Annotated in this window: 38 protein-coding genes; 10 read left to right on the top strand and 28 right to left on the bottom strand. The window is 35.9% G+C overall.

All coding sequences use genetic code 11. The features are described 5' to 3' along the window. Positions 1 to 65 precede the first annotated feature (65 nt). Together JGH11_RS05560 and aspS are read left to right on the top strand one after the other, a co-directional pair. Positions 66 to 356 carry a putative quinol monooxygenase gene (locus JGH11_RS05560; protein ID WP_201110578.1) on the top strand — a complete coding sequence of 97 codons (291 nt, stop codon included), beginning with the start codon at positions 66 to 68 and terminating at the stop codon, positions 354 to 356. 61 nt (positions 357 to 417) lie between these two features. After that, positions 418 to 2,172, top strand: a complete 1,755-nt coding sequence (gene aspS / locus JGH11_RS05555; RefSeq protein ID WP_201110577.1) for an aspartate--tRNA ligase — start codon at positions 418 to 420, stop codon at positions 2,170 to 2,172. A 199-nt stretch (positions 2,173 to 2,371) separates the two neighbouring features. On the opposite strand, the gene carB is transcribed toward aspS, so the two are convergent. The 7 genes from carB to crcB form a co-directional block, all read right to left on the bottom strand. After that, a complete protein-coding gene (carB, locus tag JGH11_RS05550) occupies positions 2,372 to 5,596 on the bottom strand; it encodes a carbamoyl-phosphate synthase (glutamine-hydrolyzing) large subunit (RefSeq protein WP_236263875.1) in 3,225 nt (1,074 codons plus the stop codon). Between the two features lie 238 nt (positions 5,597 to 5,834). Continuing rightward, entirely contained in the window at positions 5,835 to 6,614 is a 780-nt protein-coding gene (locus tag JGH11_RS05545; protein WP_201110576.1) for a M15 family metallopeptidase, read from the bottom strand. Between the two features lie 76 nt (positions 6,615 to 6,690). Beyond that, complete coding sequence (locus JGH11_RS05540; RefSeq protein WP_201110575.1) at positions 6,691 to 7,083, bottom strand: DUF1573 domain-containing protein; 393 nt, start codon at positions 7,081 to 7,083, stop codon at positions 6,691 to 6,693. A 122-nt stretch (positions 7,084 to 7,205) separates the two neighbouring features. Further along, positions 7,206 to 7,847, bottom strand: coding sequence for a hypothetical protein (locus tag JGH11_RS05535; protein WP_201110574.1), 642 nt, complete (start codon positions 7,845 to 7,847; stop codon positions 7,206 to 7,208). A 3-nt stretch (positions 7,848 to 7,850) separates the two neighbouring features. Beyond that, the gene (locus tag JGH11_RS05530) at positions 7,851 to 8,528 is read right to left on the bottom strand and encodes a murein L,D-transpeptidase catalytic domain-containing protein (protein WP_201110573.1); all 678 of its coding nucleotides are present in this window, start codon (positions 8,526 to 8,528) and stop codon (positions 7,851 to 7,853) included. Between the two features lie 59 nt (positions 8,529 to 8,587). Then, positions 8,588 to 14,503 carry an alpha-2-macroglobulin gene (locus tag JGH11_RS05525; protein ID WP_201110572.1) on the bottom strand — a complete coding sequence of 1,972 codons (5,916 nt, stop codon included), beginning with the start codon at positions 14,501 to 14,503 and terminating at the stop codon, positions 8,588 to 8,590. A 96-nt stretch (positions 14,504 to 14,599) separates the two neighbouring features. After that, positions 14,600 to 14,956 (bottom strand): fluoride efflux transporter CrcB, encoded by a 357-nt coding sequence (gene crcB / locus JGH11_RS05520; protein WP_201110571.1) that lies wholly within the window; start codon positions 14,954 to 14,956, stop codon positions 14,600 to 14,602. Positions 14,957 to 15,175: 219 nt separating this feature from the next. Here crcB and JGH11_RS05515 point away from each other — a divergent pair, with 219 nt between their 5' ends. The 3 genes from JGH11_RS05515 to JGH11_RS05505 are packed head-to-tail and all read left to right on the top strand — an operon-like array spanning position 15,176 to position 18,092. Beyond that, on the top strand, positions 15,176 to 16,657 hold the full coding sequence (locus tag JGH11_RS05515; protein WP_201110570.1) for a DUF3943 domain-containing protein: 1,482 nt from the start codon (positions 15,176 to 15,178) through the stop codon (positions 16,655 to 16,657). A 4-nt stretch (positions 16,658 to 16,661) separates the two neighbouring features. Next, positions 16,662 to 17,066: a GNAT family N-acetyltransferase gene (locus JGH11_RS05510; RefSeq protein WP_201110569.1), complete on the top strand. Its 405-nt coding sequence runs from the start codon at positions 16,662 to 16,664 to the stop codon at positions 17,064 to 17,066. A 57-nt stretch (positions 17,067 to 17,123) separates the two neighbouring features. Continuing rightward, a complete protein-coding gene (locus JGH11_RS05505; RefSeq protein WP_236263874.1) occupies positions 17,124 to 18,092 on the top strand; it encodes an aldo/keto reductase in 969 nt (322 codons plus the stop codon). An 82-nt stretch (positions 18,093 to 18,174) separates the two neighbouring features. Here the strand turns inward: JGH11_RS05505 and JGH11_RS05500 are convergent, their stop codons facing one another. From JGH11_RS05500 to JGH11_RS05490, 3 genes are all read right to left on the bottom strand, one after another. Continuing rightward, complete coding sequence (locus JGH11_RS05500; protein WP_201110568.1) at positions 18,175 to 18,783, bottom strand: peptidylprolyl isomerase; 609 nt, start codon at positions 18,781 to 18,783, stop codon at positions 18,175 to 18,177. A gap of 104 nt (positions 18,784 to 18,887) precedes the next feature. Beyond that, positions 18,888 to 20,069: a MalY/PatB family protein gene (locus JGH11_RS05495; protein ID WP_201110567.1), complete on the bottom strand. Its 1,182-nt coding sequence runs from the start codon at positions 20,067 to 20,069 to the stop codon at positions 18,888 to 18,890. A 324-nt stretch (positions 20,070 to 20,393) separates the two neighbouring features. Then, on the bottom strand, positions 20,394 to 21,029 hold the full coding sequence (locus tag JGH11_RS05490; RefSeq protein ID WP_201110566.1) for a peroxiredoxin: 636 nt from the start codon (positions 21,027 to 21,029) through the stop codon (positions 20,394 to 20,396). 206 nt (positions 21,030 to 21,235) lie between these two features. Here JGH11_RS05490 and JGH11_RS05485 point away from each other — a divergent pair, with 206 nt between their 5' ends. Continuing rightward, entirely contained in the window at positions 21,236 to 22,426 is a 1,191-nt protein-coding gene (locus JGH11_RS05485) for a hypothetical protein (protein ID WP_201110565.1), read from the top strand. On the opposite strand, the gene JGH11_RS05480 is transcribed toward JGH11_RS05485, so the two are convergent. Together JGH11_RS05480 and JGH11_RS05475 are read right to left on the bottom strand one after the other, a co-directional pair. Then, on the bottom strand, positions 22,423 to 23,175 hold the full coding sequence (locus tag JGH11_RS05480) for an RNA methyltransferase (RefSeq protein WP_201110564.1): 753 nt from the start codon (positions 23,173 to 23,175) through the stop codon (positions 22,423 to 22,425). The genes JGH11_RS05485 and JGH11_RS05480 overlap by 4 nt on opposite strands. 4 nt (positions 23,176 to 23,179) lie before the next feature. Then, positions 23,180 to 23,578 (bottom strand): VOC family protein, encoded by a 399-nt coding sequence (locus JGH11_RS05475; RefSeq protein WP_201110563.1) that lies wholly within the window; start codon positions 23,576 to 23,578, stop codon positions 23,180 to 23,182. A 117-nt stretch (positions 23,579 to 23,695) separates the two neighbouring features. Between JGH11_RS05475 and JGH11_RS05470 the strand changes: the two genes are divergently transcribed. Together JGH11_RS05470 and JGH11_RS05465 are read left to right on the top strand one after the other, a co-directional pair. Further along, positions 23,696 to 26,107 carry a BamA/TamA family outer membrane protein gene (locus tag JGH11_RS05470; protein WP_201110562.1) on the top strand — a complete coding sequence of 804 codons (2,412 nt, stop codon included), beginning with the start codon at positions 23,696 to 23,698 and terminating at the stop codon, positions 26,105 to 26,107. A 120-nt stretch (positions 26,108 to 26,227) separates the two neighbouring features. Further along, positions 26,228 to 27,049, top strand: coding sequence for a lipopolysaccharide assembly protein LapB (locus tag JGH11_RS05465; protein ID WP_201110561.1), 822 nt, complete (start codon positions 26,228 to 26,230; stop codon positions 27,047 to 27,049). A gap of 12 nt (positions 27,050 to 27,061) precedes the next feature. Here JGH11_RS05465 and JGH11_RS05460 read toward each other — a convergent pair whose 3' ends face one another. The 9 genes from JGH11_RS05460 to JGH11_RS05420 all read right to left on the bottom strand — a co-directional run bounded on the left by JGH11_RS05460 (position 27,062) and on the right by JGH11_RS05420 (position 35,324). After that, positions 27,062 to 27,958: a DUF4835 family protein gene (locus tag JGH11_RS05460; RefSeq protein ID WP_201110560.1), complete on the bottom strand. Its 897-nt coding sequence runs from the start codon at positions 27,956 to 27,958 to the stop codon at positions 27,062 to 27,064. Further along, positions 27,959 to 29,944, bottom strand: coding sequence for an OmpA family protein (locus JGH11_RS05455; RefSeq protein ID WP_201110559.1), 1,986 nt, complete (start codon positions 29,942 to 29,944; stop codon positions 27,959 to 27,961). Positions 29,945 to 30,024: 80 nt separating this feature from the next. Further along, on the bottom strand, positions 30,025 to 30,660 hold the full coding sequence (locus JGH11_RS05450; RefSeq protein WP_201110558.1) for a trimeric intracellular cation channel family protein: 636 nt from the start codon (positions 30,658 to 30,660) through the stop codon (positions 30,025 to 30,027). Between the two features lie 51 nt (positions 30,661 to 30,711). Beyond that, entirely contained in the window at positions 30,712 to 31,788 is a 1,077-nt protein-coding gene (gene mnmA / locus JGH11_RS05445; protein ID WP_201110557.1) for a tRNA 2-thiouridine(34) synthase MnmA, read from the bottom strand. An 11-nt stretch (positions 31,789 to 31,799) separates the two neighbouring features. Further along, positions 31,800 to 32,309 (bottom strand): hypothetical protein, encoded by a 510-nt coding sequence (locus tag JGH11_RS05440; RefSeq protein ID WP_201110556.1) that lies wholly within the window; start codon positions 32,307 to 32,309, stop codon positions 31,800 to 31,802. A 65-nt stretch (positions 32,310 to 32,374) separates the two neighbouring features. Then, positions 32,375 to 33,310, bottom strand: a complete 936-nt coding sequence (locus JGH11_RS05435) for a DMT family transporter (protein WP_236263873.1) — start codon at positions 33,308 to 33,310, stop codon at positions 32,375 to 32,377. A 2-nt stretch (positions 33,311 to 33,312) separates the two neighbouring features. Beyond that, positions 33,313 to 33,939, bottom strand: a complete 627-nt coding sequence (locus tag JGH11_RS05430; RefSeq protein ID WP_201110555.1) for a DUF2238 domain-containing protein — start codon at positions 33,937 to 33,939, stop codon at positions 33,313 to 33,315. A gap of 122 nt (positions 33,940 to 34,061) precedes the next feature. Further along, positions 34,062 to 34,712 carry a DUF6624 domain-containing protein gene (locus JGH11_RS05425; protein ID WP_201110554.1) on the bottom strand — a complete coding sequence of 217 codons (651 nt, stop codon included), beginning with the start codon at positions 34,710 to 34,712 and terminating at the stop codon, positions 34,062 to 34,064. A 12-nt stretch (positions 34,713 to 34,724) separates the two neighbouring features. Continuing rightward, positions 34,725 to 35,324: a riboflavin synthase gene (locus JGH11_RS05420; RefSeq protein ID WP_201110553.1), complete on the bottom strand. Its 600-nt coding sequence runs from the start codon at positions 35,322 to 35,324 to the stop codon at positions 34,725 to 34,727. A 336-nt stretch (positions 35,325 to 35,660) separates the two neighbouring features. On the opposite strand from JGH11_RS05420, the gene JGH11_RS05415 reads away from it, so the two are divergent. Then, positions 35,661 to 37,094, top strand: coding sequence for a PDZ domain-containing protein (locus JGH11_RS05415; protein ID WP_201110552.1), 1,434 nt, complete (start codon positions 35,661 to 35,663; stop codon positions 37,092 to 37,094). Between the two features lie 50 nt (positions 37,095 to 37,144). Beyond that, positions 37,145 to 38,758 carry an ABC-F family ATP-binding cassette domain-containing protein gene (locus JGH11_RS05410; RefSeq protein ID WP_201110551.1) on the top strand — a complete coding sequence of 538 codons (1,614 nt, stop codon included), beginning with the start codon at positions 37,145 to 37,147 and terminating at the stop codon, positions 38,756 to 38,758. Between the two features lie 85 nt (positions 38,759 to 38,843). On the opposite strand, the gene serB is transcribed toward JGH11_RS05410, so the two are convergent. The 7 genes from serB to JGH11_RS05380 all read right to left on the bottom strand — a co-directional run bounded on the left by serB (position 38,844) and on the right by JGH11_RS05380 (position 47,792). After that, positions 38,844 to 40,067 (bottom strand): phosphoserine phosphatase SerB, encoded by a 1,224-nt coding sequence (gene serB, locus JGH11_RS05405; RefSeq protein ID WP_201110550.1) that lies wholly within the window; start codon positions 40,065 to 40,067, stop codon positions 38,844 to 38,846. A 36-nt stretch (positions 40,068 to 40,103) separates the two neighbouring features. After that, entirely contained in the window at positions 40,104 to 41,444 is a 1,341-nt protein-coding gene (gene argH / locus JGH11_RS05400; protein WP_201110549.1) for an argininosuccinate lyase, read from the bottom strand. Beyond that, a complete protein-coding gene (locus JGH11_RS05395; protein ID WP_201110547.1) occupies positions 41,444 to 41,887 on the bottom strand; it encodes an SRPBCC family protein in 444 nt (147 codons plus the stop codon). The genes argH and JGH11_RS05395 overlap by 1 nt, the downstream gene beginning before the upstream one ends. Positions 41,888 to 41,902: 15 nt before the next feature. After that, positions 41,903 to 42,532, bottom strand: coding sequence for an orotate phosphoribosyltransferase (gene pyrE, locus JGH11_RS05390; protein ID WP_201110546.1), 630 nt, complete (start codon positions 42,530 to 42,532; stop codon positions 41,903 to 41,905). A gap of 399 nt (positions 42,533 to 42,931) precedes the next feature. After that, the gene (locus JGH11_RS20140; RefSeq protein WP_236263872.1) at positions 42,932 to 43,090 is read right to left on the bottom strand and encodes a hypothetical protein; all 159 of its coding nucleotides are present in this window, start codon (positions 43,088 to 43,090) and stop codon (positions 42,932 to 42,934) included. A gap of 123 nt (positions 43,091 to 43,213) precedes the next feature. Beyond that, positions 43,214 to 44,656 carry a RagB/SusD family nutrient uptake outer membrane protein gene (locus JGH11_RS05385; RefSeq protein WP_201110545.1) on the bottom strand — a complete coding sequence of 481 codons (1,443 nt, stop codon included), beginning with the start codon at positions 44,654 to 44,656 and terminating at the stop codon, positions 43,214 to 43,216. Positions 44,657 to 44,675: 19 nt separating this feature from the next. Next, entirely contained in the window at positions 44,676 to 47,792 is a 3,117-nt protein-coding gene (locus JGH11_RS05380; protein WP_201110544.1) for a TonB-dependent receptor, read from the bottom strand. Between the last annotated feature and the right edge of the window lie 394 nt (positions 47,793 to 48,186).

The following is a 48,186-nucleotide window of genomic DNA, read 5'->3' as shown; positions in this document are numbered from 1 at the left end:
ATCTATTCCTGTAAAACGAATAAAATCTATACTTTTGTATCCTTAAAATATAAACTAAAAAAGATATGATGGAACTTAAAATTGTTGCTGTAATTGTAGTAAAAGCTGCATATCAAGAAGAGTTGGAAAAGGTTTTCCATACTGTAGTAAATGAAACGCGCAAAGAGGATGGAAATGTCTCCTATGAGTTACATCAAGATATTAAGAACCCATTAAAATATACCATATTAGAAGTATGGAAATCGCAGAGTGCTATTGATGAGCATAACGAAAGCACTCATTTCAAAGCTTTTGTGGCAGCAGTACAAGGAAAAATAGACAGTCTGACTGTAGATGTAATAAAAAAAATATACTAAAATATTATCTCGAAATCTATTTAATTGAAACGATTAAATTCGAAATCCAAAACTAAGGAACATGTATAGAAATCATACTTGCGGAGAATTAACTCTGGCAAATGTAAATGAAGAGGTTATTCTCGCCGGCTGGGTACAAAAAGTGCGTAAATTGGGAGGAGGGATGACATTTGTCGACCTACGAGACCGATATGGTATTACTCAGTTAGCATTTAGTAAAGACGTTAATTCAGATCTTTATGAACAAGCAAACAAACTAGGAAGAGAATATGTATTGCAGGTAACAGGTATAGTACAAGAACGTTCGAGTAAAAACTTGAATATATCGACCGGAGAAATAGAAATAATCGTAAATAAACTGATTATTCTCAACACATCGGAAGTACCTCCGTTTACAATAGAAGACGAAACCGATGGTGGGGACGATCTTCGCATGAAATACCGTTATTTAGATTTACGCCGTACTCCCGTCCGCAAGAATCTGGAACTAAGACATAAGATAGCTTTCGAGACTCGACGTTACCTTGATGAACGTCAATTTTTGGAAGTAGAGACTCCTATTCTAGTAGGCTCTACGCCCGAAGGTGCTCGAGACTTTGTTGTGCCATCTCGTATGAATCCGGGTGAATTTTATGCCCTACCTCAATCACCTCAATTGTTCAAACAGTTATTGATGGTATCTGGTTTTGACCGCTATTTCCAAATAGTCAAATGCTTCCGCGATGAGGATCTGCGTGCCGACCGTCAGCCTGAATTTACGCAAATAGATTGCGAAATGTCTTATGTAAATCAGGAAGATGTACTAAATATGTTTGAAGGATTAACGAAACATCTTTTCAAAAAAGTAAAAAACATCGACATTCCCGATTTCCCACGTATGACGTATGCTCATGCTATGAAATATTATGGATCGGATAAGCCTGATACACGTTTCGAAATGGAGTTTGTAGAAATCAAAGATCTAACGACAGGAAAGGATTTCGTTGTATTTGATTCATCCGAATACGTCGGAGCGATTTGTGCAAAAGGAGCCGCCTCATATACACGTAAGCAACTGGACGCTTTGACTGATTACGTAAAACGCCCGCAGATAGGAGCTAAAGGCTTGGTATATGTCCGTTATGAAGCAGACGGCACATTAAAATCATCAGTAGACAAATTCTATACCCCTGAAGATTTGAAAAAATGGGCTGAACGCTGTCTAGCGCAACCAGGTGACCTTATCCTTATTATATGTGGAGAAACTGAGAAAGCACAAAAACAGCTTTGTGAACTTCGGCTCGAAGTTGGAGAGCAACTTGGTTTACGAGATAAGAATAAGTTCAATTGCTTGTGGGTTATCGACTTTCCTTTATTAGAAAAAGATGAAGAACTTGGTCGTTATTTTGCGAAACACCACCCTTTTACCAGTCCCAAGGAAGAAGACATTCCACTCTTGGATTCCGACCCAAGTGCTGTGCGGGCTAATGCTTACGATATGGTGATTAATGGCGTAGAAGTTGGAGGTGGCTCTATTCGTATCCACAATAGCCAACTACAAAATAAAATGTTCCATGTGCTTGGTTTTACTGAAGAGAGAGCACAGGCTCAATTCGGCTTCCTTATGAACGCCTTTAAATATGGAGCTCCTCCACATGCAGGATTAGCGTTCGGGCTTGACCGCCTTGTATCTCTATTTGCCGGACTAGATAGTATCCGCGACTGTATAGCATTCCCTAAGAATAATTCGGGGCGTGACGTTATGGTAGATGCTCCGTCAACGATCGATCAAGAACAATTGGACGAGTTACATTTAAAAATTGAAGTAAAGGAATAACTATATAGTATCCAATGATCTAAAACGTCTTGGCTGATAGATGAGCTAAGGCGTTTTTATATTTAAACATAGATATCCAGAGATATAATCATAGATATAGAAACCTTACTAAAGATCCTTTTTACCTAAATCCCATCATAAAAATAGGGTTACTAAAAGCAACCCTACTCTATTTACTGTATTACTTATACAAATTGAATTACATTTTATATTCCTGCCAGCTCTTAATTGGAATATCTGTTTCCTTCATCTCGCAGAATGCCTGTATAAAAGCACTAGCCAAGCGAGCATTAGTAATCAACGGAATATTATGATCAATAGCACCACGACGTATTTTATAGCCATTTGTAAGCTCTCGACGTGTATGATTCTTAGGAATATTTACTATCAGATCAAACTTATGCTTAGACATCATGTCCATTACATTATGCTCTTTTTCTTCATCTGGCCAACTTACCGTTGTAGCCTCAACCCCATTATCCGCTAAGAATTGCTTCGTTCCGGCTGTTGCATATATATCGTAATTATTCTCCTGCAACATCTTACAAGCATCCAGCATATCAACTTTAGACCTACTATCCCCGGATGAAACCATCACACTTTTCTTAGGTATATTGTAGCCAACAGAGATCATTGAAACAAGCAATGCCTCACTGAAGTCATCACCCAAACAACCAACCTCACCTGTTGATGACATATCTACTCCAAGAACAGGGTCGGTATTATGTAAGCGTGAGAACGAGAACTGAGAAGCTTTTACCCCGATCCAATCTATATCGAAGTTGGAATCGTCCGGTTTTACATAATCAGCATCAAGCATAATACGTGTAGCTGTTTCTATGAAATTACGTTTCAACACCTTAGAAACAAAAGGAAAACTGCGTGAAGCGCGAAGATTACACTCTATTACCTTTACATCATTGTTTTTTGCTAAGAACTGTATATTAAACGGACCGCTTATATTAAGTTCCTTTGCAATCTTGCGGCTTATCCTTTTTATACGGCGTGCTGTTTCAAAGTATATTTTTTGAGCTGGGAAAACTAATGTAGCATCTCCTGAGTGTACTCCGGCAAACTCAACATGTTCCGAAATAGCGTATTCAACCACCTCTCCATTTTTTGCCACAGCATCAAACTCAATCTCTTTTGCATTTTGAAGAAACTGAGATACAACAACAGGATACTCTTTTGATACCTTAGCTGCAAGTTTTAGGAATGTTTCTAACTCTTCTGTATCATGACAAACATTCATTGCAGCTCCAGAAAGGACATATGAAGGACGTACAAGAACCGGAAAACCAACCTTTTTTACAAATTCATAAATATCATCCATAGACGATAATTCTTTCCATGCGGGTTGGTCTATTTCCAATTGATCTAACATACTTGAGAACTTATGACGATTCTCAGCCCTGTCGATAGATAGGGGCGATGTACCCAAGATTGGAACATCTTGACGATGTAATCTGATAGCCAAATTATTAGGAATCTGACCGCCCATCGACACAATTACTCCTTTAGGCATCTCTAAATCTAATACGTCAAGTACACGCTCGAAGGATAGCTCATCGAAATAAAGACGATCGCACATATCATAATCAGTAGAAACTGTCTCAGGGTTATAGTTTATCATAATAGACTTATAACCCAATTTACGCGCTGTTTGAACTGCATTTACCGAACACCAGTCAAACTCAACAGAACTACCTATACGGTATGCTCCGGAGCCAAGGACAACTACTGATTTATCATTTTTAAAATATGGAACATCGTTTTCTGAACCATCATATGTCATATAAAGATAATTGGTCAGATCCGGGTGTTCCGAAGCTATTGTATTAATTCGCTTGACAGACGGTAATACATTCATTTTCTTACGAATAGAACGAACCTTTAATGATTCTTTCTCCAAGTTTCCTTCGGGATTTTCTACAAAACGAGCAATCTGGAAGTCGGAAAAACCTAAATGTTTAGCTTTAAGCAGCACATCGGCAGGAATTTCTTCTATTTTGCTATACTCCTGTAAAACGAGCGAGTAATCGTATATATTTTTTAGTTTACTTAAAAACCAAGGATCAATCTTTGTTAGGTTATGTATCTTATCGATGGTATACCCTTTTTCAAAAGCGCGAGCAATAGCAAATATTCGAAGATCGGTAGGATTAGATAATTCTTCATCCAGATTATTGAATTCAAGTTCCCTATTACCAACAAAACCGTGCATACCTTGTCCTATCATACGAAGACCTTTCTGAATAATTTCTTCAAAGGTTTTTCCTATAGACATGATTTCACCGACGGATTTCATACTAGAACCAATCTGACGTGAAACCCCTACAAATTTACTTAAATCCCAACGAGGTATTTTACATATAGAGTAATCTAACTTAGGCGCAACATAGGCAGAATTAACTGTACCCATTTCTCCAATCTGATCTAATGTATAACCTAAAGCCAGTTTTGCTGCAACAAAGGCCAATGGATACCCTGTAGCTTTAGAAGCTAAAGCTGATGATCGGCTCAAGCGAGCATTTACTTCTATAACACGATAATCATCTGTTTCTGAATTAAACGCATATTGTATATTACATTCTCCAACAATACCTATATGACGAATTGCCTTTTTCGACAACTCCTGAAGCATTGTCAATTCTATTTCATCTAATGAGCAAGTAGGTGCAACCACAATACTTTCTCCTGTATGAATACCGAGCGGATCAAAATTCTCCATGCTGGCGACAGTAAAGCAATGATCGTTTTTATCTCTAATCACCTCGAACTCAATTTCCTTCCAACCCTTCAATGATTCTTCCACCAAGATTTGTTTGGAATAAGCAAATGAACTTTCACATAGGATCTTAAAATCTTCCAAGTTATCACTGATACCACTACCTAGTCCGCCCAGAGCGTAGGCCGAACGTACCATTACAGGAAAGCCAATCTTATTTGCGGCAGCAATAGCATCATCCATTGTTTCTACAGCTTGACTTACAGGGGTTTTCATTCCTATTTCGTCTAGCTTTTTCACAAACAGGTCACGATCTTCTGTAGCCATAATAGCTTCTACAGATGTACCTAACACCTCAACGCCATATTTCTGCAATGTACCATTCAGATATAGTTCTGTACCACAGTTTAAAGCTGTTTGCCCTCCAAAAGCGAGTAAAATACCATCTACTTTTTCTTTCTTAATTATTTCTTCTACAAAATATGGAGTAACGGGTAGGAAATAAACCCTATCGGCTATACCTTCCGATGTCTGGATGGTAGCAATATTAGGATTTATCAATACTGTAAAGATCCCCTCTTCTTTTAGGGCTTTTAAGGCTTGAGACCCGGAGTAGTCAAACTCTCCGGCCTGACCGATTTTTAACGCTCCCGAACCAAGAACAATAACTTTCTTAATTTTCTGGTGAATCGACATGATTTATAGTTTATTATAATAGATTGCTCAAGAATTATACAAAATTATACAAAGATAGGGCATTTTTCAATAATACAGATATTTAAGTTTGGCTTTCTCCGTCAGAATAGATTTACTCGTCAAAAGGTTACAAAAGTTACACATTTTTATTTTTTTTCGTATGTAACTTTTTCTTGTGCCCTGATATGAATGAATCAACTATTATAATTTATAGATAAAGATTATTTTGATTAATTCATTATTCCTCTAACAATAGTTCCGGGCGATATTCGAAGTGCATTGTATCGTAATGATACCACTTGCCACCCCAAATAAAACCATATCTTTCAAATATATCTACAATCTGCTGAGGTATTCGATTCTTATATCTTAGATCAGCATTTTCTGATGTGCAGCGGCAATCCCACTGCCAATAATCAGAGTACTTAATATTCAAATCGATCGCAATCCCAAAGCTATGAGAACTCATCCTATTTGCACCTCGCACTTTTCGCCAATTGAAAGTACCTGCACTGTGTAAATATTCTTTAAGTTCGGGATGCTTATCTAATTCATCCGATATCTTCTTTAGTTGTTTATCTATTCCATTTATAGTCGTAACCTTAAGCTTTTGGTTGACTAGTTTAGAACACCAAGTAATAGTAACAAGATTACTCTGCACCTCAGTAGAAGAAGAGCCATACATTTTCTTCATTAATTCCTCATTGCGAATACGTCCCGGATCATAGTTTTTAGAAATCCGATCCACTTTCCCCTTTAAATATGGATAGACAAAAATATCACCCATATGAGAACTATTCATTAGCTCTGCATGTGATTTATTACCACCTTCTTTGTAAGTTATCTTACATCCATCCGACATTATAATTGCGTCACCATCATAACTAATAATCTGTGTCGGATAAGCCAATAGTAACTTTTGTACTCCTTGGGGATACTTTGAAGTATCCTGTGCCAAAGAAAGTTCAGCATATATATTGGCCAGAAGAATAAATAGGCAAACTACTCTAATCATCATCAGTCATATTATAAAAAGTAAAAAGGATATAACCCAGTCCATTAGGTTATATCCTTTCCTTATATTGAAGAATATATTATTTACGTATTACTTCACCTTTTATATTCAATCGGTAAATTGAATCAGGCACATTCGAAAAGACAGTAATATCTTTATTAAATGTCCCCGGACGTCCTACAGTCGAGTAAGTTACTTTGATTTTACCAGTCTTTCCCGGCAATACCGGTTCATTAGTATAATCTGGAGTAGTACATCCACAACTTGCCTGCACTCTCTGAATTAGAAACGGAGCCGTACCTATATTCTTGAATATAAATTCGCAACTTACCGTTCCTGCATTTTCTGCTATTTTACCAAAATCATGAACTGAATTCTCAAATGTTACTTTGGGAGCTTTTTTACCTTCTTGTGCTGTAATAAAGCTTGTTGATAATATTAGTGCAAATAGTATTAATCCAATCTTTTTCATACCTATTAATTCTACTATTTTAAAAAATAATTTAATGTAGTTCCTACTTAATTTGTGATAATTAGTTCACAAATATAATAATAATATCAACTACATGTTTAACTTTTTACAATATTTTATTATTACCAGCGATCCGGATGCCTATAATATTTAGGTATATAAAACTTCGTTTTGTTTGTTTTCAGGGGAGGAGGAGGTATACATTGTAAATCTTCAAATACATAATCCTCAAAGTTCAATAACCGAAGCATTACCGAATCTTGATTCAACTCTAAGTGCTTTAATTTATAAAAAACCGAATCACAAAACAGCTGGTTCTTTATTTTTCGAAGATTTCCATGTGAACATGCTCCAAAACCAACCCTTATAAAATGATCAGGTTCCTTTTCAAAAAGGAATACGTAAGAATAATCATCATAAATACGTACTTGATCATCTATAAAAAGAGTATCGGACGGATAAGTATTCACCATATCGATAATCTCTTGCTTCAATACATCTGAAATATCTATTTTACCTGAATAATAAGGCTTCTTACTTGAAAACCTCTTAGTCATTTTGACATTAAATTCTTTATCTATTTCTGCTAGTCCCCGAACACTCATATACAAAGAATCTCCTTCATCTTCAAAATCCGGAAGCCAACCATTTACTTCAACCATATATATGTTCTCAATAGGTAACAACATACGGTTTTCTTGTTTTCCACAACTTACAAAAACCAATATAATAAAGAATGTGATCGTGAATCTTTTGACTTTCATATTTTAATTATAAATCCATAGTAATACCGGCTTCTTTGTTTCCCTCAACATCACATCTATCTTACGCATTATATTGTCATTAATAACAGGACATCCTTGACTCCATCCTAAAGGAAGATGGTTCGGATATATTTCGCTCTCAGATATAGGTGTATGTGAATGCAATACCACCCAACGTTTGAAAGCATTGCTGTTTGTCTTATCCAAACCGTGTAATTTATAGTGTACATTAATCCCCCAATTACTATATGAGTGCGCTCCGGTTTTATATTTTCCTAAAGACGAACAATAACTACCCTCAACATTGCTAAATATTGGCTTAGACTGTGTACTCTTCTGCCCATAACCATGACAGCAAAGGCTAGAATATTTTATTGTATCTTTTTTAAAATCCCAGACAAAAAAACGCTTCTTTCCTGAATGTATACTAAAATCTATAAGACAACAATATTGGGTATTGAGACCTTTTGCTTTGCAATAAGCCAAGGCTGAGTCGGCTTTAGTTTTTAGACGAGAAAAAGCCGAGCGATTTTCAGCATCTATCTTTTCCTGCGCTCTCACTCTTTCGTTTTCAATCTTTTCGACTTGTTCTTTCTTTCTGCTGTCAGACTTGTATCTCACAAAAGATACAAGTCCGGCAAATAAGATTATGGCTAATATAATAGGCCCGTACGTTTTCATTTGTTGGTAGTTTAGTTGCTAAAGGTCGTAAGGATAATATATCCTAAAATTATGTTTGTTTACTTATCTTTTACTGTTACTTTAATACCTTGTGTATGTGATATAAATTCAGGTGCATACATGCATTGAATTGTTGTTATACCATTTGCATACTCGCCACTTCGGTTCACATATACAGGATACTCCAGTACATAAGTCCCTTTTGGTAAATGGTCGAAGTAGAAGTTGGTAGAAGCATCTTTCACCATTTGATAATATATCAGACCATTAGAGATTGTTTGCTGCGGCTCAAAACAAGGAGCACGCATATCTTTCAACTGAACAAAATCCATATCTCTGTCGATACGCACTGTTAAGCGAACAATTACTTTATCTCCTACTATCAACGGATTATTTTCTGCAATCTGAACCAAGCCTTTACCCGTTACAGATACATTTTCTTTGAACAGCTGTTTATCAACATTCAGATCACCTTTCTGAACTGTAATTTTATCAAGGTTTTCGTAATACTGCCAGTACATAGCGCCATAAGCAGGTTGAGAAATAGGAGTTGTAATTTCAACTTTACCCATATTATTTTTAATTTCCGATTTGTCCCATGTTTGCTTTATATAGCCAGTTCCCAGTTCTTTATTTTCCGGTTCAATTTTGGTATTTCCTACTTTAATGGTTACGGAGCTAGATTCATTGATAAACCAATTTGTACCTGAACTTAATAATGCATTGATAGCATCAATAGATGCATGAGTCGATTCCCATACTTGAGTCCGTTTCTGATTTATCAACCATTTTTTCATCAAATCCATTTCTTCAGTAGTAGCTCCATTTTGCTCCAAAGCATCCATTAAGAAAGTATGAACCGATATTGCTGACATCGACATAAATACATGACTACGATTGTTAGGCCAATACATACCCAGTTTCGTATCTTTTAGAGCATACTCTTTTATAGACTTTACAATTTTGTTTGCCAAGTCTTTTTCTCCATTTTGTTTCAGTACAAGGGATAATATGGAACGTTCATACAAATTAAGTTTAGTCCAGTTCTTACTAGCGACATTTGTATAAAAGCGTTCTGCAGCACGAGCCTCTTGGCTAATAGGAATATCACGATAGAATGAGCGAATGTAAGCAAATTCAAGCTGATTAGTAGAAATGGAGGTAATCTTTTCCCATTCTTTATTATGCTTTTTCAGATTCTCAAAGTCTTTGACAATCTGATTGTCTACATATTTCAAGGCTTTCATCTGCATTTCTTTTACCTCCTGAGGATATTCTACCCGACCTACTTCTTGCAATTTGGCATAGCCATAAAGAATATACTGTGATATAGAACGACTCGGATACAATCCTTTATACCATGACCAACCACCTTCGTTGTTCATCAATTCAGCTAATTTTCTGGTTGCTGCATCTGTTAATTGTTTAGTATTATTCAAATCGAATAGAAGAGACAGGCGTTGCATCTGTTCCGTTTCGTTCTTCGCATCCAATACCCAAGGCGTTTCTTCCAACAGAACAGCTTTCAATTCTTCGTCTTTTTGCAGTTTAGAGATCAATGTTTGTTTATCTCCACCTTGTTTCAACCAAGATTGTATCGTTGCTGCTACTTTTGGATATTGACGAACGATAGACGCCCCCAATGTATTTACATAATAACTGGCAAACCAATTAACAGCATTTTCATTCGATGGGTTACTCATTGTAGGTAAAGCCTGTATAGCATACCATGCAGGATTTGAAGCATATTCCAAAGTTAGGCGATAGTAACTTGCTGAATTTGAATTATTGCTATATAACTTATCAAATGTAAATGAGCTGGTGCCTTGTTTTGTCACATCTATTGTCATACTTTCTGTAACTAGCATGCGATTGGACAATACAGCTAATACATGCTGTTCTCCATCACTGAATGATCCATTTTGAGCTACAATACGACAGCCTATTAGTTCAATATCACTCGGAACATTAAATATCCAGCTTGCAGAAGTCGAAGCATCTTTTTCCAACGAGAATGATTGTTGTTGGTCAGGTACATTTAAATCGACAACTTTATCTGTCATAGGATCGAAAAACTCAATATGTACGTTACCTGATATCGCTTTATCCGATAGATTCGATATCTTAGTAGAGATACTCGTCTTATCTCCTTGACGTATAAATCGTGGCATATTAGGCGTCACCATCAATTCTTTACGGGTAACTACCATCTGCTCCAATACTCCAACCCGTGCATCCCTATCATGCGCCAGAGCCCTGAACCGCCAAGTAGTATTGCTTTCGGGCACAGTAAATGATATTTGCACTTCACCCTTTTCATTCGTTCTTAACTGAGGATAGAAGAAAGCTGTTTCATTAAAATTTTGACGAAGTTGAGGCACATCCGATGAACCTCCTCGATCCATCTTTCCAATGATACCGGTTTGCCCCCATTCCGATCTGAACTCTACCTGATCACTAGCTGTAGCAACCAATGCCGATTCTTCGACAGCGACAGCAGATTCTTGTTTCAATGTTCGAGTTCCTCTAATATTAAATTGTCCGATTCCGTTAGATCCGTATAACCTTGGCGCAGGTGCCATATCCAAGAGGCCTAATAAACCTCCTGAAGATTGATTGATATATCCAAACCAGTTGATTATATCGAACGTCCTAACAGGAATAGTATCTTCACTTATATTATAATCCAAATCAAGCCATTTATCATTGTTATACCAGGGGAAATGGTAATTTATCGGGTAAATATATTCTTTATATACCTGCGGACGATTGAGCGACCATGCCGTATATGAATATAACTTATCGAGAGAACTATCATACATCGAAGCTAATAACTCGGCTAGTATAGGCTTTTCAGTTGAGTCTTTTACACTTACAGTCCAAGTTTCAGCTTGTCCAGGGCGAAGCTTATCTCGAAATACTTCCAGTTTTAGATTAAGTTTAGTATCCGTCTTTTCTATTTCTTTTTGTAAAAAGATACTTTCATTATATAATTCACCCTCTTTCACTGATGTTAACGTCATCGATATTTCATCTCCGTACTCAGCTTTATAAGGAATCGTAAATGTATGATTAGTGTTGCTTAGTTTTTGAAAACGACGTTCAAATATCTGTTTATTATTAGACAGTTGATACAGCACATATGTTTCTTTATCTGTGGTTCCGAATATAACTTCCACAGGTTTATTATCTTTCCCAAAAGTAGTATTCTTCTGCACCAACCATTTACTAGTCTTTATTGGAGGTCTTTTATCGGCATAAGAAAAGACAATGAAATTTTTCTTTTCTATTATTTCATTATTCTTACTATCAAGAGCAACGACCTGTAACTGATATTTCCCCGAAATTAATGTTTTAAACCTAGTCTTTAATTCTAGTTGTGCTCCTGTTTTAAATGAACCATCTAGCACTTTATTTTGTATAGAATCATTATCGTCCAATTTATACAGAACGTAGGTTCCCGATGTCTCTATTTCCTGAGCCTGTAAATTACGGGCTTCTATATTCAGATTATAATCGCTTGCTTTTTCTATTCGATCGGGTATATCTATATTTATTACCATAGATACATTACCAACAGTGAGTGTATAGGTATTCGACTGCGTTTCCCCATTTATATCGGTTACAGTAGCAGTTACACTAAAAGTAAAAACTTGTTTATCTGCTTTTCTTAGCAACAACGAATTTCCATCTCCTGCTTCGGGAGTAAATACTATTTCAAATGAGCCGTCATCGTTTGTCTTTACTATTCCATCAGCAAAATGAGATTTATTTCCTGAGCGCCAATACCAAAAATTAAATTGCTCACGACTGATAGTATATTTTACATCTGCACCTTGTAGACTTATTCCAGAGAAGTTCTTTGCATAACCTTTCAGTTTTACCTCCTCTCCGAATGTATATGTTTTATCCACTTTATCGAATGTTACTTCAAATGTAGGGCGTTTATATTCTTCTACATTGAAATAGGCTGCTCCCTGTCCTACTTGAATACGATATGAACCTAACAGACCAGATTGAGGTAGAATAAACTCTCCGGATACTGATCCAAACTCGTTCGTTATAATATTCTTTTCAGAAACCACTTCGTTATTGGCATTGTGTAGCTTTACTAAATATGCCTTATTCGGTGTTATCTTAGAATCGCTATCCAATACTATAGCCTTGAAATAAGCAGTTTGTCCGGGACGGTAAATTCCCCTGTCAGTAAATACACTTACTACATCTTGTTTTACCCCTTCTATATTAGTTCGGTTCCACTTATAATTATTACTATAAAGTGTCTCCGGCTTTAAACAAGAGTCTGATCCAAGTTGTACTGTATATGTTGCTGCATTATAATTATTCTTTACATTATCCGTCCTGTTATCTTTAAAGATGGCAAGTCCCATCTCATTTGTTTTGATATTTTTAAGCAATAGTTTCTTCCCATCATCATCTTGATTATACGAGTATACCTTAATCAATGCATCTTTTACCGGTTTACCGGAAATACGGTCAACTACAAATATTTCATACTCATCCTGTGCACTGTTACGAGAATAAGATATCAAACTGGACACTATAAAACTGAATTTCTTATTATCTGTGGAATTAGAATAATCACTTTTATCTACTGGCTTTTCTAAAACATCCTTAGCTAAAAAAGTAAAGCAATACTCACCAACAGGTAAAGCACCTAGCGATAGAAATAATGTATCGGGTTGATATGTTGTCTGCGATACAAGATTTAATGGATAATCTTTCAGAAGGTCGTATTTTCCGTTTTCGACTTTATAAAGATTAAATTTAGGTTGATCTTTTAAAGCCTGTACATTCTTATGATGGAGACTTATTTTTATCGGTTTCTGAGGGTATTGAAGAGCATCACCTTTTATAATAATTATCGGACTCTCCAACTCGGTTAGTTTAGCTTTTAATAAACTAGCTCCGTATGAATCGGGATACATGCTGATTCCTTTATTCAACCAACTGTATATGTCTTTGTTTACATTACCCGCCTTTTTATCTGTGTAGTTGTACGAATCTGTAATTTTGTTTATTATCTCAGTGGAGGTTTCATTGTTTTCATGTCTTTTAGCCAAAGCTATATATGTGTCAAGAACCTTTTCTTGAGAAAAAGAGTGTGAATATTGTCTTAGATAATCTATTTTATCCAATTCGGTTAATATGATAGTAGATATTAAATTTCTGTTTAATAAATCTTTCAGGTATTGTTGATAAAATTGCAATACTATTTGACTATTGTCTGTACCCGTCTTTATATCTAATCCTATATACTGATCGGCAGAAGATATTAACTGATCAATACTTACCCCAATAGAAAGAAGATCAAAATCTGTATTACTAACATCTTTCAAGCTCTTTGCCACTTGTATAGCACGTGATATCAGAAAATCATATAGTGTTGGATAATATTTCTGTCCGTCTGTACCTAAAAGTATTATATCATCATATTCCTTGGTAGTATGTATCTTTAGTAAAGAAGCGTCACTTATCGACAAATTAAGACTTTCTGTAATCTTATCTGCAAATATATTACGACTCCATTCTTTCATATCTAAAGGAATCACGTCCGTCAAATTACTTCTTTGATTTATTTGCCATTGATTTTCAAAATAATAATTAGAGTATAGTTCGGCAAGCATAGAATACAACAATGCCTTTTCCTCAATTTTACTAGTTTGAGTTACTAAAGATAAAAGATCGGCAAATATCTGCTCATTATTCTGGTTATCAATAATCTTTTTATATTTATTCTTATATATAAGGGACTTGATAACTTGTGTCGTATTTTTATCAGCAATCGATTTTTGGAGAATATCTTCAACAATCCCGATTGCTGATTGAGGAAGATCTTGCTCTTCTGTTTCTAAGACCTTTTTCCAGTCACTTTCATATTTATTATTTGAAACCTGTCCTACCATACTAATACTCAGTAAAAAGAATAAACTGATTAATAATTTCTTCTTCATATCATTTTGTTTTGTATTTCTTCCTTAATATATAATAGACGGTAATAGAAGCTGAAATTCATACCGTAAGATGTTAATTAAACTGAACGAAGGGTATTATTTAGAGACCCACAGACCCAACCATACAGCACAAACGCCTATTATACAACTTGCTATTGTATAAACAAACGCCATTGTCATCTGGTTGTTATTTGCTAATGTTAAAGTTTCGCTGGCAAATGTGGAAAAGGTAGTAAATCCTCCACAGAATCCTGTTATAAGTAGAATGCGTAGATTATTAGAAGGTATAAAATTCGCAAATAGTCCAATGCAGAAACACCCTAATATATTGATAATAAATGTTGCAACTGGAAAAGGATAAGGCTCAGATCTATTAACAAGTACCGACGTAAGAAATCTCAAGATACTTCCTACCGCTCCACCAGCACCAACCAATAATATTTGCTTTATCATACGGCACAAATTTACATTTTTATTCTCAGACTTGTCAATAATACATGTATTTATTAGAGTATTACATGGTATTTTATAATCCCCCAATATAAATAAGTAAGTCTATACAGACTAAGCCTCATCATATACATTCACTCATGTTTAAACTAATTGCATTATTTATTGTTCAATATTTAATTATCTTATCTTTGCATCCTTTATAATGTTAGATAGTATCTCATGCATAAAAGATATACACTTGCTCTGGTCTTTCTTATTATTACTTCACTTACCGGACATGCACAGTTTGCCATCCGCTATCAGGTTGTTCCTCCTAAGCCGGCCGATTCTATAGATATAGCCTATTATTCTAAAAAGGATGCATTAGGAGCCTCCATCCAGAACTTTTCTTTCAACATGGGGCTTTGGGCATTCAACAGATATATCGCCAAGCAGCATTATGCATACATTGACATTCACACTATCAGAAAAAATCTCAAACACACTTGGGTCTGGGATAATGATGATATGGGTAATAATATGTTCCTGCATCCCTATCATGGCAGCTTATACTACAATTCGGCACGATCGAGAGGTTACAATTATTGGGAGTCCGGCCTATTTTCTTTAGGAGGGAGTGCTATGTGGGAACTATTTATGGAAAATGAATACCCTTCTTTCAATGATATATTGGCCACACCTATCGGCGGATTGGCTTTAGGCGAAACTCTATATCGGACTTCCGATCTGGTACTGGATGACAGACGAGTGGGAATGAACCGTTTTGGAAGAGAACTTGCCGGCTTTCTTATATCTCCAATGCGCGGACTCACACGAGTCATCAATGGTGACGCTTGGAGGACACGAACAACAACAGGAAAACAATTTGGAGTACCGGATGTAAATGTTGAAGTGTCTGCCGGAATTCGTACATTGGAACTACAAGGGAAAATCCTTGATAAAGGTGTTGGAGCTGCATTAGATATAAATATAGAATACGGAGATCGTTTCGATGCTGAAAATGAGAAGCCATATGACTATTTCACCTTTAAAAGTAACCTGAATGGACAAGGTTCGCAACCACTATTAAGCCAACTCAATATAATGGGTAGACTATATGTCACCGATTTGATCGAAACAGAAAAAGATTTCCTCAGCTTAGGTTTTTATCAGCATTTCGACTATTATGACTCCGATACTATTTCAGATGTATCGAATAAAATACCGTATAAGTTCTGTACTCCGGTTTCTTTTGGAGCAGGACTCATATATAGAAGTAATAGAACAAGAAACTTTAGCTTTGATGCTTATCTACATGGCAATCTGGTACTACTGGGAGGCACCCTTAGTGATCATTATGTAGTGGATATGAGAAACTACAATCTAGCAAGCGGATTTAGCGTCAAAGGCGGATTCAATCTGTCATATAAAGATCGTATAAGCCTTACAGGAATATATGAAGTATATCGCATGTTTACATGGAAAGGTTATCCACAAGATATTGACTGGAACAACATAGATGTTCACGAGTTTGATTATCAAGGAGACCATTCGCAAGCCGTTCTTCATGCCATCAGCCTAAGGAGTGATCTGAAATTAAAAAAACACTTGTTTTTGACCGGCATCTTCTACAACTATACCAGAGATACCAACTACAGATATTTCGAGAATGTGTTCTCTCAAACCTACGAAGGCCGCCTAATGCTAACTTATAAATTTTAAAATAATGATTATTAACGAAGCTCCGTATCAAGATGTGCTCAACATGCGCAAACAAGTGATGTATCCCGATAAAGATATAGATTTTGTTAAACTCCCCGATGATGATCGAGGATTACATATCGGTGTATTCGAAAACGAAGTATTGGTATCTGTTATGTCTTTATTCTTAGAAGGGCGTGATGTCCAGTTCCGAAAATTAGCCACTCGGAACGACATGCAAGGAAAAGGATATGCCTCAGCTCTTATGCAATGGCTGATTGACTATGCCAATGATCTAAAATTCGACCGTTTATGGTGTAATGCCCGCACTGAAGCCACTAGCTTCTATAAGAAATTCGGATACGAAGAAACCAATGAGTCTTTCGAAAAGAACGGCTATAAGTATATTGTTATGCAAAGGCTATTCTAACAAGTCATAAACTTTTTCGTTCCACTACGTGTTCAATCTATACAATTAATACACATTATGATGGAAAAAAGACGAATTGGAAAATCAGACTTGGAGGTATATCCATTTTCATTAGGAGGGAATGTTTTTGGTTGGACAGCCGACGAAAAAACGTCATTCAATATTCTTGACGCATATACCGATGCAGGTTTCAATTTTATCGACACAGCCAATGTATATTCTGTATGGGCACCCGGCAACAAAGGTGGAGAATCGGAAACAATTATCGGCAACTGGCTAAAAAAATCGGGTAAGAGAAAAGATTTGATTATAGCAACCAAAGTAGGCGCAGCTTTTTCGCCTGATAACAGAGGACTGAAAAAAGACTATATATTAAAACAAGTTGAAGATTCACTCCAACGCTTACAGACAGATTATATCGACTTGTATTTTACTCATTATGACGATCTCTCCACCCCCATAGAGGAAACACTCGAAGCTTATACTCAACTTATAAAAGAAGGGAAAGTACGTTATATAGGTGCCTCAAATATAAGTGACGACAGACTGGTAGAATCTATTCTGAAAAGCAGAAAGAATGGTTACGCAGAATATGTTTGTCTGCAACCAGAATACAACCTTTATGACAGAATGAGGTATGAAGTAGAGCATGAACCGGTAGTAGAAAGATACGAATTAGGAGTTGTCTGCTATTACTCACTTGCCAGTGGATTCCTAACCGGAAAATACAAATTTGATGAAACTGTCAGAGGTAGTAGATCGGAGGCAGTAAACAAGTATATGAACGAGAAAGGGAAACTTATAATTGAAGCCCTTGATCAGGTTGCAGCTCAGCTTGATGCAACTCCGGCTCAAGTAGCTTTGGCTTGGCTAATAGCAAGGCCTTCGGTCACAGCCCCTATTGCCAGTGTATCTCAAGCTAGTCAGTTAGATATACTGAAAGCCGTAGATTTAAAATTGAGTGATGGCGCAATAGAAAAGCTAAGCATTGCAAGCAAATATGTAAAGCCATTTAATCTCTGCTAAAGAGAACAAGTACATAATAAATTATAATAAAAAAGACAGGCTTGTTGAGTCTGTCTTTTTATTTATTATAGATATTCTTCTTTTAGTGACAACCACAGCCTGAGCCACAGCCACCAGCCATTTCTTTCTCACTGCTACCACAGCCACAAGAATCTTCTTCGCCATCTCCGCAACCACAACTAGATCCGCAACCACAACCACCTTGAGGTGCAAATAACGCAGCTATTTCTTCAGGTGTAGATTCTCTTACTGTAAGTACTTTTCCTGAGAAGTTAAGTGTTTCACCTGCTAATGGATGGTTAAAGTCCATAGTAATAACATCTTCTTTAACAGCGACAACCGAACCGTTCAGACGATTACCATTCGAATCCATCATCGGAACTGTATTACCCTCAAAGATAACTTCTTCATTTAGAACTCCATCTTGTTCAAATATATTACGAGGAAGATCAACAACATGCTCATCATCATATTCTCCGTAAGCTTCATCAGGAGTTAGTACGAATTCAAATGAATCACCTTCTGCCAATCCGTCAATGTTTTTTTCGAAAGCCTCCAGCATTGAATTTGTTCCATAGATAAAATCCAGTGGAGTCTCAGCAGTAGCTCTTTCCATTAGTTCACGTTCCTCGCCTTCACCTACGTTCAAATCGTAAGAAAGAGAAACAAACTTATTTGTTGAAATTTTCATTTTTAAGTATTTGTTTATTTGTAATTAATAGTCAAAGTCTATTGAGACTCTTTATTTTATATCAAAGACAACAATCGTGCCTAAATTAGCTTTAAAACAATTAATCAATGAATTTGTTTCGTGTCGATAGCCCTTTTAAGATTATGCAACGCTTTTTCAATGTTGGCAAGAGGAGTTCCTATGTTCATACGCATATATCCTTCTCCTTCTGCACCAAACATTACTCCATCATTTAGTGCCAAATTGGCATCGTTCACAAATAACGAAACCAAATCTTTTTGCGAAAGATTAAGTGCTTTACAATCGAGCCAAATTAAGAAAGATGCCTGAGGTAACATTGCTTTTATCTGGGGAATATTCGTTTTCAGATATTCATCAACAAAAGTGATATTCTTCCATAAATAATCTTTAGCCTCCGACAGCCATTCTCCTCCATGTTCATAAGCGGCCTGAGCTGCCAAATATGCAAAAATATGACCTTCATTAAGTTCACTACTTGTCAGATAAGCCTGAAACTTCGCCCTTAGTTCTTTATTAGGGATAACAGAGAACGAGCTCACAATACCGGCAATATTAAAAGTCTTGCTTGGAGCCATAAAGGTAATACTATTTTGAGCTGCCTTTTCTGACACACTAGCAAATGGAATATGCTTATTTGGAGCAAAAGCCAAATCGGAATGTATCTCATCTGAAATAACAAGAATATTATTATCATAACATATTTCTGCTATATCGATAAGCTCCTGCCGAGTCCAGACACGTCCTCCTGGATTGTGAGGATTGCACAATATAAGTACATGACAATCGGCCGTAATTGCCTTTCTCAGGCCGTCTATATCCATACGATATTGTCCTGCATCCAGAATCAGCGGATTATTGACTATTTCACGATGATGTAAAGTTGGAATTATACGGAATGGATGATATACTGGGGGTTGAATTATAACTTTCTGTTCTTTAGTCATAAAACAATCTATAACAAAAGCTATTCCCTTTACAATACCAGGAATAAATTCCAACCATTCTTGTTCTATTTTCCAATTATGACTACGTTCCAACCAGTTGATTATAGAATCGTAATATGCCTGTGAAGGGCAGGTATAACCAAATATACCATGTTTTGCCCTTTCGATTATAGCATTGGTAATTGCCGGAGGTGATAAAAAATCCATATCAGCTACCCACATCGGAATCAGATCGGGATTTCCATAACGAGGCTCTAAAGCATCTGTCTTAAGTGCATTTGTATTTCTACGATCAATGATCTCATCAAAATTATATCTCATTCTATTTAGGAATTTAGATGACAAAAGTATGAAAAATAAAAAGGAAAATTAGCCTTAATAAATTAAAATAGTCTAAGCAGAACTCTTACAAGAGGATTTCATTATATATCTTACATTTTTGATTTCCTATCTTTTTTAACTAAAAGGTGACAAAAGTTACACTTTTCAATCATTTCTTTTGTTATTTCTTTTTTCATCATAAGGTATCCTCCCATATATAGATAAAACCAGTTATAAGAAATAAAGAAAAGCCGCGATCATCCAATCACGGCTTTAAGAACTAAATTAACTTAATCTTGTCATTTCTTTTTAAACTAACTTTAGTTAGTGTTTATGAGACAAATAGTCTGAGATTCCTTCCTGTGTTGCTTTAAGGGCTTTATCTCCTTTTTTCCAGTTTGCGGGACAAACCTCTCCGTATTCTTCTGTAAACTGAAGAGCATCAATCACACGCAAGATCTCGTCTACACTACGGCCAAGAGGCATATCATTCACTACTTGGTGACGTACAATACCTTCTTTATCGATAAGGAAAAGACCACGGTATGCCTGAGGAACGCCATTAAATACATCTTCACCTTCATCATTATAATCTAATGATCCGGCCAGAACGTCGTATGCAGTAGAAATAAGAAGAGTCTGGTCTGAAACCAATGGATATTTCACACCTTTGATACCACCTTCATTCTGTTCTGTTGTTAACCATTTCCAGTGAGAAAAAGCAGAATCTGTAGAGGCTCCGACTACAGCTACATTGCGAGATTCAAATTCTGCAATCTTTTCTTGAAATGCAATAATTTCGGTAGGACAAACAAATGTAAAGTCGGCAGGATAAAAGAAAAACACTACATATTTTTCACCTTTATACTGCTCTAGAGAAAAGTTTTCTACAATTTCATTTCCGTTTAATACGGCTCCAGCCTTAAATACAGGCGCTTTTTTACCTACTAATACTGACATAATAACTGTTTTATATGTTTTATAATTTTGATTACAAATATAACCCCTTTAACACCATAAATCAAATAGATATTTACTATACAAATATCAACAATATTTATACTACAGTTGTTATTTGCATACTATACTAATAGAGTAAAAAAGATTTATAAAATTACTTTCTGAATTAATTCGCTAATTTTGTCGTGAAAGAAAATATTTAATTAATGATTCATTATTTCAATCCTGGTCATGAAACAGCGGTCAAAAACGCTTCACCGTATTACACCGCTCCGGCAAATATAGTGACAATGCAAAGAGAACTCTCTTTTTTACCTGCATGGTATAGTAAACAGGTTGATCTCGTTTTAGTTAGCAGCTTGGATAATTACGAATACTTTAATTATTTAAATAACATCTTTCCAGCGCTCCCTAAACCTATTTCGAATATTGACATGGAAAGCCAACAAGGCTCAGATATTTCACTTTGGGGAATATCTCCACAAGCCATATATATTTTTAGGGAACTCTGTCATAAATACGACCTAAAACTAAATATACCTGAATGGAAAGATGAATATACGTATTTAAATAGTAGAAATGCAGCCAGAGATTGCCTGAATAAACTTACAGATGAAATTTCAGACATATCAAAAGATATAATCCCTCACTTTTTTACCAATGTGGAAGATATAGAAAAAGCAGTTGATGATTCTCCTTACAAAGTTTTGTCCAAAGCGCCCTATTCTTCATCAGGTAGAGGATTATTGTGGTTGCCCGAATCAGGACTAACACGTACCGAACGCCAAATACTACATGGAACACTAAAGAAACAAGGAAGCGTATCACTCGAAAGAGCGCTCAATAAGCAAATAGATTTCGCAATGGAGTTCTTAAGTGATGGCAAAGGTAATGTCACTTTTGCCGGTTATTCGTTATTCTATACAAATTCTAAAGGCGGATACGAAGCAAACTATATAGGAACACAAAGTAGTATAGAAAAAATATTGACTACAAAGATATCGGCAGACTTACTTTCTGAAGTAAAAGAAAGCCTAATAAAGATATTACAAGAAAAATATGCAACCCTATATAAAGGATGTATTGGTGTAGATATGATGATTTATAAGGAGACAGAAACATATAGGTTACACCCATGCCTGGAAATAAATATGCGATACAATATGGGATATCTCGCTATTAAAATATTTGAGAATTATATATCAGAAACGTCACAAGGAAAGTTCTACATTGACTTCTCCGCTAAAGAGGGAATTATAGAGAAAAAACATATAGAAATGCTTGAAAAATATCCCATTATATTTGACAAAGAAAAAATCAGTAAGGGATACTTATCTCTATGTCCGATAGATAAAAAAAATCACTACCGTGCATATATTCTAATAGAGGAAAATTAAAAACTTCTACGTCTAAATTCCGCACAAACTATTGCTGTGGCTATTGCTACATTCAAAGATTCGGATGTAACATTACCAACTGGATAATTTGGTATATATAATTTATTCGTGATCAATTGCTCTATTTCAGGGCGGATGCCATTACCTTCATTCCCCATTATAATAATCCCATTCGAAGAAAGTGTCTGCTCGTACATATTTTGACCATTGAGTAAGGTTCCATAAACAGGAATATCTTTATGCTCAAACAGAAAATTAGCTAAATCTAAATAATGGATACTTACCCTGGCTAATGCTCCCATTGTAGCTTGCACAACTTTGGGATTGTAAACATCTGCTGTATCGTAAGAGCAAAAAACATGTTTGATTCCATACCAATCAGCCAAACGAATTATTGTACCTAAATTTCCCGGATCTTGTACTCCGTCGAGAGCTAACAGCAACTCTTTTGAAAAATCTATATCATCTTTGTTAACTACCTGATAAAAAACAGCCAATGCTTGCTGCGGGCTCTGCAAAAAACTAGCCTGTGCCAATTGAGCATCGTTTACTTCAATTACTTCCTCAACATCAGACACATCAGCATCCGACAAAAAAGTAGATGTTGCAACCAACAATTGACATTTGATATATGGAAGGAGATCTCGTATAAGTTTGTTCCCTTCGGCAACGAATGTACCATATTCGGAACGAAACTTCTTTTCCTTAAGTGAACGAATATATTTTAGCTTATTTTTACTCAGGCTCATAATATCATTTCTTAAATATTACCTCTAAACGGTTTCCTTCCACATCGATTGATTCAAATTCATAATATCCGTCACCCGTTACTCTAGGTCCCTTTAAGATAGGGAAACCTGCCTCTTTGAGTTGCTTTGCCTTTTTATCTACTTTCTCTTCTGAATCTACAGCAAATGCTAAATGAATAAGTCCTTTATGTTGTTTCTCAATAACATCATTCATATTGTCGGGAATATCTGCACGATGCATTATCTCTATTTGTCCACCTGATTCAAAACTTAGAAAATAACTACAAAAACCGGTTGTAGGATTTACATATAATTGATTACTTATTGCATCAAAAAAATTGACATAATATTCTTTGACCTTCTCCAAATCGTTCACCCAAATAGCCGTGTGATGTAGTTGCATTCTTTAAAATTCTTAAATGTTTATATTCTTTTCCATACAAAACTACAAAAAGAAACAATTAAAACCCTAAATTTGCCTTTCATTTGGTAAACAGCTTATTTATGAGGCTTTATAACAATGCATAAAATATTAATTTACATATTTGCTATCTGCACTATCACCTTCTTTATACAGTCGTGCAGTTCTACTAAATTTGTACCCGAAGGAGAGTATTTACTAGCCAGTGCGACTGTAAAAAGCGACAAAAAGGTAATCTCATCCATGGAGATGGAATCTTATATCAAACAAAAACCTAATTATAAAACATTTGCAATTTTCAAACTTCCTCTTTTCATATACAACCTTGCAGGGAAAGATACAACAAAATGGGTCAACCGCACTTTACGGAATGCAGGTGATGCTCCTGTTTTATACGATAGTACTATGTTATATCTTACTGCGAATAATCTAAAGCATGTAATGATTAATAGAGGTTACTTAAATGCAGAAATCACCCCCACTGTTGAATTCAATAAGAAGAAAGCCAAAGTAACTTATAATATAAAGGCTGGAGAACCATACAAAATAGATAATTACAAAATAGAAGTAAAAGATAGCATACTTTCGAATCCCATCTTTACAATACCTCGCAACAAAAAAACAAAGGGGAGTGAAAAAACCATGATCCCTACTCCACTCAATCTGGATTCTATTTTGTACAGAAGTAGCCTCGTGAAAAAGAATTCTACCTTTAATCTTGATGTCTTGGACCAAGAACGAGAACGAATATCATCCATATTCAGAAGAGCCGGATATTATGCTTTTAACAAAGAATATATTGGGTTCGAAGCTGATACGACTCTTGGAAACAACCTTGTAAATCTTGATTTAGCAATATACCCTTACAACCAAAGTGTCGACCAGAATGGACAACAGATTACAATACCGCATCGTCAATATAGAGTAAAATCGGTTGAACTATACGTTGACTATAATCCACTGGAAGACGGAAATATCAATCAATACAAAGAAACTAAGGTATACGAGAAAAACGGATATAAAATAAAGTACGGTCCCCGAGGTGAATACATTAAGCCTTTTGTTATATTAGAAAATTGCTACATAGTTCCGGGAACTTTGTATGATGAAAACATGACAGCGATGACGTATAGTGCATTATCTCAGTTACACATTCTTAAAAATGTAAATATAACATGGGAAAATGACTCTACCGACTTACGCTGTATTATCACCTGCGTTCCCGATAAGAAGCAAGGTATTATGGCGGAAATCGAAGGAACTAATTCCGGCGGTTATTTTGGTGTAGGTACCGGCATAGGTTATTTACACAGAAATGCCTTTCGTGGTTCCGAACAATTTAATATAGGATTGCGAGGTGCGGTGGAAACTATCCCACCTACGTCTCAAGGCTTCTCTGAAAACTATTTTGAAATAGGGGGAGAGACGTCCCTTACATTTCCTCGTTTCATGTTTCCGTTCTTAGATAAAGATTTCAGGCGTAGTATACATGCCTCGACACAGTTCAATAGTAGTTATACTTATCAACGAAGACCGGGGCTTTTCACACGTACTGTATTATCTACGGGTATTAAATATATATGGCAAGATAGGAGACTTTCGTTGAACAGGCATACTTTCGACCTAATAGATATAAGTTATATCCATTTACCTAAAAATGCTTTAGACACTTCATTCTATAATGACCTGTCAGCTGCAGCCCGTCAGTATAGCTTTAGTGACCACTTTATTATGAGTATGGGTTACACATTTTCTAGAACCAATGTTGCCAGCCCCAATAGACGTAACCAACCCATATATTCGCTACGGGCATCTATAGAAACTGCCGGAAACATTCTTTCTTTAGCTGCTGCAATAGCAGGTACAGAAAAGGATTCTATTATAGGATCGAAACAAATTTTCGGGACGAATTATGCACAATATATTCGTGGCACGATAGATTATAGTAAAACGTATCAGGTAGACGAGAAAAACTCAATCGCATGGCATGTTGGAGGAGGATTAGCATATCCATATGGCAATAGCAAGCAAATACCGATTCAAAAACGTTTCTTCTCAGGAGGAGCGAATAGTGTTAGAGGTTGGGGTATACGGGAGCTGGGTCCTGGAGCTTATTATTTTAAAGCAAATCACGAAAATAATAGCGACAAGGATAATTTCTATTATCATTCAGGAGACATTCGTTTCGATGCCAGTATAGAATATAGGAGTAAACTCTTTTGGGTTTTGGAATTAGCTGCGTTTATCGACGCCGGAAATATCTGGACTATAAAAGATTATGAGAAACAGGAGGAAGGCTCCTTTAAATTTAATAAATTTTACAAGGAAATTGCTGTTGCTTGGGGGCTAGGCTTTCGCTTCGACTTCGACTTTGTACTTGTCCGCCTCGACTGCGGATGGAAAGCATACGACCCGTCTAATAATCCGAATACAAGACGATGGCCGATTACCGAACCATTCAAAATTAACAAAAATACAGCATGGCACATTGCTGTCGGATATCCATTCTAGCCGATCTCAGATTTATAAGATCTATAACCTCTTTTAATTCTTTTTAGACAATATATTTTAACCAAGTATGTTAAATAAGAGTACATTTGTTTCTAAATAGCATAATTGAAAAATCAGAGAATGAAAAAAATACTTATCCTACTATTTATAATCGGCATTGCCTCAAGCACAACTGCTCAAACATACAAAGAAATGGTAAATCGTGCTATGGATTATGTGGAACAGAATGACTATCCGGCAGCAGAACAAGCAATGAAGGCCGCTATGCGAAAGGAGCCAACCAATCCGAATAATCTCATGTTGATGGTAAACCTGGGTACGATACAGCGCAATTTGGGAAAATTAGATGAAGCACTCATCTCGTATAATGTAGCTATAGAACGATATCCTGACAATAGTTTTATTAGACATAACAGAGCTGCCCTTTATTGTGAAATGAACAGGTTTGATGATGCAATGAAGGATTATAACACAATCTTGATCACCAACAAGGAAGATACAGAAGCTCTTTATCGTAGAGGATTAATATATTTGAGTAATAAAAATCTCTTTTCGGCAGAAGAAGACTTTGAGAATATATTAAAGATTTATCCTGAAAATATAAATGGAAAAATGGGTATTGCTGCTGTAAAAAAACGTAGAGGAGAATGGAAAGAAGCCGAAGAGCTATATACGGATCTTATTTATAAACACAAGTCTAATGCCAGCCTATACTTTAACAGAGCCGAATGCTACTTGCGCTTAAATAAGCTGGCCAGCACACAAGAAGACTTGAAAAAAGCCCTCGAACTGGGCTATAATGAAGCTCCGATATATGTATTAAGAGGGCAATTAAGATTATCTCAATATGAAAAAAGACTCGCTAAAGAAGATTTCTTAAAAGCTCGTGAACTAGGCACTGATAGTTTGGCTATTGAAGATTTTCTCAGATTGTGTAAATAATCAGTATAATAGCTATTTTAGCATATCTATAGAATAATTCTTCGTCGGAAATATCTGATACAAAATCTTTTTCATACTTTGCTTCTCTTCTGTTGTAGCCTGAGAACAAACCCTGACAATCTCGTCTACTTTGGTTTCTCGGATCAGGCTCAATAAAATAGATGATGGACGGGCCTCATATAACTTCTGAATATCGCTGACAGATTCAATTACACGAATTCTTCCCCGTGAAGCGTTAAGTGACATCTCATCTAGTCCCTGACGATGATATTTATACCATATATCGTGAAAGCTTTTAGAACTTTCTTCCGTCAAGGCTACAGCTAAATCATATCTATTATTATTCTTACCAGAAAAAGGCTCCCAACCTTTAGCACCTAAAGATTGAGCCATATTTGCAATCTCCATAGCCTTATTAAAATAAATCTGCCCCCCATTCAAAGAGAAAGAATCGAAATCAAGTCCTATAAGAACATAAGCGTAAAAAGAAATGACAGCGACCAGATTATTATCAACACTCTGCGTATTGAAATCGAATGTCAAACCCGGCATATAAGAAAATTCAAATTGGGTATCCCTATAATTCATCAAAGATGTAACATATGATGAATTATAAACGGGGCGCTGAGAGGTTAGCTGAATCTCGGCAGCAAAATTATTTTCGGAGGTTTCCGCAACTATGGTTATTGCAATATTGCAATTTATACGCTCACTTTTACTAAAAGTAGCACTTGTCCATCTCTGATCGTTCAATAATTGATTCAACTCTGACTCTAGTGACGAAAATAACTGGCTATTAGCAGCGGGTAGTTTTTGTGTGTTTATTGTCAATTTGGTATTTAATTCCTGCGCATCTATTATAATAGAAGGGCATAACAAAACCAATATACATATGACTAATCGAATCATTTATTCCAAATTATAAGTTATACTTAATACTCTAAACTCTGTTCTCCGGTTTACCTGATCTGCCATATCTTGCTGCTCAGGAGACAATTCTTCTATAAACGTTTCATTCAGAACATCTCCTTCGTTCAAGAAATTATATTTCTTTACTACGGCTTTTGTTACTTTTTTCGGATCCGTTTTTCCTTTACCCACAGCCGTAAGGCGTTCCTTATTTATTCCTCTGTTTATCAAATATTGGACAACAGACTCTGCCCTCCGTTGCGATAATCTGTTATTATATTCATCCGTCCCTTTTCTATCGGTATGAGCAGATAACTCGATGGTCACATTCGGATTCTGATTCAGTAAATCGATCAAACCATCAAGTTCTTCTTTCGATTCGGGACGAAGAGTAGCCTTATCAAAGTCATAAAATATATTTTCTAATACCACAGGTTTATTGATAGGCGTAAGAATAAAATCGAGAAGATATGTAGAATCCTTGTCCATCTCTATAGTTTTAAGAGACATCCTTGTATTTAAGTAATTCTCAGCACTAGCTAAAAACACATAATCTTGTCCTCTGGCAATATCTAAACTATATGTACCATTATTCTTCCCCAGAAACTTCTTATTTGTACCATCTCTACCAACAACGCGAATTGTAGCATTAGTAACAAATTCATCGTCTGTATCTACTATATACCCCTCAACCGTAGTTTCAATTACAGGGTAAGAAAAAGAGTAGATATGATCGAACCCTTTTCCATCTCCACGGTTAGAACTAAAAAAGCCATTTTCTTTTTCACCTTCAAATGTTATTCCAAAATCATCGGCATAAGAATTTATCGGAGATTTTAGATTTTCTATATCCCAACGTTTTACTGCTGAATTATAAGATGCCTTATAAATATCGAGTCCTCCCATACCAATATGGCCATCCGAAGCAAAGTACAGCGTCGAATCATTTCGTAAATAAGGGAACATCTCATCACCTGCTGTATTGATGTCAGGACCTAAATTTTCAACTGATTCAACTAAATCTCCAACCAGATTTGCCTTCCAAATATCTTTACCTCCATAACTACCAGCCCTGTCGGATACAAAATACAGAACATCTCCCGTCGAATTGATGGTTGGATGGGCATATACACTCAAGGTATCACGCTTATTTATTTCAATTTTAGTCCCATTTCCCCACGACCCACCCGAACGCTGAGAGACGTAGATCATCGGATAAAATATCCCAACCGAATCGGCAAGAGGTGTATGTGTATAATACATCGTTGTTCCTGTAATTGAAAAAGATGGAGTACCCTCATCCGAAGGAGTATTTATAGCAGACTCTACATGCTCTACTTTCATCCAGTTACCATTCTCATCCTTACGAGACATAAATAAGTCATTGAGTTTAGTACCAGTAATGCCGCTGATTGTATCACCAGTAGCCTCTTTCCTGTTAGATGAAAAATAAACCTGTTCGTAATCCGGTGGAAGCAACATAGGGCTAAACTCCCCTCTGTTTGAATTGAACAAGTCCATTCGTTTTACGGTGTGCAAAGTAGGATTTGCTTTCCATATTGACGCTAATTTCGTCCCCTCTAAACCATTTAACGCAAATTTATTGTTTGGAAATATCTTTAGAAACTCTTCATAATACTTCGCCGCTTGCTTATATTCTCCAGCTTTGTGTAACGAACGGGCATATTGTAAGGTTACTGTACTATCATTAACTTTATACCTGATTGCATTAGCATATCCGGCATTAGCACGGGCAGGATAGTTTATCAGTCTGTAACTTTCTGCCATACGGAGGGCAATATCCCCGCGTAATTCTCTTTTCTTGGGTGATGTTTTTCGATAAATTTTACGATACATATCGGCTGCAACAAAGTATTCTCCTTGAGTAAATTTTTTGTCTGCATCTTCGAGTTTCAAACTCTTGCAAGCACCGAAACATAAAGAAAACAAAATAAAACCTGATATGTAGTAAATGTATTTTTTCAAAATAAAGTGTTTTTCTATCGGGAATAGAAACCGACATATTATTAAAACTTATTTACTCTTAAATTATTGCTCAATTGCTTTCAGTCCTCCCCTTTCAATATAGGTAGCTTCAAATGATATTTAGTTGCTAATATTCTTATCAAAACGACAAAAACAGCCGTAGCAATCTCAATGATTACTAAATCTACATTCAGATAATACAAGACGCTAAAAAGCAAGCCTCCCAAGATACAAGCCACAGCGTAAAGTTCCTGTGTAAAAACAATAGGAACCTCATTTATTAGCATATCCCGTATTATACCACCAAAGATACCTGTTATAGTGGCCATCGACACACATACCCAAACCGGATAATCTAAAGCCAATGCTTTTTCATATCCTACTACGGCAAACAGTCCTAGCCCAATACAATCGAACCAGAATATAGTATTGTTGAGATGTACCAGAAAACGACGAAAACAAACTACTATAAGAAAAGCAAATAAGGTGCACCAGATATAACGACTGGCTTGCATCCAAAACACCGGAACATCTAATAACAAATCGCGAAGGGTACCTCCGCCAACGGCTGTTACGAAGCCTATAACGATTGCACCAAACCAGTCGAACCGTTTTGCTGAAGCCAAACGTATACCACTAATGGCAAATGCTATTGTTCCCAGAAACTCGATTATATCAACAAACTGGATTTTTACAAGATCATCGAAAAGAAACATCTGTATAAAAATTATAAGTTAGAGAATCTATATACTAACCACTTTTATAAATTATTCTTCATTAGCGATCATACCACTGCCAATACAGAGTTTGGATTCGGCATCATAGACTACGCCAAATTGTCCGGAGGCAATGCCCTGTATCTTTTCATCGGAATGAATACGATACAAGTCTCCTATTTTTTCAATTCGACCGTGGGTAAATTCAGGAGTATGACGTATTTTGAAAGTTATATCTTTAGTTCCTTCGAAATCTCCCTCCCATATATCATCCGTTATAAATGAAAAACCCGCAAGATTAACTACCTTTCCATATTGTGTTTCAGGATCGTATCCATTCGACACATAAACTATATTACGCTTTGTATCTTTCTTTATCACAAACCACGGACCTCCGCTAAGACCTAGGCCCTTCCGTTGCCCTATAGTATGAAACCAGTAACCATCGTGGCTTCCAAGTACATTCCCTGTTTCAAGTTCAACGATCTTACCTTTACGCTCACCCAAATAACGACGGATAAAGTCATTATAATTTATTTTACCCAAAAAACAAATCCCCTGACTATCTTTCCTTTGGGCAGATGGAAGTGCTTGTTGAGCTGCAATAGCACGTACCTCACTCTTTAGCAAATTACCGATTGGAAACATTAGTTTAGATATCTGTAAGTAATCTATTTGCCCTAGAAAATAGGTCTGATCTTTTACATGATCTCTAGCTGTGGAGAGCCATGTTTTACCATTCAACTCGGTAGTTGTGGCATAATGCCCTGTAGCAATCTTATCAAACTCATGTCCCCATTTCTGATCAAAACATCCAAATTTAATCATCTTATTACACATCATATCAGGATTTGGAGTTAACCCACGCTTTACCGCATCAATTGTATAACTGACTACATTCTCCCAATATTCTTCGTGCAATGACACGACCTCCATTTTACAACCGTATTTCTTTGCAATATAGGTTGTGATCTCAATGTCTTCTTCGGCAGGACAATCAATGTACCCCTGCTCATCTTCCATTCCTATGCGAATATAAAATATCGTAGGGTCATATCCTTGCTCTTTCAGTTGATGTACAACTACAGAACTATCGACACCTCCTGATACTAATGCTGCTATTTTCATCTTTTATTTCCTTACCTTATTGTTGTTTTCGCATACGATTTTATAGACCCCATACCAAAACAAAAGCCGGCTCTTACAAAAAATTGTTGTTCGTTACCGGTCACATTAAAGTCATAACCGGTTTTTATAAAAAAGAATTTATAATCGAGATAAATGTTCGGTGTAATAACAATTCCATCTTTGCCATGACGGAAATTAAACAAATAACCGGCATCACAACCTACTAAAATTGTGGCCTTATTATTATCGAACAACGACTCACTTAAATAACTTGTCAGTTGTATAGGTTTAATATTCAATCCTGCTACAGGAGAACTTCCCCCAGTATAATCAACACCACTGGCTATGAAAGAGTTTAGCGCATTTTTTTTGTGCCAAACAGGAAAGGATATATTTGCCGCAAACTGAAAATCATTGCCTTTATCTTTTGCATCTGCATATTGCGCCCCTATTCCTATAAACTGAGCTGAACATACAAAAGGTAAAAGGAGAAGGAACAATATTATGTTTATCTTTTTCATCGCTAAAATATTATAATCTCGATACAAAAGTACTGTTTCTTTTTCAAAGAAAAATACACTTTGGATCACTTCATATTTACAGCTTCTTCCATATCCGCTCTGGATTTACTTGCCGTTACCAGATAAACTCCTCCGAAAATCAATATAGCTGCAATAAGTTTCTCGAATGTAAATCTATCCATCCCCATATAAATAGCAACTATAGAAGCTATAAGTGGCTGCATATTATTGTACATTGATATTGTTGTTGGTCTGATACGCCGTTGAGCAAAAGGTATCAGCAAATAGGTAATAAAAGTAGCTCCGACCAATGTAAATAATAAAAGCAAAAAAGGTAATTTATCGGTCTGATAAAACAACGGAGCTTTCAATACATCTCCAAAGCTAAAAGGTAATGCGAAAATACAAGCATAGAGAAACATCCATTTCATCATTGTAACAGATGAATATTTATTGGATAGCGGACGGGTTATGACTAAGTAAAAAGCATAGAAAAACTGAGCCCCTACAATAGCCATATTTCCAAGTAGGCTGGCATCTTGCGACATATTACCATGATTGCTCGTATACACCAAGAATATAGCCCCACTTCCTCCAACGAGAACGCCACCGGCCTTCATCCATGTTATTGGCTCTTTAAGAATAACTGCTGCTATTATCATAGCGAAAAGAGGACTACTTGTTGTTATTATGGAAGCATCTACAGGTGAGGTCTGCCCTAGCCCATATGCAAATAGGCCCTGATTAAACACCATCCCGCATAAACCGCCAAGTAATAAAAACAGCATGTCTTTTTTTTCTATTTTTTCTTTTGGTAAAAAGAACGAAACCAACCAAAATGCAATTGCCGCAAACGACATACGTAAGGCTGTCATTGCCACAGGTGATAATAACTCCTCTGCATACAAGTATTTATTCACTGGAATATTCAACCCGAATATAGTGATAACAAAAACCATGATAAGGTTTCCTTGCTGCTTCTTGGTAAGAGTCATTGGCATTATTAATTTGTGTTGTGAGATCTTAATTCGCTGAATTTAGCAATTTGCTTATCTTGAAATTTGGAAAAGAATACCAACATGCAAATCGCGCCAATCATCGCACAAAACATATCCGATTGGGTATCCCATACATATCCTTGAGTTCCAAGAAAATCATCTGCACCATCGCTCGACAAAGCTCCGACCCACCATTCTATCAGTTCGTAAAAAGCACTGATCGCAAGACAGATAGAAATTACAAGAAATGGCAACCATGAACGTTTTTTTAAAACCTCGAGTCGAATAAGCAATTCACGAGCGATCATGGCAGGTATAAATCCCTGCGCAAAATGACCTACTTTATCATAATTATTACGACTCTGATCAAATACATCTTTTATCCAGTCAAACAGCGGAACTTTTGCATAAGAATAGTGTGCCCCAACAAATAGAATAATAAGATGGATAAGAATAAAGATATAAGTCATATCCGTAAACTTAAACCGCTTGAAAGTAAAAGCAAGAATACCTACACCAACAATACACATGCCGGCTTCAAGAAACCACAAACCTGTCTCATATGGGTTAATTCCGGACCATATAGCAACAATAAAGAATATGAGAAGGAAGATCCAATATTTTTTCTCCATTTAATATATAATTACAATTAGGATGTATTGTAAAGATTTATGTCTTTTTATATAATCTGATAATGTATCCAGAAAAAGAAGCCAAAATAATAATATCCGCGGCTCTATCTTTCAATCTATATTCATCTAACATCTTTAGGACTGAATCCTAGTATTTTTATTAAATCGTCTACATTCAATTCTTTATTCCAAATTATTTCCATACCCGAATCCTTGAAGCTATCAAGATATTTTTGATATGGAGGTAAATTCATTTTCCCTCGTCGAACATCCAACGAATCTAAATCTTGAATAGGCCAGACATAATTATTTATTATTTGCGACCCATATAGTTGAGGTTTATTCTGCCTCATCAAAAGCCGGTCTGCAAATATTGCATATAATTCTGAATTGATATGCCCTTTCTCATATTCCATTTTTACTAACGGAGCATATTTATCCATATAGGAGGCCGGAGAATGCTGTATAATCATAAAAATGGCCATGTTAGCCTGAGGACTAAGACTATCTGGCCATCCTGTTGTATCTAATAGATTAGCTACAAATTTCTGATTTACACTATCTATTTTAAGCATAACAAGACTTACACTATCCCTTTTGTGTTGAAATTCCTCTTTTCCATTCCATTCTGCATAGATAGAAGATAAGTTTTTTCGAGCATCTTGCTCTTTTTCAAGCATCCCTATTAATGTTTTCTCCAATTCGTTACTCTCTTGCGAAAACACAGACGAGAAAAACATAAAGAAAAAGAAGAATAAACAGAGTAATCTCATTATATTACTGTTTTATAATTGCGTAATACGGCTTATATATTTACCGATAATATCAAATTCGATATTAACTATACTTCCGGGTTTTATTTGATGGAAGTTTGTAAATTCGTAAGTATAGGGTATAATAGCCACTTCGAAGGTATTCTCTGTAGGTGCTACAACTGTAAGACTCACTCCATTTACAGTTACAGAACCCTTATCTACTGTCAGATAACCTTTTTTTGCCATCTCACGATTGAAATCATACTCAAACTTAAAATACCAACTACCATCAGCTTCTCTGACTTCTATACATCGTGCAGTTTGATCTACGTGCCCTTGAACGATATGACCGTCTAAACGTCCATTCATCAACATGCTACGTTCAAGATTTACTTTATCTCCAATCTTCAAAAGACCTAAATTGGAACATTCCAATGTCTCTTTTATCGCAGTAACAGTATAATTCTCTCCATCAATATTTACTACAGTAAGACAGACTCCGTTGTGAGATACACTCTGATCAATTTTTAACTCGTGAGTAAATGAACACTTCATCGTAAGGTGCAGGTTTTCTGCTTCTTTTCGCAACGAAACTACTGTTGCGGCTTCTTCTACTATCCCTGAAAACATGATATTTTATTTTAGTATGTTTTGTTATATTATATAACAAAGGTATGAAAAAGTAAGTATTAATAACAAAATATGAGTTATTGATTTAAGACTCCTTCTTTTATGAAGAGGTAATAACACGAAGCTCTCAATATTTAATTTTAAATTTGAATAAAAGAGTGCAAGAAATTTCATAAATGAATAAAACTATAGTCTCATTACATTATAGTGTTTAGCAAAAAAGATCTTCTTTTATTTAAAATAACAAAGATTATCTATAGGTATAGATTCTAAAAATAAGTAATTAGTAAAAAAATCCTATCTTTGTCTCAAATTTTTAAACAAGTAGTTAAAAAGATGAGAATATTACTTATTTGCCTGCTATTATTGATATTAACGCCCGATATAAAATCACAAAATTACGACAAAAACTGCTATTTTGGTTTTACATTCGAAGTAAGTGAAAATACCAATTGGGGATACGGTGAATTGGTTATTACGGACGTAGAACCAGGTTCTCCCGCCGAAAATGCCGGGATCAAGGTAAACGACATCATTATGGAGATTAATGGGAAGGCCACATATCTACGTGATAACCAAACTATTGCCAAATGGTTGTTCGAAGACATGTATGCACCTACCGTTACATTCACAATAAGGAATATGAACACTTACTTCAAGGAATATACACTATATCGTAAATGTGTAGCCACGAATTCGGTAAGTGAAAAGGAATTGTCTGAAATATTTGCATTCTATAGCCTTGAGAATACCAATCAGAGAGCATTCTCTTTACCTTTGCATGTAGAGCCAAATAAAGATGTAGATTTTGCCGACTATCATACATATGATTTTTACAAAGACAATAAGCCTGTTCCAGCCATAGATGCACAGATTATTGCACTTCTGGAAAAAGATCTTCAGGCAAAAGGTTTGGTTAGAGATACCTCCGATCCTGATATTGTGGTACAAGCCTACTACAACTATGAATCTAACCCTCAATTTACGGGACTAGACAGACCAAACTCTACGCAAAATATATGGAGATACGATAGTGATAAGCTGCAAATGGTACCATTACCGATACTTAAATCGAATGAGCCTAACATTAATAAATCGGCACAATATATTGTTGAATACGGATTCAGCTTTTACGACCGTAAATATATCGACACAAAAAAATTAACTCAAATATGGGATTGTAATATAAAAGATTATCTTTCTTCCAAATACGCTTTAGAAGAGTATGTGAGAATACATACCCCATTAATGCTGAAACAATTCCCATACTCAACAAAGAAAGAGAAAGCTTATTATAAAGTGAATTTCAACAGATTCAATTATACGGGAATGTATTTTGATGCCGACAATCTGACGACTATCAAAGATGTAGATATGGACTCACCAGCTTACAGAAGCGGTATTCGTCCGGGATATATCATAAAAAAAATAAATGGTAAAAAATTTGAGCATTCAAAAGAAAGTCTTTCGGAAGGGTATAAACGTTTCATTTATGAAACGATGGTATTTCGTGACCAATCTACCAGATTTACAAACGCTGAAGGATTTACAGACTGCATGTTCTGGAATGTAGGATACTACAACGATATATCTAAAGAACTCAATAAATCTCAATATATGTCCCATTTTTCTTATTTATACGGTTTTGAAAATTATATAAATAGTAAGAATGACAATAAGATCGTTTTAGAGGTCTGGGACGGTATGCAGACCCGTATATTTAGTATAACACCCGATATACATAAATCTGTGGTGATAAAGATATTATAAATTATATATATGAGGGAGATTTCTCCCTCTCTTTTTGACAATAATAAATCATGATAACAGTTTCAAATTTAGGTATTCAGTTTGGTAAACGTGTATTATTTCAAGATGTGAATCTGAAGTTTACAAGTGGTAATTGCTATGGTATAATAGGAGCAAATGGTGCAGGAAAATCTACTTTCCTGAAAATTCTGAGTGGAGAAAAAGATGCAACCAGCGGATCTTTTGCTCTGGGCCCGGGAGAACGCCTCTCGGTATTAGCTCAGGATCACTTTGCTTTCGATTCTCAAACTGTACTAGATACAGTATTGCAAGGGCATACAGTCCTTTGGGATATAATGCAAGAAAAAAATGCATTATATGCTAAAGAAGATTTTTCCGATGAGGATGGGATCAGGGCCTCAGAGCTAGAAGAGAAATTTGCTGAACTGGAAGGCTGGAATGCAGAGAGTGATGCAGCCATGCTTCTCAGTGGCCTTGGTATAAACGAAAGTTTTCACTACCAGATAATGGGAGATATGAGTGGACAACAAAAAGTAAGAATACTTCTTGCCCGTGCGCTATTTGGCAACCCTGATAACCTTCTGCTCGATGAGCCGACCAATGATCTTGATATAGAAACAGTAATGTGGCTGGAAAACTATTTGTCGAACAGCGAAAACACCGTACTCGTTGTATCGCATGACCGTCACTTCTTGGATTCAGTTTGTACACACACTGTGGATATAGACTTTGGCAAAGTAAATATGTTTGCCGGAAACTATAGTTTCTGGTATGAATCGAGCCAGTTAGCATTACGCCAGCAACAACAACAGAACAAAAAGGCGGAAGAAAAGAAAAAGGAGTTGGAAGAATTTATTCGCCGGTTTAGTGCCAATGTGGCTAAGTCGAAACAGACTACAAGCCGTAAAAAGATGATAGAGAAGTTGAACATCGAAGAGATTAAGCCTTCTTCTCGCAGATATCCGGGTATTATTTTTAGCCCTGACCGTGAACCGGGCAATAAAATATTAGAAGTTAACGGATTGAAAAAATCTATAGACGGAAAAGTATTGTTCGACAATATAAGCTTCAATATAGAGAAGGATGACAAAGTGGTCTTCCTATCAAAAGACCCTCGTGCTATGACCGCTTTCTTCGAAATAATAAACGATTATCTGCAACCTGAAGCAGGAACATTCAGCTGGGGACAGACTATAACAACAGCTTATCTTCCTCTGGATAATAGCGACTATTTTAAAGATGATCTGAATCTGATAGATTGGCTATCTCAATTCTCTGATGACACGAGTGAAATCTATATAAAGGGCTTTTTAGGGAGAATGTTGTTTTCGGGAGAAGAAGTTCTTAAAAACACAAAGGTACTTTCAGGAGGTGAAAAAATGCGCTGTATGATTGCACGCATGATGTTGAAGAGTGCAAACTGTCTAGTATTGGATTCCCCTACAAACCATTTAGATTTGGAATCTATTCAGGCATTCAATAATACGTTGATACAATTGAAGGGAAATATATTAATGTCATCTCATGACCATGAATTTATTCAAACTGTTTGTAATCGTGTAATAGAACTTACACCTAATGGAACTATTGATAAGATCATGGAATATGACGATTATATCACCTCTGATGAAATAAAGGCTTTAAGAGAAAAGATGTATAAATAGACATTTATAAATACAAAAAAAGAAAAGCGAGGATTAAAATATCTTCGCTTTTCTTTTTTTTCTAAACCGATATATAAAAATATTTCTATAATTCTTCTCCTACAAGCATCGAATCCCTATACCCAAGAAAGTATAGAATACCATCGAGCCCGACAGTAGACAGGGATTGCTTAGCATTCTCTTTCACTTTCGGTTTTGCATGGAAAGCGATACCCAACCCGGCAATACCCAACATCGGCAAGTCGTTAGCTCCATCACCTACAGCTACAGTTTGACGGATATCAACTTTTTCGACTTGTGCGAGTAAGCGCAGTAATTCTGCTTTGCGTTTTCCATCTACTATATCTCCTATGTAATTACCAGTCAGCTTCCCATCTATAATTTCCAATTCGTTGGCATATACATAATCGAAACCATATTTTTCTTTCAGGTAGTTTCCAAAGTAGGTAAAACCTCCGGAAAGAATAGCTAATTTACATCCACTCTTTTTCAATATATGGATAAGGCGGACCATACCTTCTGTTATTGGTAGATTTTCTGCTATTTCTTTCATTACCGATTCATCTAAGCCTTTCAATAAACCGACACGTTTTTTAAAGCTTTCGGAGAAGTCTATTTCACCACGCATAGCCGATTCGGTAATAGCTTTTACCTCAGCTCCTACCCCTGCCCGCTCCGCGAGTTCATCAATTACTTCTGTTTGAATCAGGGTAGAATCCATATCAAAGCACACTAAACGACGCATGCGGCGATACATACTTTCTTCTTGGAAGGCTATATCTATCCTTTGGTCGTCGGCTAATTTCATAAAATCATGTTTAAGCTTCTGAGGATCATCTACAGTGCCTCTTATAGCTAGCTCTATACATGAACGGCTCGGGCGCTCCGATTCGTCGAGAGGCATACGACCTGTTAGACGAATAATTTTTTCTATATTCAAGTGATACTTCTGACTTATCTTAGCTACAGCTGAAATTTGAGACGGGTTTAAAGTCCGCCCTAAAAGTGTAACTATATAGCGATTTTTCGTACCCTGCATACATACCCAACGCAGATACTCTTCTTTACTAATGGGTGAGAAACGAATAATCACCCCTAACTCGGTAGCCTTAAATAATAGATCTTTAATAACTTCACCTGAATTCTTTGCCTCAAACATAATGGCTAAAGAGAGCGAATGATGAATATTAGCCTGACCTATATCTAAAAGATTGGCTTCATGTTTAGCTAGTACAGCCGTTAATTCAGCCGTAACACCTGGTTTATCCTCTCCGGACAGACTAGCTAATATTATTTCTGAATCTTCCATATCTAAAGAGGAACTTCTATATTTATAATATTACGATTAATTAGTAGAATCAAGTAATGCCTTTTCGGCCGACATTACTGTATGAAATGCAAATTGGTCTACAACTTGCTGCTTTAATAAATTTATATGATCATTGTACAGGTTACCTATACTTCCCTGATGTGTATGATTTACTTTTTTATTATGTGCAAAATTACCGTTTTCGATCTCTAAACCCACTTGTTTATAAGCATCTCTAAAGGGTACCCCCTCCAACACAAGACGATTTACTTCTTCTACACTGAAAATAAGAAGATATTTAGGGTCGTCAAGAATATGTTCGTTAATCTTCACCTCATTCATCATGCGTGCAACCATCTGCAGGCAATCGTTCATCTCCTCAAATGAAGGGATAAACAATTCTTTTATTATTTGCAAATCACGAAAATATCCAGAAGGTAGATTATTTATGATCAATGTAATATCATTAGGCAGAGATTGTAGTTTATTGCATTTTGCCCGTGTGAGTTCAAACACATCCGGATTCTTTTTATGAGGCATAATGCTGGAGCCGGTTGTATATTCATCCGCAAGTTTAATAAATCCGAAATTCTGACTATTAAACAAACATGCATCATATGAAAGTTTAGACAATGTTCCGGCGATTCCGGCGATAGCAAATGCAACAGTACGTTCCATTTTACCACGTCCCATCTGCGCATACACTACATTATAATCCATAGAATCGAAGCCTAAAAGATCTGTTGTCATCTGCCTATCGAGAGGAAAAGATGACCCATATCCTGCAGCCGAACCTAATGGATTACGATTACATATTTTATATGCAGCTAAAAGCAGTTGTAAATCGTCAACAAGACTCTCGGCGTAAGCTCCAAACCATAGGCCAAAAGAAGACGGCATCGCAATCTGGAGGTGTGTATAGCCAGGCATTAAAACATTTTTATACTTCTCACTCTGAGAAAGCAGGACATCTATCAGTTTTGATACAGAATCAACCAATAGATGTATCTGATCGCGGGTAAATAGCTTTAAATCTACCAATACCTGATCGTTGCGAGACCGACCACTGTGAATTTTTTTTCCTACATCTCCAAGTTTTCGGGTAAGCATAAGTTCTACTTGTGAATGGACATCTTCAATCCCTTCTTCAATAAGAAACTCACCGGAAACGGCCACCTTATATATTTCTTTAAGCTCGGCTAAAAGCAAAATAAGCTCCTCTTTTTCGAGAAGCCCAATAGATTCAAGCATTGTAATGTGAGCCATAGAACCAAGCACATCGTAAGGAGCCAGATACACATCTAATTCACGGTCACGACCTACGGTATATGATTCAACATCTTTATTTACCTGAACATTCTTTTCCCAAAGTTTCATTAGCTATTTAATTGTCCCTTATTCAATATTTCATTATATGGCAGTTTAGCCAATCCATCAGCAACCTTATCCAGTCCAGCCTGCAATGGCTTACTGACCATAGGTTTTAAAAATGGATTAAGATCAGCCTTTATGGTTAGTTTCATTTTGGTTTCACCGTCACCGGATGATTTTAATTGTATCCACATAGTAACACCAAACGGAAGTTGTTCTCCTTCAAACTTAATTACTTTATTGGGTTCTCGTTCAACCACAACAAACTTTATTTTACCTACCGGATCTACATTTACAGTACATGAATCCGTATCGAATGTAAAATCCTTTACTTTATCCTGAGGTATTTTATCTTTAACCAATTCCAAATTATTTAGATCAGATAATACGGTATATATATCCGTATCGGCATATGGAATTGTTTTTATTTCACTTACAAATTCAGCCATAGATTTTTTTGAGGTTTATTTCCAATCAGCTGGAGCTGTCCTCCATTCTTGTAATGTTTCTAAATCAGATTCTGCAATATAGTCAATTCGTAAAGCCTCAGTCAATACTGCATCATAATTTGTCAAAGTAATCAACTTAACATCGGCTTCCTTAAATTTCTCTGTGGCAATAGGAAACCCATATGTGAAATTAGCAACCATACCAATTACTTCCGAACCATCTCTACGTATTGCTTCTACTGCTTTTAAACTGCTAGAGCCAGTGGATACAAGATCTTCTACTACTACAACCTTACTTCCTGGTTTCAATTCACCTTCTATCAGGTTTTCCAAGCCATGATCTTTCGGAGTGGCCCTTATATAAACGAAAGGCAGACCTAATGCATCGGCAACCAAGGCTCCCGGCGCAATTGCACCTGTAGCAACCCCTGCAATAGCATCAGCTTCCTGAAAATTCTCTAGAATAAGACGCGATAATTCTGTCTTTATAAATGTTCGTATTCTTGGATACGATATCAGTTTACGATTATCACAATAGATAGGTGATTTCCAGCCTGAAGCCCATGTGAAAGGATTAGAGGGTTGTAATTTGATAGCTCTGATACTAAGGAGCTTCTCTGCTGTCAGTTTTTCTAAAGTGTTCATTTTTTTATGTTTTATAAATAACAACAATCAATATTATTTAGCTACAAATATACAATTAATAGGGATAAAAAAAGACAATATAGCATAAAGAAAATGTGAATTAAAGGAAAAGAAAATCTGAAAACCAAAAGGGAGATACTCCCATGAATATCTCCCTTTGTATATTAAAGTCGTATTGGTGGATATAGCCGAAACTCCGTAAAACAGGATTTGAGTGCCTCGATCCCTTTGTAATCCACCGTGCTAAGCAACCCGAAGGTGTGGCCCGCCATTAGAATCAAAAGCTTGTCTCGGTTATTTTATTAATTGATGAGCTTCCCAATCGACCAACACGACTTAAACTAGCTTTTTATTTCTATTTCAAATATAGATAGAATAATCGGAATGTACAAATATTTTTTAGTATTTAACCGACTTACTCTTTGTACTGCATCCACAATTGGAACATCCACAGCTGCCCTTTTGTTCATTTTTGGAAAAGAAGAATCCATACACTTTATATATAACTAAAAGAGCTACAGATACTCCAATGATTCCTACAATTATTTCTTGATACATAATCTCTCCTTTTCTGAAATCAAAGGTATGGAAGAATAATTATATTGAGCGTTAATGGGGGTTAAAAGAAATAAAAAGCTCCAAGTTTTTAGACTTGGAGTTTTTCTATTTTATCAACTTATTTTATTTAGGTAAAGCTGCCGACCAATTAGCATTTTGAAGAACACCAAAACCAGAGTTTACTTCATCTGCAGGTATAGGAAATACAAATTTAGATGCATCAAAATTCTGTTTTGTTCCACCAGCTACAGAAATCAATTCACCTGTACGTCTTGCATCATAAAACCTTAATCCTTCTTGGAAAAACTCACGGACTCTTTCTTTAGAAATAAAGGTAAGCAAGTCAGCTTTTGTTGCAGGTAATTGTGTATACGCAGTAATGGCTTCATCTCTTTTTGCCGTATAAAACAAGGCTTTTTGAGCTGCTTCGATATTTTCGGCATTGGCTTCCGCTTCTGCAACAATTAAATGCATTTCTGATTTTCTAAATACAGGAATATTACTTACAGATTCTGATGTAGGTATTCCATCAAATTTCATTGGATGAGTACCATTTATTAGTTTAAGTCTAATATCTGTACTTGTAAAAAATTTATCAGTAAAGCCTGAAACCACAGCTCCTTTATATGACCCATATAAAGTATTTAATGAATTTGCAGATAGATTATCATCTGCTGTTTTACTGATAGTAAATATATCTTCATCGGTAATAGCTATTGAAGACCACATTGTAACATATCCTTCACTAGATACTGCTTTATTTCCAGCCAGATCAATTGCTTTTTGAGCTGAAGTTTTTGCTGCAGGCAAATTGCCCATATGCAAATAAACTCTTGCTTCTAACGCATATATAGCAGCTTCATTCAAATAAAATGCCGAAGGTAATTCTAATCCGAAAGTAGCTTCCGGATCATTATTAGCATCTAAAGCTTTAGTCATATGATCTTTAGCAAGTTTTATATCTGCTAATATCTGTGTATATGTTTCACCGACGGTCGCTCTTTTTACTTGTTCGAAAGCCTCTATAGGTTTATCAACAACTAACACAACACCAGGATTATCTGTTCCCGCATGATATGGCAATGCAAACACATTAGCCAAACTAAAAGTAGCTAAGGCTCTTAGAGAATAACATTGTGATGTATAAAGGTCGATATAAGCTTTTTCCTCATCCGTAAGATTACGAACTTCTGCTAATACTTTTTGGGCCCCATTAATAGTTCTTGTTGTACGATCAATTACTTTATAACCATACTCCCAAGTCTCCTCTAACTCTGCAGTTGTTTCAGAAATAACATACCTACTGAAATTAGCATAATGGCCTGAGCTTGGGCTTCCAATAGATACATCAGCAGCCATATCACCTATAGCTACAATATTTTTACCATAAAACCGATAAGTACCTAAAGCCCAATAGGCTCCAATCATACCGTTTTGCACATCTTGTACAGATTCGTAAGCCTTTTCTGTTGGAATATCCTGATAATTATCAACATCAAGACTACAAGACGTTGACAGAAGCATAGTCCCAGCAAACAATAATAAATATTTATATATTTTTTTCATGCGAATTCTTTTTTATTGATTAAAAACCTAATGTAAGTCCAAAAACAACACTTCTTGGTAGAGGGAAATTCCACCATTGTACACCATCTGCTGTAATTCCAGAAGGATCAAATCCTCTATAATTACTAGCTGAGAATGTGTATAAATTTTCGGCATTTACAAAAACTCGAGCATTGTTAATAAATGCTTTAGCTAATAAGCTTTTAGGCAAAGTATAACCTAATGTCAATGATCTGATTTTCAAATAATCTCCATCCATTAAGAAACGAGTAGATGCACTATTTTCATAGCCTGTATCCAATGCTGTTAGTCTTGGAACTGCTGCTATATCTCCCGGCTTTTGCCAACGGTTATCATACACATACTGAGTATAACCTTGAGTATAAGCTCCTCCAACTTGTTCATCGTAACGTAAATTATTACCATACACTTTACCTCCAACAGAATAATTCAATTGGAAAGCGAAATCAAAACCTTTCCATTCCAATCTTGAGCTGAAAGATCCAATAAAATCCGGATCTCCAGTACCTACATATCTCTTTTTAGCTAAATTATAGTTTGTTGTGGTTTCATCACCTTCTTCATTAAGATACCACAGTCCATCTCCTGTTTCAGGATCAACACCGGCCCACTCTTTCATTTTGAATGTATAGTATGGACGTCCTACCTCTCTTATGGTTGTAGTAGTTTCAATTGGATTATCGGTACTTAATTTTTCTATCTTATTCTTATTGTGAGAACCTGTTAATACAACATTCCATTTAAGATCTGCATTATTTATAATATTGGCGCTAACGCTTACCTCAACCCCTTTATTAGACAACTCACCTATATTGCTATAATATGAATTCAATCCAGTTGTAAAAGATGTAGGGATTGCAAACACCATATCTGTTGTTTTATGATTGTAATAATCTAGTTCTATATTTAAGAATTTAAATAAAGCAAGATCTATACCAACATTAAATTTATTTGTTTGCTCCCATTTCAATTTACTGTTACCAAATTGAAGATGTCCACTTCCTGGTAGTCCGTTATAGTTATATGCAAACCCAAATAAATTGTTAGCTGCATACCAACCGTCCATACCAATACGTCCAACTTCTTGATTACCTGTTGTACCATAGCTTGCTCGAATATTTACATTATTCAACCAATCTGCCGTAGAAGCCATAAAATCTTCTCCTGTTAATCTATATTTTGCACCCACAGACCAGAAAGGAGCCCATCTATTATCTGCTCCAAAACGGGAAGATCCATCATAACGGAAGCTTCCTGACAGGTAATATTTAGACATATAATCATATTGAACGTTCGTAAAATAAGAGTTCAATACCAATTCATTCTTAATAGTTGAAGCTGACCCCGGAACAGCGGCATTATCCACAGAGTTTAGATAATCAACAGGATAGTTCGATCCAGCCAAATAAGCTTCTTTTGAAGAAGTCCTTTGCCCTTCCTGTCCTAATAAAACATTCAAATTATGCTTTTCTTTAAATGTTTTAATATAATTCAACGTATTTGTGATAGTTAATAAATTTCTAGTTGCATTAGTATTCTCTCCCATACCTCTCATACCTTTACCTTGAGGTTGTAAGAAAGACCAATATCCAAATTCGTCCAGATAATAAATATCAGCACCAAATCTAGATGTAAAAGTTAATTCATCGGTAAAGTTCAATTGCAAATATGGAGCTAAAATTGCTCTATATTGTTTTTGGCTACTTATATCCCCAAGACTGCTTCTTTGAGCAACAGGATTATATCCATTAACAGTAGCAAAATTCCACTCTCCATTTTCGTCCTTTACATTAGTTAACGGAGACTGCATATAAGCTTGAGTGATTGGATCTGTATAATATCCACCTCCAGCACCCATATTTGTTTCTGTCAATGATAAGTTTGTATTCAAACCGTATTTAACAAACTTAGTAGGAGCCTGATCGAAATTAAAACGGAAAGAATATCTTTCCAGATCTTTACCTATAATAAAAGATTCATTATTTAGGTAATTAAAAGATAAATAATATTTAGGAGCCGTAGCATTAGCTGCACCACCCGACAAATCAATATTATATTCTTGTATCATCCCTGTTCTGGTCACCTCATCATACCAATTTGTATTATTAGCATAACTAGCGTCCGCTCCAACTAAATAAGGGTGAGTAAGAAAAGCCAAATAAAAATCTGAAGTCCAGTTTGGATTAGAATAATCCAATCCTAAACCTACCGCTTGATTATAATAATCAACAGATGAATCAGATCCGTACAAGTCATATGCATTCTGAGCTGCTTCTCTTGCTAGTTCTACAGTTTTAGTTGCATCAACCAGTTTATATCTACTATTCTGAGCCGGACGGGTTTCAAAACCAAGTTTAGCTGTGAAATTAACCGTAGGCTTTCCACTTTTTCCTTTTTTGGTAGTAATTACAATAACTCCATTAGCTGCTCTAGCTCCATAAATAGATGTTGCTGTTGCATCCTTTAATACTGTAATACTCTCAATATCACTAGAACTTAATGTTGATAGAGGACTCAACTCCTGACCTTCATCTTTTCTAGTACCCATTATATCCGATGAAACAGGAATTCCATCAATAACATAAAGGGGTTGCGTTCCTGAATTAATGGAATTACGTCCACGAATAAAAACATTGGCAGGCGCTCCGGGCTGACCTGACCCAATATTCATTTGGAGACCAGGAACCACACCATCTAAAGATTTGATGGCATTCGCATCATTTCTAGCTTCAATATTAGCCTGCCCAATAGTTGAAGCCGCACCTGCAAACGCAGCCTTCTTTGTTACACCATAGCCAGTAACCACTACGTCTCCAAGTATATTATCATCATTTTCCATAACGACATTCATACCTGAGATTGCTCTAGCCTCTACAGATTTCATCCCGACCAATGTAAATACCAATGTATTATTACCACTGGGCACATTAATAGAAAATTTACCATCCAAATCGGTTACTGTACCGACTGTAGTCCCTTTGACTACCACTGAAGCACTAATAACAGGCTCTCCGTTACTATCAACGACAGTACCTGAGATCTTAGTTGTTTGTGCTACGATAAATCCTATGCTTAGAAATAAGCAGGATAGAATTAACATCACTCTTTTCTTCATACAAACACTACTTTATAAATTAAAACACTCTAAACTGTATTAACCTTTTTAACATTTTGATGCCATTTTTGGGCTTTTAGCATCAGTTTGCTTTTCAACCGGCAAATTTAGACATTTTTCACGAATAAAAAAACTTTAGATTAATTTACACAAATTATGACAATTTGAAAGTATTACAAGTCAATAATATACAAATAAACGGCCAACAATATTAATTATTCGTTAATATCAGATCAAACTGAAAGACAATATCTATATTAAAACAATAAAAAACCCCCAGAAGTTCGACCCCAAAAATGTTAAAATTTAATTTTTAACATTCTACTGGTGAATTTTATAAAATAAAAAAGAGTAATCTAAGACTACTCTTTTCTATAAAGCTATAATTATATAT

The sequence above is a fragment of the Dysgonomonas sp. Marseille-P4677 genome (genome assembly GCF_016652235.1).
In the GTDB taxonomy this organism is placed as follows: Bacteria; Bacteroidota; Bacteroidia; order Bacteroidales; family Dysgonomonadaceae; genus Dysgonomonas.
Note: the sequence above shows the minus strand (reverse complement) of the source record. Positions and strands in the feature narration are given on the sequence as shown.

Excerpts from the sequence above, each read along its gene's own strand:
- JGH11_RS05560 (WP_201110578.1), top strand. The coding sequence starts at position 66 with ATGATGGAACTTAAAATTGTTGCTGTAATTGTAGTAAAAGCTGCATAT.
- aspS (WP_201110577.1), top strand. The coding sequence starts at position 418 with ATGTATAGAAATCATACTTGCGGAGAATTAACTCTGGCAAATGTAAAT.
- carB (WP_236263875.1), bottom strand. The coding sequence starts at position 5,596 with ATGTCGATTCACCAGAAAATTAAGAAAGTTATTGTTCTTGGTTCGGGA.
- JGH11_RS05545 (WP_201110576.1), bottom strand. The coding sequence starts at position 6,614 with ATGATGATTAGAGTAGTTTGCCTATTTATTCTTCTGGCCAATATATAT.
- JGH11_RS05540 (WP_201110575.1), bottom strand. The coding sequence starts at position 7,083 with ATGAAAAAGATTGGATTAATACTATTTGCACTAATATTATCAACAAGC.
- JGH11_RS05535 (WP_201110574.1), bottom strand. The coding sequence starts at position 7,847 with ATGAAAGTCAAAAGATTCACGATCACATTCTTTATTATATTGGTTTTT.
- JGH11_RS05530 (WP_201110573.1), bottom strand. The coding sequence starts at position 8,528 with ATGAAAACGTACGGGCCTATTATATTAGCCATAATCTTATTTGCCGGA.
- JGH11_RS05525 (WP_201110572.1), bottom strand. The coding sequence starts at position 14,503 with ATGAAGAAGAAATTATTAATCAGTTTATTCTTTTTACTGAGTATTAGT.
- crcB (WP_201110571.1), bottom strand. The coding sequence starts at position 14,956 with ATGATAAAGCAAATATTATTGGTTGGTGCTGGTGGAGCGGTAGGAAGT.
- JGH11_RS05515 (WP_201110570.1), top strand. The coding sequence starts at position 15,176 with ATGCATAAAAGATATACACTTGCTCTGGTCTTTCTTATTATTACTTCA.
- JGH11_RS05510 (WP_201110569.1), top strand. The coding sequence starts at position 16,662 with ATGATTATTAACGAAGCTCCGTATCAAGATGTGCTCAACATGCGCAAA.
- JGH11_RS05505 (WP_236263874.1), top strand. The coding sequence starts at position 17,124 with ATGATGGAAAAAAGACGAATTGGAAAATCAGACTTGGAGGTATATCCA.
- JGH11_RS05500 (WP_201110568.1), bottom strand. The coding sequence starts at position 18,783 with ATGAAAATTTCAACAAATAAGTTTGTTTCTCTTTCTTACGATTTGAAC.
- JGH11_RS05495 (WP_201110567.1), bottom strand. The coding sequence starts at position 20,069 with ATGAGATATAATTTTGATGAGATCATTGATCGTAGAAATACAAATGCA.
- JGH11_RS05490 (WP_201110566.1), bottom strand. The coding sequence starts at position 21,029 with ATGTCAGTATTAGTAGGTAAAAAAGCGCCTGTATTTAAGGCTGGAGCC.
- JGH11_RS05485 (WP_201110565.1), top strand. The coding sequence starts at position 21,236 with ATGATTCATTATTTCAATCCTGGTCATGAAACAGCGGTCAAAAACGCT.
- JGH11_RS05480 (WP_201110564.1), bottom strand. The coding sequence starts at position 23,175 with ATGAGCCTGAGTAAAAATAAGCTAAAATATATTCGTTCACTTAAGGAA.
- JGH11_RS05475 (WP_201110563.1), bottom strand. The coding sequence starts at position 23,578 with ATGCAACTACATCACACGGCTATTTGGGTGAACGATTTGGAGAAGGTC.
- JGH11_RS05470 (WP_201110562.1), top strand. The coding sequence starts at position 23,696 with ATGCATAAAATATTAATTTACATATTTGCTATCTGCACTATCACCTTC.
- JGH11_RS05465 (WP_201110561.1), top strand. The coding sequence starts at position 26,228 with ATGAAAAAAATACTTATCCTACTATTTATAATCGGCATTGCCTCAAGC.
- JGH11_RS05460 (WP_201110560.1), bottom strand. The coding sequence starts at position 27,958 with ATGATTCGATTAGTCATATGTATATTGGTTTTGTTATGCCCTTCTATT.
- JGH11_RS05450 (WP_201110558.1), bottom strand. The coding sequence starts at position 30,660 with ATGTTTCTTTTCGATGATCTTGTAAAAATCCAGTTTGTTGATATAATC.
- mnmA (WP_201110557.1), bottom strand. The coding sequence starts at position 31,788 with ATGAAAATAGCAGCATTAGTATCAGGAGGTGTCGATAGTTCTGTAGTT.
- JGH11_RS05440 (WP_201110556.1), bottom strand. The coding sequence starts at position 32,309 with ATGAAAAAGATAAACATAATATTGTTCCTTCTCCTTTTACCTTTTGTA.
- JGH11_RS05435 (WP_236263873.1), bottom strand. The coding sequence starts at position 33,310 with ATGCCAATGACTCTTACCAAGAAGCAGCAAGGAAACCTTATCATGGTT.
- JGH11_RS05430 (WP_201110555.1), bottom strand. The coding sequence starts at position 33,939 with ATGGAGAAAAAATATTGGATCTTCCTTCTCATATTCTTTATTGTTGCT.
- JGH11_RS05425 (WP_201110554.1), bottom strand. The coding sequence starts at position 34,712 with ATGAGATTACTCTGTTTATTCTTCTTTTTCTTTATGTTTTTCTCGTCT.
- JGH11_RS05420 (WP_201110553.1), bottom strand. The coding sequence starts at position 35,324 with ATGTTTTCAGGGATAGTAGAAGAAGCCGCAACAGTAGTTTCGTTGCGA.
- JGH11_RS05415 (WP_201110552.1), top strand. The coding sequence starts at position 35,661 with ATGAGAATATTACTTATTTGCCTGCTATTATTGATATTAACGCCCGAT.
- JGH11_RS05410 (WP_201110551.1), top strand. The coding sequence starts at position 37,145 with ATGATAACAGTTTCAAATTTAGGTATTCAGTTTGGTAAACGTGTATTA.
- serB (WP_201110550.1), bottom strand. The coding sequence starts at position 40,067 with ATGGAAGATTCAGAAATAATATTAGCTAGTCTGTCCGGAGAGGATAAA.
- argH (WP_201110549.1), bottom strand. The coding sequence starts at position 41,444 with ATGAAACTTTGGGAAAAGAATGTTCAGGTAAATAAAGATGTTGAATCA.
- JGH11_RS05395 (WP_201110547.1), bottom strand. The coding sequence starts at position 41,887 with ATGGCTGAATTTGTAAGTGAAATAAAAACAATTCCATATGCCGATACG.
- pyrE (WP_201110546.1), bottom strand. The coding sequence starts at position 42,532 with ATGAACACTTTAGAAAAACTGACAGCAGAGAAGCTCCTTAGTATCAGA.
- JGH11_RS20140 (WP_236263872.1), bottom strand. The coding sequence starts at position 43,090 with ATGTATCAAGAAATAATTGTAGGAATCATTGGAGTATCTGTAGCTCTT.
- JGH11_RS05385 (WP_201110545.1), bottom strand. The coding sequence starts at position 44,656 with ATGAAAAAAATATATAAATATTTATTATTGTTTGCTGGGACTATGCTT.
- JGH11_RS05380 (WP_201110544.1), bottom strand. The coding sequence starts at position 47,792 with ATGAAGAAAAGAGTGATGTTAATTCTATCCTGCTTATTTCTAAGCATA.